This is a genomic window from Candidatus Kryptonium thompsonii, from assembly GCF_001535985.1.
Lineage (GTDB): Bacteria > Bacteroidota > Ignavibacteria > Kryptoniales > Kryptoniaceae > Kryptonium > Kryptonium thompsonii.
The window spans coordinates 1-50,228 of sequence record NZ_CZVS01000086.1; the positions used below are offsets into that span (position 1 = coordinate 1).

The following is a 50,228-nucleotide window of genomic DNA, read 5'->3' on the forward strand; positions in this document are numbered from 1 at the left end:
ACAACCTCGTTGTCAATTGAAACACAAATTGACGCCGGAAAAAGATTCTTCTTATCAAAACCATAACCTTTAAAAGCAGGTTTCGCTCCTTGCGACAATATAAAATCCTCGGCTATTTTATCAAGCTCATAAGCTGATACACCTGGCTTAATATATTTACCAAGCAATTTTAACAAATCCGAAACAATCCTGCCAGCCTCTCTCATTAAATCTATTTCCATCTCGCTCTTTATGCTCACTCCCTTAATAGCCAACCCTGCTTTTTATTCTACCTGTTTTCATAAAGCCATCATAATGCCTCATCAAAAGATATGTCTCAATCTGTTGCAATGTATCAAGAGCAACTCCAACCACAATCAGCAAGCTTGTTCCACCAAAGAACGAAGCCATGGTTGGTGAAACTCCCAACCTTATCATAAATCCAGGTAAAATTGCAATTATAGCCAAAAAGATCGACCCGGGTAAAGTTATCTTCGTCAAAATGTTGTCAATGAAATCAGCCGTGCTTTTACCAGGTCTTATCCCAGGTATAAAACCGCCCTGCTTTCTCATCGTATCAGCGATATCTTGTGGATTGAAAACAATTGCTGTGTAAAGATATGTGAAAAATATAACTAATAAAGCATAAACAAAGCTATACCAAAAAAGAAGTATAATTAAAGTTTGCCGCAAACTCTTGCAATGATTCGCTTTGTGGGAAAAATGTTATAATTGTGCTGGGCAAAAACATAACTGACTGAGCAAATATTATCGGCATCACACCAGCAGCATTTACCCTTATCGGAATATATTGAGTTACTCCTCCGTAAACTCTTCTTCCGACAACTCTCTTTGCATACTGAACTGGGATTCTTCTCGTTCCAGTAGTGACAAGTATAACAAGCGCAACAACCAAAACCATCCCTGCGATGATCAATATTTCCTCAATTATGCTTCTCGCACCCGTTTTTATCATCTGAAATTCTTCAAGTAAAGCATTTGGGAAGCGCGCAATTATACCAACAAAAATTATCAAAGAAATTCCATTCCCTATGCCACGCTCCGTTATTTGCTCACCAAGCCACATTATGAAGATTGTTCCAGCTGTTAGAATAAAAACTGTAGTTATAACAAAACCCAACCCTTTCACAGCTTCCGGCACTATTGGCAAACCTCCTGGAGTTGTCATATTCATCAACCTTATACTCACACCCCAAGCCTGAAGCGCAGCAACTAAAACAGTACCTTGCCTTGCGTATTGCTCAAGCTTTCTACGCCCTTCTTCTCCTTCTTGTTGCAATTTTCTAAAATATGGAACAACAGCGCCAAGCAATTGCAAGATAATCGCGGCGCTTATGTAGGGCATTATTCCGAGTGCAAAAACCGCCGCGTTTTGAAAAGCTCCGCCAGCAAAAAGATCATAGAGAGCAAAAAGAGAGTTTTGCGATTGACTCCTTATAACTTCCGCAAGAAGTGATGCATCGACGCCAGGTAAAGTTATATGCGCGCCAATTCTAACAACAGCAAGCAATGCGATCGTAAAAAGAACTCTATCGCGGAGCTCTTCGATTTTAAAAATATTTCTGAGATTTTCGACTAATTTGCTCATAACTTAATCGCCTTGCCTCCAATTGCTTGTATCTTTTGTAACGCTGATTTGCTGAAAGCATGAGCAGAAATTTCAAGCGCAACCTTCAATTCTCCATCACCAAGAATTTTCACAGGCAATGCCTTCTTAGAAACAGCACCTACCTCATAAAGCAACTCAGGCGTAACCTTTGTATCAGCCGAAATTTTACCTCTATCAATTAGCTCTTGAAGCCTGCCCAAATTAACAATTTGATATTCAACCTTAAACGGATTCCTAAAACCACGCTTCGGAATTCGCCTGATCAAAGGCATTTGACCACCTTCAAACCATGGCTTTATGCTCTCTCCAGATCTTGACTTTTGACCTTTATGACCACGCGTTGAAGTACCACCGTGCCCTGAACCTTGACCTCGTCCAACTCTTTTTTCTTTTTTCCTCGAACCAGGAGCTGGTTTTAAATTACTTAATATATTAGGCATTTTCACCTCCATCTTCTATTTCTTCCACAACGACGAGATGTTTATCTTTAATTAACAATATGATAATTGGTGTTTCTCAGGGTTATTCAAAGAAGCTCGAGATTGTTGGAATCGGATATAGAGCCGAGAGCTTTTATCGTCCTTCTCTGTTTTTCAGGTGTCCCAATTATGCTTCTTACCTGTGTAATCTTAAGTTTTTTCGCCATTTTAAAAATTCAAATTAAATTTTTACAAGTGAATCAGATTCAAACAATTCTTTAAGCGTCATTCCACGCTTTGCTGCCATCGTTTTAGCATCGATCATGCTCGTCAGAGCTTTTAAAGTGGCTTTAACAACATTGTGCGGATTAGTTGAGCCAAAACATTTTGTAAGCACATTCTGTACACCCGCAAGTTCAAGCACAGCTCTGACAGCTCCGCCTGCGATTATACCAGTTCCAGGTGCAGCTGGTTTAATCAAAACTTTCGAAGCTCCAAACTTTGCAACAATTTCATGAGGAACAGTTCCATTAACAATTGGGACTTCAACTATATTTTTCTTTGCGTTCTCGCTTGCTTTCTGAATTGCATCGGTCACTTCGCGACCTTTGCCAAGCCCAATCCCAACATGACCATTTTTGTCTCCAACCACAACAATGGCACTAAAGCGAATTCTTTTACCGCCTTTTACGACCTTTGCGGTTCTGTTAATCATAACGAGTTTTTCTCTTAAACCTTCAAGCTCGCTTGGTTTTACCTTTTTTATCTTTGGCAATTTACCTCAACAAGTTTGTTTTAACTTAAAAAATTAATCCACCTTCACGAGCTGCTTCTGCAAGTGCTTTCACCCTACCGTGATACTTATAGCCATTCCTGTCAAATACAACTTTAGTTATACCTTTCTCAAGCGCCTTCTTCGCAAGTGCAAGTCCAACAACTCTACTGACATCAGTTTTAGTTTTGCAGTTTTTAACTTCATCTCTTATCTCTTTTGATAAACTTGACATCGCAACAAGCGTATGTCCTTTTGTATCATCGATAATCTGTGCATAAATATGTTTCAAACTTCTATAAACCGACAGACGTGGCCTTTCCGGGGTACCAAAAATCTTGGATCTTACACGCTTACGAATCTTTTCTCTTCTTATCTTCTTCTTTTCAAATTCTCGCCTTATCATATTAAATTTAACCAATTTTATTTTGAATTCCGAACGAGGTTACGCTCGAAATATGAGCCCGCCTCGTTCATTTTATTTACCCGCTGCCTTTCCAGCCTTCATTCTTATAACTTCACCCTCATAGCGTATACCTTTACCCTTATACGGCTCGGGTGGCCTAAACGAACGTATTTTCGCTGCAACTTGACCAACAAGTTGCTTGTCAATTCCACTAACAATGATATTAGTTGGCTGAGGAACTTCGATCTTAACTCCATCCGGTGGTATAAAAATTATCGGGTGAGAATATCCAAGATAAAGAACAAGTGCTTTGCCCTTTAATTCGGCTCTATATCCGATTCCAACAATCTCGAGCTTCTTTGAATAACCCTGAGAAACACCAATTATCATATTGTTAATTAAAGACCTCCATAACCCATGCAACGTTTTATCCATCCTTGAATCGCTTTTTCTCTTAACTAGAACATTGTCCGTTGTTATTTCAACTTCTATCCTCGGATGAACCTTGGTCGAGAGCTCTCCTTTCGGACCCGAAACTTTCAAAATACCGTTTGTTTTTTCAACTTTAACACCTTTTGGAATAGGTATCGGTTTTTTCCCAATTCTAGACATTTTTTATCGCGAATTTATTTTACCATATGTTTTAATGCGTCCAATTTACCACACATAACAAATTACTTCACCGCCAACCCTTTCTTTCCTTGCGCGACGGTCAGTCATAACTCCTTTTGAAGTGGTCAAAATTGCAATGCCAAGACCATTTAAAACTCTTGGTATCTCATCAACTCCAACATAAATTCGGCGCCCCGGCTTGCTTACACGAACAAGATTTGTAATAGCAGGTTCGCCGTCTTCTGTATACTTTAGATAAATCCTTAAAATTCCTTGTTTCCCATCATCGATAACCTCGTAACCTTTTATGAATTTCTGCTCAAGCAAAATTTGTGCTATCGCCTTCTTAAGCTTTGAAGAAGGAGCTTCGACAACCTTATGTCTGGCTCTGACCGCATTTCTTATCCTTGTTAAAAAATCTGCAATTGGATCGGTCATCATAGTTCGCTTTTACCTTTAAATTTAATTTTTACCAGCTTGCCTTTCTTACTCCAGGAATTTTTCCTTCAAGTGCAAGTTTCCTAAAACAGATTCTACAAAGTCCAAACTTCCTATAATAGCCTCTTGGCCTACCACAAATTGAACAACGATTTCGCTTTCTGACCTTGTATTTCGGTTCTCTCAGTGCTTTTTGAATTGATGCTTTTCGTGCCAAGTTTTAATTCCAAAATTTTATTTTTATGCCACTGCTTTTTCTTCAACAACAACCTCACGTTTTCTAAACGGCATGCCAAACAATCTGAGCAATTCATATGCCTCTTCATCAGTCTTTGCAGTCGTGACAATCGTTATATCCATACCAAAAATCCGTTCAACCTCATCAACATTTATCTCCGGGAAAATTACATGCTCCCTAATTCCAAGCGTGTAATTACCTCTGCCATCAAAAGATTTATCAGATAAACCTCTAAAATCTCTAATCCTTGGGATTGCAGCATTTATCAATCTATCAAGAAATTCGTACATTCTCTCACGTCTTAATGTAACCTTGCATCCAATAGCCATTCCAGCTCTTAGCTTAAAATTAGAAATTGACTTTTTCGCTCTTCTAATAATGGGTTGCTGTCCAGTGATCTTTGCAAGTTCTTTCATCGCCATTTCAAGGAGCTTTGGATCCTGAGTTGCTTGTCCAACACCCATATTGATAACGATTTTCACAAGCCTGGGCACTTGCATCACATTTTTATAATTGAATTTCTTCATCATCTCTGGAACTATAACCTCTTGATAAAGCTTCTTTAATCTTGGAACAACCTTTTCCTGAACCTCTTCAACTTCCTGAACTTCTTGCTGTTTTTTCTGCTTTTTCTCCTTTGCCATTTTAGTTCACCTATTGTTTTAATTAAAACATTTCACCGCATTTTTTACAAACTCTCATCTTGCTTCTTTTACCATCAGCCGAAGTAAGAGTTGCATGACCAACGCGTGTTGCCTGTCCACATTTCGGGCAAACAAGCATAACATTAGAAACATGGATCGGGGCTTCCATTTCAATTATTCCACCTTGCGGATACTTGGGCGATTTTCGAACATGCTTTTTAACGATATTTACACCCTCAACGAGAACTCTTTCTTCCTCACGAAAAACCTTCAAAACTTTGCCAATTTTACCTTTATAATTTCCAGCAATTACTTTGACCGTATCATTCTTTTTGATGTTCATCCTCCACCAAAATTAAATTTTTTAAATAACCTCCGGTGCAAGTGAGATTATCTTCATAAATTGTTTCTCTCTTAACTCTCTCGCAACAGGTCCAAAAATTCTCGTTCCACGCGGCTCGCCATATTTGTCAAGCAAGACAACAGCGTTTTCATCAAATCTGACATAAGACCCATCTTTACGCCTTATCTCCTTTTTGGTGCGAACGACCACCGCTCGCGAGACTTCTCCCTTTTTAATTGGTGCACCTGGAATTGCACTTTTTACCGAAACAACGATAATATCTCCAACAGTTGCGGTCAATCTTTGGTGCTGACCTATAATACCTATACATCGAACTTTTTTAGCTCCTGAATTGTCAGCAACGACAAGATCAGTTTCTCTTCTTATCATGGCATTTACCGAAGTTTATTTTGCTCTTTCTATTATTTCAACAAGGCGCCATCTCTTATGCCTGCTTAAAGGTCTTGTCTCCATAATTTTCACAATATCACCGATATTACACTCATTTTTTTCATCATGAGCCATAACTTTTGTAGTCCTCACATAAACTTTTTTGTAAATCGGATGCATAACCTTTCTCTCAATCGCAACAACGATAGTCTTCTGCATCTTATTGCTTACAACTCTTCCAATTCTAACCTTTCTCTGCCCGCGCTTCGATTTTTCAGTCTGAGCCTTTTGCGCTTCATCTTGCTCTTGTTGAACTTGTCCAATATTTTCTTGCTCTTGGATTTTATTCTCGCTCATCAATCAACCTTTACTTTTTGTTTTCTCTTTGTAATTCTCTCTCCCTTAAAATTGTTTTCATCCTTGCGATATCTTTTCTAATCATTTTAAATCTATGGGGCTTTTCAAGCTGTCCGAGAGCTTTTTGAAACCTTAAATTAAATAGTTCCTCTTCAAGTTCTTTTATCCTCTGCTTTATCTCTTCATCCGAAAGTTGTCTTATCTCACTTGCTTTCATTTAGCTCGAAAATTTTATTTAAGTTTTTAGCTAGATGCTTCAATTCTTGTGACAAACTTCGTCTTTATAGGTAATTTATCTGCTGCAAGTTTAAGTGCTTCCTCAGCCACATCTCGGCTGACACCACCTATTTCAAACATTATTCTCCCAGGTTTAACAACAGCAACCCAACCTTCGACATTACCTTTACCCTTACCCATACGTGTCTCAGCTGGCTTCTTTGTATATGGCTTGTCGGGAAAAATTCTTATCCAAATCTTGCCACCTCTTTTTAAAGTTCTTGAAATCGCAACGCGTGCTGCCTCAATTTGCTTGTTTGTTATCCACGCGGGCTCAAGTGCTTTCAATCCATAATCTCCAAATGCAAGTGTCGATGCCCGATATGATTTACCTTTCAAACGACCGCGTTGCTGTTTTCGATATTTCGTCCTACTTGGCATTAACATAGTTAAAAACTCCAGAATTAATTTTAACGAAGTTGTGGTTTTCTACCAATAACTTCACCTTTAAAGATCCAAACCTTAACTCCAATTTTACCGTAAATTGTCAACGCTTCTGCAATCGCAAAATCAATATCTGCTCTTATCGTGTGAAGTGGAACCCTACCCTCAAGATACCACTCACTTCTTGCAATCTCAGCTCCAGCTAACCTACCCGAACACATCACCTTAATTCCCTGAGCTCCCATCCGCATTGCAGCTATAACAGCCGCCTTCATGGCCCTCCTGTAAGAAACCCTATTTTCAATTTGCGCAGCTATTGATTCAGCAACAAGATAAGCATCAAGCTCAGGACGTTTAATCTCAACAACTTCAATTTTAACCTCCTTATTCGTCAACCTTTTCAACTCCTCCTGCAATAACTCAATGTCCTTACCTCCTTTACCTATAACCATTCCAGGTCTGGAAGTATGAATCTTAATTTCAACCTGTCTTGTCTTCCTGTCAATTATAATTCTCGAAACTCCACTTCTCTTAAGACGGCTACGCAAATAGTTTCTAATCATTAAATCTTCTTGGAGCTTCTCCGCAAAGTTCTTATCATCATACCAACGCGCATCCCAATCTCTTATTATTCCGAGCCTAAAACCTATTGGATGAGTTTTCTGTCCCAAGACCCCTCCACCAACTACTTTGTTTTTGATTTATTTGTTTGTTCCTCTTTTTTAGATTTTTCCGCAACCACTATCGTCAAATGGTTACTTCTTTTTCTTATAATATAAGCTCTACCAAATGGCGCGGGCAAAACGCGCTTTAGCATCGGTCCTGGATCAACATAAGCTGATTTTACATAAAGCTCAGATATATCAACCCTTCTCTCAGTTTCTTTGTTCATGAAGTTCGCAACTGCAGATCTTAAAACTTTTTCAGCAATTTTTGCTGCGCGTTTTGGAGTGTAATGCAAAATGTTAAGTGCTTCATCAACCGATTTGCCTCGAATTAAATCAATCACCGCTCTCATCTTCCTTGGAGAAGACGGTATATACCTTGCTACAGCTTTTGCTTCCATATCGCTATCCAAACTTTTTTACTTTTTCATTTTACTTGCTTTTTCAGCCTTCGTTCCTGGATGACCTCTAAAAGTCCTCGTTGGAGCAAACTCCCCAAGTTTGTGTCCAACCATATTTTCAGTTATATAAACGGGGATGAACTGCTTGCCATTGTGAACAGCAAATGTAAAACCGACGAAATCAGGTATTATAGTACAATCGCGTGCCCATGTCTTTATAACTTTTTTCTGACCTGTCTTCAACATTTCCTGAACCTTCATTAGCAACTTACGATCGATATACACACCTTTTTTAAGCGAACGAGCCATATCAGTTCAATTTTTTATTTTTTCTTTCTCCTTGCAACAATGTATTTATCAGACGCCTTATTTTTCTTCCGTGTTTTCTTTCCTTTCGTATGCCATCCCCACGGAGAAACCGGATGCGGATTACCCTGCGGAGCCTTACCTTCACCACCACCATGTGGATGATCAACCGGATTCATAGCAACCCCACGAACATAAGGTCTTCTGCCAAGCCAACGCGCTCTTCCAGCTTTACCAAGCGTAATATTCTCATGATCAAGATTGCTTACAATTCCAACCGTCGCATAACAATTCAAATGAATCTTTCTCAACTCACCCGACGGCAAACGCAAAAGCGCATAGTCTCCCTCTTTTGCCATAACTTGAGCATAAGTCCCAGCGCTTCTTGCTATTTGCCCACCTTTACCTGGACGAAGCTCAATATTATGAACAAACTCACCAACAGGGATATTTCTTAACGGCAATGCATTACCAACCTTTATCTCTGCATCCGGACCAGACATAACCATATCCCCGACCTTTAAACCATCCGGAGCTATGATATACCTTTTTTCACCATCAACATAGTGCAAAAGTGCTATCCTTGCACTTCTATTGGGATCGTATTCTATTGCAGCAACCTTTGCAGGAATTCCAATTTTATCTCGCTTGAAATCAATAATTCTATACATTCTCTTATGACCGCCACCTCGATGCCTTACGGTAATTCGTCCCTGATTGTTTCTACCAGCGTGCTTTTTTAATGGAACAACAAGTGATTTCTCTGGCTCCGTCTTAGTTATATCCGAAAAATCAGACACCGTAAAAAATCTTCTCCCTGGCGTTGTAGGTTTAAATGTCTTTACAGGCATTGGCTCACTCCTTCAAATTTTTAAATGTTCTCAAAAATATCAATTTTGTATCCTGGCTCAAGAACAACAATAGCCTTCTTCCAGTCACGCTTCTTTCCTTCAAACCTTCCTCTCCTTGTCAACATAAACTTCCTCTTCCCTTTGACAATCATGGTTCTAACCTTTTTCACCTTAACATTAAATCTTGACTCTATTTCTTTCTTAATCTCAATCTTATTTGCATTCATAGCAACCTCAAAAACATACTGATTCTTATCACGCAAAATTGTTGACTTTTCCGTCACTATTGGTCTAATTAAAATACTTGGCATCTGATTCGCAAAACTTTAATTTTTCATTCCGTGAAAGTATTTTGCAAAACCTCAACTGCGCTCTTTTGAATCAAAATCATTTGATTGTTTAAAATATCATAAGTCGACGCCTTATACGCCTCCAAAATGTTAAGCCCAGGTATATTCCTTCCAGATTTATAAACATTTAAATCTGTGCTCGCAGTTAAAAGCAAAACTTTTTTATTCAGAAGATTAAATGCTTTCAAAATCTCAACCATCTTTTTTGTCTTCGGCTCTTCAAATGTAAAATCTTCAACAACAATTATTTGCTCATCCTTTGCCTTGTAAGATAAAGCAGATTTTCTTGCAAGCTGCTTAACCTTCTTCGGCAAATCAAGGCTGTAATCTCTCGGAACAGGACCAAAAACAGTTCCACCTCCAACCCAAAGTGGCGATCTAATCGAGCCAGCACGCGCTCTTCCAGTGTGCTTTTGTGGCCATGGCTTCCTACCGCCACCTCTGACCTCACCTCTCGTCTTCGTTTTATGCGTTCCTTGCCTTTGATTGGCAAGATATGCTTTAACAGCTAGATAAATCGCATGATCATTAGGTTTAATTTCAAAAATATCGGGCCTTAACTCAACATATTCACCCGATTTCGTCCCATCAATTTTATAAACCTCAAGCCTCATCTCAAATTCCGGTTAATTTTTTGAGTTCATAATTTACAAAACCTTCATAACACACTGAACAACTCAACTTAATTTTGTTATCTGAACATAGCTATTCTTTGCTCCAGGAACCGAGCCCTTCACAACAAGTAAATTAGCTTCGGGAATCACCTCAACAACTTCAAGATTTCTCACAGTAACCTGTTCATCTCCCATGTGCCCAGCCATTCTCTGTCCTTTAAATGTGTGCGACGGAAAAGAGCTTGAACCAACAGAACCAGGAGCTCTATGCCTATCACTCTGACCGTGAGTCTTTGGACCTCCACCAAAACCATGCCTTTTGACAACACCTTGGAATCCCTTACCCTTTGATCTTCCCGTCACTTTAACAAGATCACCAACAGAGAAAATATCTTCGACCCTTATTTGATCGCCAGGTTTATATTTGCTTATATCGAAACCTTTAAATTCTTTAAGTACTCTCAAAAATGGAGTGTTCGCCTTTTTAAAGTGACCTTGTAGTGGCTTTGGGGTTCTCTTTTCCTTCGCTGTTTCAAATCCAAGTTGAAGCGCCTCATATCCATCCTTTTCCTTCGTCTTTACTTGGACAACATAACAAGGTCCCACCTCAAGAACAGTGCAAGGTATAGCCACTCCATTTTCACCAAAAATTGTTGTCATACCAAGTTTTTTACCTATCAATCCGACCATTGCTCAAAGCTAATTTAAATTTTTATGTCTTAATTTCTACCTCTACCCCTGCCGGTAAATCAATTTTCGTCAAAACATCCATCGTCTTTGCATTCCAGTTTAAAATATCAATCAATCTTTTATGAGTTCTTATCTCAAACTGCTCACGAGATTTCTTATCAACATGCGGAGACCTTAAAACAGTAAAAACTGAGCGCTTTGTCGGCAGGGGTATCGGCCCTGAAACAACAGCACCAGTTTGCTTCACAGCTCTTACAATCTTATCAGCCGACTTATCGATTAAACGATAATCATAAGACTTTAATTTGATCCTAATTCTTTTTTGCTGTGCCATTTTTAAAAAGAACCTATTTTATTCAAGTATTTTGGTAACAACTCCCGCACCAACTGTTTTACCACCTTCACGAATAGCAAATCTCAATCCTTCTTCCATAGCAACAGGTGCAATCAACTCAATCGTTAACCTTACATTATCGCCAGGCATAACCATTTCCTGTCCTTCTGGCAACCCAATTATCGTTCCTGTAACGTCAGTTGTTCTGAAGTAGAACTGTGGTCTGTAACCTTTATAGAATGGCGTATGTCGACCACCTTCTTCCTTTGAAAGGATATAAACCTCAGCTTCAAACTTTGTATGTGGTGTGATTGTTCCAGGCGCTGCTATAACCATACCACGCTCAAGTTCATCCTTTTCAATACCACGCAAAAGCAATCCAACATTATCACCAGCTATAGCCTCATCAAGTTCCTTACGAAACATTTCAATACCTGTCACCACTGTTCTCTTGTGCTGACCAAGCCCGACAACCTCAACCTCATCACCGAGCTTTACCCTGCCTCTTTCAACACGCCCTGTACCAACAGTTCCGCGACCGGTGATAGAGAAAACATCTTCAACAGGCATAAGGAATGGTTTATCAATATCACGCTGTGGCAGTGGTATATAGTTATCAATCGCATCAAGCAATTGATAAATCGGTTGTAAATCCGGATGATCAGGAGTTGTTTCCGGTTTCATTCCTGCTTCAAGCGCTTTCAAAGCGCTACCTCTTATAACTGGAACTTCATCGCCAGGAAATTCATATTTCTTCAGCAAGTCTCTAACCTCAAGCTCAACAAGATCCAAAAGCTCTGGATCATCAACCATGTCAACTTTGTTCATAAACACAACAATATAAGGTACGTTAACCTGCCTCGCAAGAAGCACATGTTCTCTTGTTTGGGGCATAACACCGTCATTCGCAGCAACAACAAGAATCGCCCCATCCATTTGTGCAGCACCAGTGATCATATTCTTTATATAGTCAGCATGACCTGGGCAGTCAACATGCGCATAATGTCTCTTTTCTGTTGAATACTCAACATGTGAAACAGCAATCGTAATACCACGCGCTCTTTCCTCTGGGGCATTGTCAATTGATTCGAATGGTCTTGGCTGAGCAAGCCCTTTCTTTGCAAGCGCATAAGTTATCGCAGCTGTTAATGTTGTCTTACCATGGTCAATATGACCAATTGTTCCAACATTAACATGGGGTTTGTCTCTTACAAATTTTTCCTTTGCCATAACCTTTCTCTCCTTGATTTTTAGTTTTTAAACATTTAATGTTTCTTTCGTTTTACCTTTAACTTTTTCAATGATTATATCAGCAATTTGCTGTGGAACTTCTTCATAATGATGGAATTGCATCGTATAAATTGCCCTACCTTGCGTAAGGGATCTCAACCTCGTCGCATAACCAAACATTTCAGCAAGTGGAACAAGAGCTTTCACAACTTGACCATCTTTTCTCATATTAATTCCCTCAATCCTTCCACGCCTTGAATTCAGATCACCAATTACATCACCAAGATACTCTTCCGGTGTTACAACTTCAATCTCCATAATTGGCTCAAGAAGAACAGGCTCCGCTTGCTTTGCTGCCTCTTTGAAAGCAATCGAAGCTGCGATCTTAAAAGCAAGATCAGATGAATCAACTTCGTGATAAGAACCATCAAAAAGCGTAACTTTAACATCAACAACAGGATAACCTGCAATTATCCCATTTTGCATCGCTTCCCTTATTCCTTGATCAACGGCTGGAATAAACTCCTTCGGCACAACCCCACCAACTATTGCATCTATAAATTCATAACCCTTACCGCGATTTGGTTCAATCTCAATCCAAACATGCCCATATTGACCACGCCCACCGGTCTGGCGAATAAATTTACCCTCTGCCCTTGCCTTCTTCCTTATAGTCTCTTTGTAAGCAACCTGCGGCTTTCCAATGTTTGCCTCAACTCTAAACTCGCGTTTTAACCTATCAACAATTATCTCAAGATGTAGCTCACCCATTCCACTTATCAAAGTTTGACCCGTTTCGTCATCAACCGTTACTCTAAATGTTGGATCTTCATCCATTAGCTTTGAAAGCGCCTCGCCAAGTTTATCTTGATCCGCCTTCGTCTTTGGCTCAATAGCAACCGATATAACTGGCTCTGGAAAATCCATCTTCTCTAACAATATCGGGTCATCTTCAGAGCAAAGCGTATCACCGGTTTTTGTAACTTTTAATCCGACAAGAGCAACAATATCACCAGCGTAAGCTTCCTCAACATCCTCACGATGATTTGCGTGCATCCTTAAAATCCTCCCAACCCTTTCCTTCTTACCTTGTGTTGAATTATATACATACGAACCAGCTTTTAATGTTCCAGAATAAATTCTTATAAAGGTCAACTTTCCAACATACGGATCCGTCATTATCTTAAACGCAAGAGCAGTAAACTTTTCATCATCAGAAACCAATCTTACCACCCTATCATCCTTGAATGGATGATGCCCTAAAATCTGACCATTGTTTATATCAAGTGGAGACGGAAGATAATCGACAACAGCATCAAGAAGACGCTGGATTCCCTTGTTTTTGAAAGCAGAACCACAAAGAACAGGTACTATTTTAAATTCAAGCGTTGCTTTCCTTATCGCTAATTTAATCTCTTCCTCACTTATCTCTTCACCATCCAGATATTTAACAAGCAAAGTATCATCAAACTCAGAAACAGCCTCAAGCATCTTTGTTCTATATTCAACAGCCATATCCCTCAATTCCCTGGGGATATCAAATTCTTCCCATGTTGCACCAAGCGTTTCTTCTTTGTAAACGACAGCCTTCATTTTTATAAGATCAATTATACCAGTAAATAACTCACCCTGCCCCATCGGCAATTGTATTGGCACGGGATTAGCCCCAAGGCGCTCGCGAATCATATTAACAACATTAAAGAAATCCGCTCCAACCCTATCCATCTTATTAACAAACGCAATCCTTGGAACACGATATTTGTTTGCTTGCCTCCATACTGTTTCAGATTGCGGCTCAACTCCGCCAACAGCGCAGAACAATGCGATCGCACCATCAAGAACACGTAAAGACCTTTCCACCTCAACTGTAAAATCAACATGTCCTGGAGTATCAATGATGTTAATTCTATGTCCCCTCCAAAAACATGTTGTCGCAGCACTTGTAATCGTTATACCGCGCTCCCTTTCTTGGGGCAAAAAGTCCATAGTCGCAGAACCTTCATGCACCTCACCCATTCTATGGATTCTACCAGTATAATAAAGAATTCTCTCGGTCGTTGTCGTCTTTCCGGCATCTATATGCGCCATTATTCCGATATTTCGCGTCTTTTCTAATGGGTACTCCCTCGGCATATTCTTAATTTTATCACCTCAAAAGTTTTGTTTTTAAAAAATTTACCACACCTTTACCACCTGAAATGAGCAAACGCTTTATTTGCCTCAGCCATTTTATGTGTATCCTCACGCTTCTTCACAGCCAAACCCTCATTCCTTGCAGCCGCCATCAATTCCTCGGCAAGTTTAACCATCATTGGTTTCCCTTTCCTTTCGCGTGCATATTGAACAATCCATCGCAAAGCAAGCGAAATACTTCTTTCAGGTCTAACTTCAATTGGAACTTGGTATGTTGCTCCACCAACTCTCCTTGGTCTTACTTCAAGGATCGGTTTAACATTTTCAACTGCCTTCTTAAAAACCTCAAGCGGATCCTGCCCTGTTTTCTTTCTTATTATTTCGAACGCATTATACACAATTTTTCTTGCTATACTCTTCTTGCCATCCTTCATAACTTTGTTAATCAACTTGGCAACAAGGACATCGTTATATTTCGGATCCGGAGCTATTTGTCTCGGCTCAGCTCTTTTTCTTCTCATAAACTTAACTTAATTTTATTGTCCCTTTGGTTTCTTTGCGCCATACTTTGAACGACCTTGTTTCCTGCCTTCAACCCCGGCTGTATCTAAAGCACCACGAATTATATGATATCTAACGCCAGGCAAATCTTTAACTCTGCCACCGCGCACCAAAACTATCGAGTGTTCCTGAAGGTTATGACCTTCACCAGGGATATAAGCTATAACCTCAATACCGTTAGTAAGCCTGACCTTTGCAACTTTCCTTAATGCTGAATTCGGCTTTTTAGGCGTCGTCGTATAAACTCTGACGCAAACTCCTCTCTTTTGAGGGCATCCCTGCAGAGCCGGGGATTTGCTTTTCCATTTAACTTTTTCTCTGCCGTACCGAATTAATTGGTTAATCGTCGGCAAACCAAATTCCTCAATTTATTTTTTACAAAGTTTTAATTTACTGAAAAAAATCAACTTTGACAAATTCAAACAAAAAAATATACCTCGTGCACCACCGGGGACTCGAACCCCGAACCAACGGATTAAGAGTCCGCTGCTCTACCATGTTGAGCTAGTGGTGCACTACCTCTAATGAGGCGGTTTTAAATATAAAAAATTTTCCAAATAAAATCAAATTTCATTAAGCTTAAAAACCACTTCAACAATCTAATACCAAACTTGATTTTTTGGGTGCAAATTCTTAATTTATAAGTGAAATTCCTGTGGCGGGTTAGCTCAGGTGGTAGAGCAGCGGAATCATAATCCGCGTGTCGGGGGTTCGAGTCCCTCACCCGCTACAACTTTAAAGCAAAAACCTTTCAGTCCAACCGGCTGAAAGGTTTTTTATATAAAGAGAAAACTTCAGCATTCAAATATGGTAAAAGATTTTATAAATCGTTTCCGCGAGTTTATACAAAAGAACAAACTTATAGCACCTAAGGATAAGATCATCGTCGCAGTAAGTGGTGGCGTAGATTCAATAGTTCTCCTTGATGTTTTAAATGAGTTAAAAACTCAACTCAAGCTTGAACTCGTAGCTGCGCATTTTAACCATAAGCTAAGAGGCGATGAATCCGACGAGGACGAAAAATTTGTCCGAGAGTTTACATCTAAACTTGGCATAGAATGTTATGTAAGAAGCGAAGATACAAAAGAATATTGTAAAAGCAGAAAAATTTCAATTCAAGAAGGGGCACGTGAATTAAGATATAATTTTTTTGAAACTTTGCGACTGCTTAAAGGATTTGACAAAATCGCAACCGCTCACAATGCAAATGACAATGCTGAAACGGTTTTACTTAACCTCTTCCGTGGCTCAGGGATAAATGGACTCGCCGGAATTCAAATTAAACGAGGGAACATCATAAGACCGCTTCTGTTTGCAACGAGAGAAGAAATAGAAGAATACGCATCCGAAAAAGGACTCCCCTACAGAATTGACTCATCCAATCTTAAAACAACATATCGCCGAAACTACATACGACTCAAACTTTTGCCACTTATAAGCGAGAATATAAACCCGGGTATAATCGAAACACTCAATCGAACTTCCCAGATTTTTTCCGAGCTCGCCGAGTTTATCCGACACGAGGTATCCAAAATCATAAAATTTGTCTCCATTGAAGAGGGACCCGGAAAAATTCTAATAGATATACAGCGATTAAGAAGCTATCTTTTTTTCATTCAAGAAAGTGTTATAATTTCAACAATAGAAACATTCTTTAATGAAAGGGTTGATTTTTCCAGAGTTCTCTCCGTGCTTAATTTAATTGATTCAACACCGGGTAGTTCTGTGATGCTCTCAAAAGATTTATTCGTTTATAGAGATAGACAACATCTAGTCTTTCTACGAAAGCCCGAATTCGAGGAAACCGAAGTATTTGCCTATATCCATCCGGGTGAAAAATACGAAACTGATTCTTTTGTATTATCGTCTGAATTTGTTGAAAGAGAAAATGTCCAATTTAATAACGATTCACGAGTTGAATATATCGATGCGGAATTAATAGCAGATGAGCTCATTTTAAGAAATTGGCATCCCGGCGATTGGTTCATCCCACTTGGAATGAAAGGAAGGAAAAAAATAAGTGACTTTCTTATCGACCTTAAGGTACCGGTCTACGATAAAAAGAAAGTTTTGGTGCTTGAATCGGAGGGAAAAATTGTATGGGTCTGTGGACTTCGACTTGACGATAGGTTTAAAGTAACAGATTCAACGAATAAAATTCTTAAAATCGAATTTCACCAAAAACTAACCCAGCAAAGCAATGAGTGATGAAATAGTCTACATCAATGGTGAAAAATTTAAAATTTTAATTCCAGAGCAAGATATAAAAAGAAGAGTAAAAGAACTTGGAGAACAAATAAGCGAAGATTTTAAGGGAAGCGTGCCGATTTTCATAGGCGTTTTAAATGGCTCGGTGATATTTTTTGCTGATCTGATTAGGGAAGTTAAAATCGATTGCGAGATTGACTTCCTTAAACTTTCAAGCTACGGAGACGAAAAAATTTCATCAGGGCATGTGAAACTTCTCAAAGACCTTGATTGTCAAGTGACGGGAAGAGATATAATCGTGGTCGAAGATATAATCGATTCGGGACTATCGATAAAGTTCATCAAAAACCTAATCATGCTTAAAAACCCGAAATCTTTAAGCATAGTTACTTTGTTATATAAAAAGAATAGAGTTCAGATTGACTTCAAAATTGATTATATTGGTTTTGAGATAGGTGACGAGTTCGTTATCGGCTATGGTCTTGATTATGCTCAGAAAGGGCGAAATTTAAAGGCAATTTATGTGATAGATTCACAAAAATAAATCTACTTGGAGGTTTTGAAAAATGTTTAAAGAATTCTTAAATTCAGGTGATAATAGATTCAGTAAAAGCGACAAAAAAATGAGAAAACCTCAATTCAACAACGGCAATAACGATGATTTCAACTGGGGAAAGGTGACAAGAGTCATTCTAAGCTGGTTGATAATTATCTCGGCTGTTTTCGCACTTATGATTTGGTTCAGAGGAAACCAAAAACTTGAATATGAGATTACATTTGATCAGTATCAGCAATTTTTGAAAGCTGGAAAAATTAAAGAAGCAATTGTAAAGAAAACCGATGTAAATAATTTCGATTTTCATGGCGTTCTTAAAGAACCTGAAGAAATGGTAACGGTCGATGGTAAAAAAGTTAGAAGTGATAGGTTCGTTGTGTTCCTGCCCAATGCTTCTGATTCAAGAGTCATAGATGAATGGACACGAAGAGGGATCAAGTTTAATTTCGTCAAGGAAAGTGATCAATGGCTAAATGCTCTTTTAAGTATAATTCCGTGGGTTTTGCTGATTTTCATTTGGTTCTTGATAATGAGGCGAATGCAAGGAACAACCACGAAAAACATTTTTACATTTGGAAAGAGCAGAGCCCGAATTGTAACAAAGTAACTATGCTTAAAGATTTCGGGTTTTTAAGCATGATTAGGTTTTTGATGAAGCAAAGGAAGAATTAAAAGAAATAATAGAATTTCTGAAAGACCCTGCAAGGTTTCAACGGCTTGGAGGTAAAATTCCAAAGGGTGTTCTATTGCTTGGACCTCCAGGCACTGGTAAAACACTCCTCGCAAAAGCAGTTGCCGGGGAAGCTGGAGTGCCATTTCTCTCAATAAGTGGTGCTGAATTTGTTGAAATGTTCGTTGGTGTTGGAGCAAGCAGAGTAAGGGATCTTTTCGATCAAGCTAAAAAACTTGCACCATGCATTGTTTTTATAGATGAAATTGATGCAGTTGGAAGACATAGAGGTGCGGGACTTGGTGGAGGACATGATGAAAGAGAGCAAACCTTAAATCAACTTCTTGTTGAAATGGATGGATTTGAGGAAAACAGTGGAATAATTGTAATCGCTGCAACAAATAGACCTGATATACTTGATCCGGCACTTCTAAGACCAGGGAGATTTGATAGACAAATTGTTGTTGATAGACCAGATGTAAGAGGACGCCTCGAAATTTTAAAAGTCCACACCAGAAGACTACCTCTTGCGCCGGATGTAAACCTTGAGGTTATAGCAAAATCAACCCCTGGGTTTTCAGGTGCTGACCTTGCAAACCTTGTAAACGAAGCTGCGTTACTTGCAGCAAGGAAAAATCATGATCTCGTCACAATGCAAGACTTTGAAGAAGCCAAAGATAAAGTGATGATGGGAATTCAAAGAAAGAACATCGCAATATCCGAACGCGAGAAAAGAATAACAGCATATCACGAATCTGGACATGTACTTGTCGCGAAAATGTTACCTGAAGCTGACCCAGTTCACAAAGTTACAATAATTCCACGTGGCAGAGCCCTTGGCGTCACAACCTATCTTCCTATAGATGAAAGACATACTTACTCAAAAGAATACCTTGAAGCAATGATAACCTACGCCCTTGGAGGAAGAGCAGCTGAAAAAATAGTCTTCAATTCTCTCACAACAGGCGCTGCTGATGATCTTGAAAAAGCTACGACAATCGCCAGGAAAATGGTATGCGAATGGGGAATGAGTGAACGACTTGGACCATTAACATATGGGACAAAAGAGGAAGAGATTTTTCTTGGCAAGGAAATAACAAGACACCAAAATTACAGTGAACAAACCGCTGTTCTAATCGATGAGGAAGTTAAGAGAATTGTCACAAGCTGTATGGAAAGGGCGGAGAAAATCTTGATGGATAACATAGATGCACTTCATCGCCTTGCAAATGCACTTCTTGAAAGAGAAACTCTAACGGGAGAAGAAATAGATAAAGTCATAAAAGGAGAAGAACTGCCACCCATACAAAAGAAAGCTAATGGCCAAGATGAAACAGCTTCAAGAGTATCTGCAGATTCTAAACCAAAAGATTAATGAGAAATTCGAAGCGCCAAACTACTCTGAATCACTAATAGACATTAATCAAAACATAGACAGAAATTACAAAGCTGAATATATCCGCAAGGCGATACACCAGTTCTCAATGTTAATCCCTGTGATTTACTATTTTACCCCGCGTGATCTTGCCATAAAAATTTTAATTCTTTTAACCCTTGCCTTCATCTCAGCTGATATAGCAAGATATTATAATCCAACGATTCAAAAGCTCTTTTATAAATTTTTTGGCTTTATACTTCGTCAGCATGAAAGAGACCATAAGATGAAAAATTTAAACGGCGCGACATGGGTTTTCATCTCAGCGCTTGTCTGCGTCATAATATTCCCAAAATTTATCGTTATAAATGCCTTTGCCATTCTAATACTTTCTGATGCAAGCGCAGCTGTCTTTGGCAGAAAATTTGGAAAGCATAAATTTTTCAAAAAATCACTTGAAGGAACAATTGCCTTTATCTTGGCATCAATCCCGGTCGTTTTGTTAGCTCCAAAAGTTCAAAATTTGCCCGGCGAATATGTCATAACAATGATTTCAGCAATAGTTGGTGGAATCATAGAAGCTGCATCAATCAACCTCAAAGTTGACGATAATCTTTTAATTCCCGCAAGCATAGGTGCAACTATGTGGATTCTTTATTCAATCTTTTACCCGAATCTCGATCTATACTTCTTAAAATAAATCCTTACAACCATGAGAAAAATCTTTCTTATTTTCTTTATCTCCCTTCTAATCATCTCATGCTCAACATTAAAACCCAAAGCAACAGGCGATGAAACAGAAATCATAACCTATGTTGACTCACTTCTTTATTCACAAATCGAACGAGATTTAAAATTTGTGTTCCACCGTCTGATTTATACACCGCAACCGGAAAGTTTATTTGCCATAAAACCTGAATTTCAAATCTATTCCATAGATAAGCTCAAATATCGAAAGAACTTGATGTTCGTTTCAACGCTCGACGATAAAAGCGATATAGGATTATATATACTTAACATGCTTGATCCCGCCTCAAAAGAACTTGTTCAAAAAGATTCAGCCTACATCTTCATAAAAAATGACTTATGGAGCAAAGGGCAAATTGTTTTAATCCTTATAGCAAAGGATAAAGAAACACTTTTAAAGCATCTAAGAAAAGATAGAAACGAAATTTACATTTACTTCAGAGACGAATTTTTTAGACGGGAAATGAACGCAATAATCTCGGAAGGGCACAATAAAAAAGACATAGAGAAATATCTCCTCGAAAAATACAACTGGAAAATTTTTGTACAGCACGATTATTACATCGCTAAAGATTCAGCCCAAGAAAAATTTGTCTGGTTAAGAAGAAGAACACCAGAAGACATGGAAAGATTTATCTTTGTTCACTGGATCGACTCTGTTTATGATCCGTATAAATTCTTCAATCAAGTATGGATAGCAAATAAAAGAAATGAAATAACAAAAAAATTTTACAGAACAACACGAGATGATGCATGGGTTGTGATTGCAGATGATCCCGAGAGCATAAAATACCTTTACTTCTTCCCAGTGAATTTCAATGGTAGATATGCTATAAGAGTTCAAGGTCTGTGGAGATTCAACGACTTCACAGGTGGAGGTCCGTTCATTTCTTATGTTTTTTACGATTCAACTCAAAAGAGAATTTACTTCCTCGATGGCTCAATTTTCGCACCCCGATACGAGAAGAAAAAACTCATTATTCAAATAGATGCCATCCTACACACTTTTAAAACCGCCAGCGAAATAAAAGGATAATCTGTAACATTTAATTCAAATCCCCCGTATTACATCTACAGAAAAACAAAAAAGCTAAAATCATTGATGAAAACGAAATTTTTAATTTTTATCTTCACTGGTTTAGCATTTGCTGGCGGTTTGCTTCTCTGCTCCAACATGAAAACGAAAGAAATAACAACTGAATATGATTTAGATACGGTTGATGAGCTAAAAATTTCAAAATCGTTCAAGGCAAGCCCGGATTTAAATCTTTATATCGAATCTGAGGTTGCGGATGTACTAATTCAATCGCATGAAGAGGACAGAATTGATGTCGATTTTTATGTCAAGGGCTTAGAGGAAAAGTTGAAAGAATTTAATATTTCATTTGAAGAAAACGAAAAGAGCCTAACGATTAAAGTCAAAAGAAAGAAAAAAATCAGATGGTTCGATTTCACCGATCTCTTTGACTTCTTTAACCGAGAGTGGTATGAGTCTGCGAGGCTTGTTGTAAATGTACCTAAAAAATTATCCACTGTGAATATTAAAGCTTCGGGAGGAGATGTCAAGGCTTCAAATATTGATGCCGACTTTGATATTTACTCATCAGGTGGGGATATTTATGGAGAAGGCATTAATGGACCGATCTACGCCTCTTCAGCAGGGGGTGATATAAGACTTAAAAATTGCGCTAACTCGGCTGAGATAAAAACATCCGGTGGCGATATCTTTATCAACGATTATCAGGGGTCGCTTGAGTTGAAATCATCAGGCGGTGATATCACTGTAAATAAATTATCTGGTCATGTCACCGCATCTTCAGCTGGAGGCGATATAAAAGTTGATTTTTTAAAACCGTCAGGAACAACGAGATTATCCTCAGCGGGCGGGGATATAAAAATTTATGCTCCTTCAAACCTGAATGCTTATGTCGATTTCAAAACCTCAGGCGGAGATATAAAGATTGATTTTCCAATAAATATCGAAACAAAAACGCATTCTGAACTAAAAGGTTGGATTGGGAAGCCAAATTCAGGTGTAATTATTGAAGCATTGACATCTGGAGGAGATGTAGAACTAATTTCAAGAGAGCTTGAGATTTAGAATACAAGAAAAATTAGCGCGCCTGGAGGGACTCGAACCCCCAACCCGCGGATCCGAAGTCCGCTGCTCTGTCCAATTGAGCTACAGGCGCGTAGTTTTATTTCTTTCAAAAATCAATCTTGCAAACTCAATATCCTCAGGCGTGGTTATCTTTATGTTTTCGTATAAACCTTCAACAACCTTCACTTTGATACCGAGCCGTTCAACAAGGGCTGAATCATCCGTTGCATAAAAAGAATCCGTATAAGCTTTTTTGTATGCCTGCTGTAAAATTGTATAATAAAACGCCTGTGGCGTTTGAACAAGCCACAAAGAATTTCTATCAAGCGTTTTTTCAACAAAACCGTTTTCTCCACCAAGCTTAACTGTCTCCTTGGGGCGAACTGCAAGAACCGCTGCTCCTGTTTCTTTACACGCTGAAATTACTTCGCAAATTTTTTCACAGGTTATGAAAGGTCTTACTGCATCATGAACGACGACGATTTCAGTATGATGATAAACCATCATTTGTAAGGCGTTATAAACCGAATCCTGTCTTTCATTACCACCAATCGTAACCTCAACAACTTTAGTTATGTTAAATTTTTTAACCATATTTTCAACCTCAAGCAAAATCTCAGGTGCCGTTGCTATGATTATCGCATCTATACAACTACAGTTTTGAAATTTCTCAAGCGTATGAATTAAAATCGGCTTGCCAGATATCTCTATCAACTGTTTATGTATCCCAGCATTTATCCTTTTACCATACCCTCCAGCTGGGATTATCGCAGTTACCTTCAATCTTTATTCTCTTTTTGTTTCTCGTTTTCGGCGATGTAGTCAATATGAAAGATAAAATCTGGAAACTTTTTTGGCAAATTTATGATGTTATAAACCATTACCCCAGTTGATAACCTATCAATCCATGACGAAAGTGGCCAACCGAAATGAATATGAATTTTCTTCTCAGGCGGAACCTCATACTTTATTGTGTTAAGCAAACCAACCATCATATCAAACAAACTCATCCTCGGCTGGATTGAAATCCAAAAATGCCTTGAAGAGATTCTTTCGGGCTTATCAAGACGTGGCGAGTAAAAACTGACATAAATTGCGTCTTTATTCACATTTTCAATATCCTCTTTAGGCCTCTTGAAATGTATATGGACTTCATCAGATTCAGTCTCCGCAATTGCAAACACTACATCCATGGGGCTATCGGTAATCCGTCTTATTGGAATTTCTGGGGCTCTAAATCTCGAAATTCTAAACCCAGCAAACAAAAAGAATAGAGTCATAAAAAGCCAGAGCAGCGCACCATAAATGCGATTCAAAACTATGTAAACGAAGATGCTAAATGTCACAATGAAAAGAAGCAAAGTACCTGTTCTTGATGTGTGATATGTTATTTCTTTCGTTCCCATGCGATAACGATAAATAACAAGTGAGCCAATGTTAATTGAAAAGCTTGCGACAAGTCCAACCGCATACATCTCAGCAAGCATAGCTTGGCTTCCACTTGTTATAAAAAGTATAACTGAATAAAAGATCGCATTAAAAATATGTATTCTGTAAAGTGAGCCCCGACGATTTAATTTCATCATCCATGGGAAATTATATCTCTCGCATATTTTCTCTATTAACTCCGAAGAAGCAACCATCGCAGTATTAACAGCCATTATCAATGTTATGCTCGCAAGGGCACTAACAATTATTCCAAACCAATAACCATTAACCCTCTCTGCAAAAGTTGGGATTAAATCGGTCTCATGTTTTTCAAGATCAATATTTGATGAAAGAGCAAAGAGAGCAATAAGTGGAGTCACTATCCCAACGGTGAGAGCAAGAAAAATGTAGGCTTTTCTTATATCGTGCCAGCTCTTAACAAGTGATGCGGTTTGAAGAACTGATTCAATTCCAGAATATGCAAGGATACAGCTCCCTATCCCAGTGACGAGATTCGCATAAGATTTAAAAATTGAAGCTTCATTGATATCAGAAAGAAAAAGAGAAAATGATTCTTCAACTTTCACCAACGAAGATTGCTCAAAGTCCAAAATGGCTCCAGCAACTAAATTTAAAAGCACGAATGAAGCGAAAATAAAAATTGCAAATGTAAATTTTGCGTTTTCCCTTATACCAAGTATGTTAAGACCAGCTATAAACCAAACGACAAGAATTTTCAATAAAAATTTTAAATGAGATGGAATCAATATAAATGCAAGGCCGTTTTCAACAGCGCTTACAGTTGAGATCGAAGCTGTTAAGATATACACAACAAGTATTGAAGCAACCGCTATGAAAGAAATTGTCGGACCAAGGACAAGATACGAGAATGAATAAACCCCGCCACCTTTTATACCATGAACTTCAAGAATTTCCGCTATTTCGACCATTCGAGTTGAAAGAAAACGAATGAAAAGAGAAGTAAGGGCAATATAAACAATCGCCTTTATACCAATAAATCTGTACGCCTCAAAAGGAGCATAATAAATAGATGTAAGCTCATCCATCAAAGTTATAATAGCAACGGCAAACCATGTTATCCACCAACGCCCCGAGTCGAAATAACTTAATAAATTCTTCTTTTTAACAAGGTTAACGAAAACAAAAAAGATCAAAAGATTTATAACAATAAAAACAAAGGTTCTCATTGGAGGGTGAAAGGTTAGTTTTAGACTATAAGCATTGCATCCCCATAGCTCAAAAATCTATATCCACTTTTGATGGCATGTTTATACGCCTGCATTAAAAGATCAAGCCCTGCAAATGCAGCAGTAAGAATAAGCGGCGTTGATTCAGGCATATGAAAGTTGGTTATAAGTTTATTAACGATCTTAAAATCATAGGGTGGATAAATAAACTTGTCGGTCCATCCTTTATAAGGTTTAACATGACCATCAGCGGTTACACTTGACTCAAGGGCTCTAACAACGCTTGTTCCAACAGCAACTACGCTTTTTCTTTTATCAATTGTTTCATTTATCATGCGAGCACTTTCAGGCGAAATTTCAAAGTATTCTGAATCCATCCTATGTTTGCTTAAATCTTCAACCTCAATTTTTCTAAATGTTCCAATCCCAATATGAAGGACAATTGGGACAATTTTAACTCCTTTTTTCTCAATTCTCTTAAGCAATCTCGTTGTAAAATGTAATCCCGCCGTCGGAGCTGCAACCGAGCCGATAACCTCAGCATATACAGTTTGATACCATTCTTTGTCGCCTTCCTCTGGCTGTCTTTTTATATAAGGTGGGAGCGGAACTAAACCGTACTTCTCCACAAACTTAAAGAAATCACCTTCATAATGAAACTTTAATGTCCTCCCGCGCGAAGTTGTATTATCAATGACCTCACAATACACTTCGTTATTATCACCAAAATAAATTTTGTTTCCGATTCTAACTTTTCGAGCTGGCTCAACAAGAACATCCCATAAATGCTCCTCAGGATTTAACTCCCGAAGCAAAAGTATCTCAATTTTTGCACCTGTCTTTTCCTTTCGCCCAATTAATTTTGCTGGAAAAACCTTAGTTTTGTTCACAACGAGAGAGTCTCCTTCCTCAAGGTAATCAATTATATCAGTGAAAACCTTATCCTCAAATGTTTTCGTCTTCCTGTCGACAACAAGCAACCTTGCACTATCTCTTGGCTCAACTGGATATTTCGCAATCAAATGCTTCGGAAGCTGATAGTTAAATTCTGAAAGTTTCATGATACTCTAAAGCTTAAATTTTTAAATTTAAAAGCGGGGGTAAACTCCCCCGCCAATTTTTTACTTTGCTTTAACTTTAGCCTTTCCTTTGGATCTTTGTTTAACCTTGCTCACAGCTTTCTTATTTGTCTTCTTCACCGATACTTTCTTAATCCCATCATAAAGTAACGCAGCTCTTGCAGCAGCAAGTCGCGCTATAGGAACACGATATGGTGAACAACTTACATAATCAAGTCCAATCCTATGGCAAAACTCAATCGTCGCGGGATCACCACCGTGCTCTCCACAAATTCCAATCTTCAAGTTTGGTCTTACCGAGCGACCTTTTTCAACTCCAATTCGCATCAATTCTCCAATTCCTTTTACATCAATCGTCTGGAATGGGTCCTTATCGTAAATTCCGAAGTCAAGATATTTATAAATGAATTTTTCATAGTCATCCCTTGAAAGTCCCATACCCATCTGCGTTAAATCGTTTGTCCCAAATGAGAAGAACTCAGCAACGGTTGCTATTTCATCCGCAGTTATAGCTGCCCTTGGAACCTCGATCATCGTACCAACCGAATATTCAACTTTAACACCCTTTTCTTCCATAACCTTTTCAGCGACTTCACGAACGATCTTCTCTTGATTTTTAAGCTCATTCACATGACCAACAAGTGGTATCATTATCTCTGGTTTGACTTTTATTCCCTCTTTGGCTGCATCACAGGCTGCCTCTATAATAGCTCTCGTTTGCATCGCCGTAATCTCTGGATAGACAATTCCAAGTCGGCAACCTCTAAAACCAAGCATCGGGTTGAATTCCTTAAGCTCAGCAATTTTCCTTCGAATTTTTTCTTCTGGTATTCCCGTCTTCTCAGAAAATTCTTTTATTTCTTCATCTGTATGTGGTAAAAATTCATGCAGTGGTGGATCAAGCGTCCTTATCGTCACTGGCCTATCACCCATAACCTTAAAAATCCCGTAAAAGTCAGCCCTCTGCAAAGGCAAAAGTTCATTTAAAGCTGCCTCTCTTTCTTCCTTTGTATCTGCAAGTATCATTTTTCTCATTGAGATGATTCTATCCCCCTCAAAGAACATATGTTCAGTTCTTGTCAATCCAATTCCTTCAGCCCCAAATGCAACCGCAACCTCTGCTTGTTTTGGAAGATCAGCATTAGTTCTGATCCTCAACCTTCTTACTTCATCAGCCCATTTCATTAGCTTTTCAAATTGTTTATAAACAGGGGCTTTCTCAGGGTCAAGTGTCTTCTCAACAAGAACCTGTAAAACTTCACTTGGCTTTGTGGTTATTTTCCCAAGTATAACTTCACCCGTTGAACCATCGATTGAAATGTAATCCCCTTCTTTTATAACCTGACCATTAACTCTTATCTCTTTCTTAACATAATCAATATCAAGAGCTCCGCACCCAACAACGCAAACCTTCCCCATTTGCCTTGCAACAAGTGCTGCGTGTGATGTCATGCCACCACGCGATGTTAATATACCTTCAGCAGCGTACATGCCTCTTATATCGTCCGGCGAAGTTTCTATTCTTGTTAAGATAACCTTTTCACCACGCCTTGCCCATTCTTCGGCGTCTTCGGAATGAAAAACAACTCTACCAGTCGCAGCACCCGGACCTGCTGGCAATCCCTTTGCAAGCAAACGCCCATTCTTAATTGCTGATTCCTTTTCAACGGCATCAAAAATTGGCCTTAAAAGATGATTCAAGGCATCTGGCTCTATTCTCAACAAAGCCTCCTCTTTCGTTATCAACCCTTCCTCAACCATATCAACTGCTATTCTTATCGCAGCAAACCCCGTTCTCTTTCCAGCACGCGTTTGCAACATGTAAAGTTTTCCACGCTCTATTGTAAACTCAATATCTTGCATATCTTTTAACCTACTCTCGAGAATTTTCCTTACCTCGAGAAGTTGTTCATAAACATGCGGCATAACTTCTTTCAATTTTGAAATCGGAAGTGGTGTTCTTATCCCCGCGACTACATCCTCACCCTGGGCATTCATCAAAAATTCACCATAAAACTCATTCTCACCTGTAGCGGGATTTCTCGTAAACGCAACTCCTGTCCCAGAATCATCACCCATATTTCCAAAAACCATCGTTTGAACATTTACAGCTGTACCCATATCATCCGAGATGTTATAAATTTTTCTATAAGCAATAGCCCTTGGATTCATCCATGATCTGAAAACAGCACCGATTGCTCCCCATAATTGTTCCCACGGGTCTTCTGGAAATTCAACTCCTCTTTTTTTCTTTATCAAATCTTTAAACTCATAAACAAGCTCTTTCAAATCATCTGCGGTAAGATCAATATCATGCTCCACACCTTTGGCTTTCTTTTTCTCCTCAATCAAAACCTCAAATGGGTCTCTTTCTTCTTTGGTTTCAGGCTTCAAACCAAGAACAACATCACCATACATTTGAACAAATCTTCTATACGCATCCCATGCAAATCTTTCATTGCGCGTTTGCTCAATCAAACCCTTAACAGTTTCGTCATTTAATCCAAGATTTAAAATCGTATCCATCATCCCAGGCATTGAAACTGGAGCTCCTGATCTGACAGAAACAAGAAGTGGATTTTTAGGATCACCAAATTTTCTCCCAACAAGTTTTTCAACCTTTGCAAGTGCTTTTTTAACTTGTTCCTCAAGGCCCTTTGGATATGTTTGATTATGCTTGTAATAATAACTGCAAACTTCCGTCGTAATTGTAAACCCAGGTGGCACAGGCAAACCAATGTTTGTCATCTCAGCAAGATTTGCACCTTTACCCCCAAGAAGTTTCTTCATCTCAGCCGTTCCCTCAGCCTTACCGCCACCAAAAAAATAAACATATTTTTTTGCCATTGTGCTAACTCCAAGTTTATTTTTGAATTATCGAATTTATAAATGCATCAAGCAAATTTTTTGAAAAATGCTTCGGGAATCTTTCATCCTCTCAGGATGCCATTGTACAAGCAAAACAAATCTATCATCCCCAGCCCACTCAAGCCCTTCAATCACACCATCGCTACACTTTGCATTTATACGCAAGTTTTCACCGACCCTATCTGCCGACTGATGATGACTGCTGTTTACAATTCCCCCTTTCTCTCCTACAATTTTAAATAACTTCGAGTCTTCAAAAACAAAAACATCATGCAATCTGTCTTCCCCAGTGTTTTCATCTTTACGATGGTTCGTTCCAACGACCGTCTGAATATCAAAAATCAAACTCCCACGCAAATAAACATTTGTCAACTGTAATCCCCTACAAATCCCAAGAATTGGCAAATTCTTAGAAAAAGCAATGTCAAGTAGTTTAAACTCAAACCAATCCCTCTCACGATTATACTTATCACCCTCTCTTTCTGGCTCACCGTAAAACTCTGGATGAACATCATCGCCACCTGTAAGCAAAAGAGCATCACACTTCTTCAATTCCCCAGCGTTAAGTTCTTTATATGACAAAACTACTGGCTCAACTTCAACAGGCGCCATTTTCAACCAGTTGATATAATTTTCAAGCTTGCTATCGCAATAAGAAACCCCTACCTTTATCATTTAAATCAACCCTAAAAGCTTTTGTTTTAAACTTTCCTCCCCATTTAAAAATTTCACTTGAATCCTCGCATAAAAAAAAGGAAATTTTTCCAACTCCTTCACATTGAATAACCTCGCATAATCCTTTTCAGTTGTGATGATAAACTCCGCTTTTGTCGTTTCCAAGATGTTGATCAACTTCTCAATATCCCGCCAATTATACCTGTAGTGATCGGGAAACTCAAAATCTTTTTCGATTATAAAATTATTGTCTTTCAATAGTTTTATAAATTTTATATGTTTTCCGATACCTGAAAAAGCTATTATTTTCTTACCTTCAAACTCTTCTTTGCTTAAAATATAATCAAAAAATTTCCGTATTTCAAGAAGCTCATAGTCAAAATTCGCTATTACTTTATTTCCGTCGAGATAGCGCTTACACTTATCTGCTTTTCCGATATCACCCCAAACACATACTACATCCGCCCTTTTCAGCGAAGAAAATGGCTCTCGTTTTAATCCAGCTGGAATTAAAAACTCCCCAAGTTCATCACCTGAAATAATCACGATATCAACATCCCTATATAAATCTCTCCTTTGGAAACCATCATCAAGTAAAAAAACATCAACTTCAAACTTTTCAAGAATTTTTAACCCAGCAGAATATCTATCTTCGCAAACCGCAACAATCCAACCCAGCTTCTCTTCAATTGATTTCAAAGCCATCTGAAATGGCTCATCACCACACTCATCTGGATTTGCAAAAATCTTTACTCCATCCGTTACAAGAACAAAGCCCTTGGTTCTCCTTTTGTATCCACGACTTAAAATCGCAACTCTTTTCCCAAGGGAAGAAAAATATCGTCCAATCCACTCAACCATTGGAGTTTTACCTGTTCCCCCAGCCATTATATTTCCAACTGAAACAACAGGTCGTGGAAGTTTTTTAACCTTAAAAATTCCCCATTCATAAAATAAATTTCTAATTACAACCGCCAATCCATAAAAAAGCGAAAGGGGAAATAAAAAATACCTTAAATTTCGCCACGCTTTAAAAAAAGTTCTGTTCATAAACACTAAACTCAACACAATTTTGAGATAATCCTTTCGGCAACGATCTCAGAAGCCGTCCTGCCGTCGGTTTCAAGAGCAAGCAGTTGCTTGATTTTTAAAAGTTCATTTCTCACACTCTGATACAAATTCTCATCCAAGAGATATCTTTCAACCTCACTTAAAATTTTTTCCTTCGTGAAATCATTCTGAATTAATTCAGGGACAACCTTTCTGTTAAGCACTATGTTTGGAAGGGCGATACTTTCAATTACATCTGTCTTAATAAGGGTTTTACCAATGATATAGTTTAAAAACGAAGTTTTATAGCACACAATCATAGGTATGCCAAGTATTCCAGCCTCAAGCGATGTTGTTCCACTTTTAACAATAGCAATGTGAGAAAACTTTAAAAGCAAATGAGAGTCTTCAACAAATTTAAACTTATCAAATCTTTCCCCAACAATCTTTCTTATTTCGGATTCATTAACTGATCTCGCTTTGCTAAAGATAACCTCAACATCAAAATTTTTTATTACCTCAGCGGCATCCATCATTGTTTCGAGCATCATCCTTACCTCATGGGTTCTGCTCCCCGGAAAAAATGAAACAATTTTTTTCTTTTCAATTTCATACTTATCAAAAAAATCTTCGGCTTTTAAAAATTCCACCTCTTTCAAATCCTCAAGAAGTGGATGCCCAACAAACTCAGCCTTAACTTTATATCTTCTGAAAAATTCCTCCTCAAACCTAAATATAACAAAGAGTTCATCGACATAATTTCTCAAAATGTTAACCCTTCCCCTTCCCCACGCCCAAACTTGTGGAGCAATATAATAAAAAACCTTAAATCCATTTTCCTTGGCAAACTTAGCAAATCTTAAATTAAAACCTGGGTAATCAACAAGCAAAACAGCATCAGGTTTACGACTTAACAATGCGTCTTTGCATAAATTTTCAAAATGTATAATTTTTTTTAAATTTTTGAGCACATCGACAAAACCAATGAAGGATATCGCCGAGATATCATAAATTATCTCAACCCCACATTTTCGCATCTTTTCCCCACCGACTCCGAAAATTTCAAACTCAGGGTTAATTTTTTTAATCGCACAGGCAACCTTACCAGCGTGCAAATCACCCGAAGCTTCGCCGGTCACTACCATCAATCTCTTCATGACTTTACGAAGTTGAAAGGTTATTTTTTAAGAGAAAAATAAAAACATTTAAAAATGTGACGCCGAAGAATGCTTGTAAGGTTCTTCGCTCCGATCTCAATGCTTCCTTTAAATCAAACTTTAAATTTCCAGCAAACTCATATTTTTTTAATCTCGGTATAAACCTTGGAACATTATTGAAATATCGCTCGTATTCATCGGCAAATGTTTTGCTCAAATACTCTTCCTCAAGCGTTACGATTAAATAGTATTGAATAAAAAAATAAACTAAACCAGCAATTTGAAAATATGGAAAAAGAGCCATCGACATAACACCAAAGCCGAGATAAATTAGCATATTCCCAATGTAAAGCGGATTACGAACATAAGCATAAGGTCCATTCGTAACAAGTTTACTCCCACCAACTGGACCTGTCGTCCTCGTTTCAGATCCAGCATATCCAACTCCCCAAATTCTTATCAATTCACCCACCAAAGCAATGATAAAACCAACCACTAAACTTAACAAAGTTGGATTTGCAAAAATGACCATGACGATCAGGAATGGAATTGGGGTATAACTTCTGTAGGAAAAAATCTTCTGTCTGAAGTCAGAGCTCACTGTAGATTAACCCTTTTATTTAAAAATTATTCCCTTGTAAAAACCTCTCTCCGTTTTAACTCCGCCTGCCACCTCTTGCGCAGTTTCTTTCGACCGCTCAAAAACCTCTCAAACTGCTCCATCACATCCTTAAATGTTTCAAACTCATAAACAGGAATGTTTTTGGCTCTGCAATATTTCAACAACTCTTTCTTTCCAAAGACAACATCAGCATACTCCACAGGACATCTATCCGAATATCCATCGCCAATATAAACAATTATATCTTCATCCCCTGAAAGCGTCAACATATGGTTTCGTTTACAATTGCCACAAATACGGCAAACTGAATCAGGATAAGGAAAAGCAAGATTTACTCTCCCGTCCTCAACCCATAACCTGTTAGAGAAGAACTTAACATCGGATAAATTATATTTTTCAAGAATTCTCCTTATGTAAAAATCAAATCCATCGCTTAAAATAAAAATCTCAATCCCCTTTCCCTTCGCCCATTTCACAAACTCAACAAAATAAGGATCAATCTCCTGCGAGAGCATTAACTTTTCAGCCTCTTCCTTATTAACTCTGACTCTCTCTACAGCCCTTTCCCACATTTCAATAGAAGAAATCTCATAATCACGCCATTTCTTAACAAGCTCCAAATAATACTCTTTATCTCCAAATGTCTCGAAAAATAAATCCCCAACATCGTTTTTTGTTATAGTCCCGTCAAAATCGCAAAAGACTTTGATGTTCATACTCAACCCTGCTCAACTCCTTGTTTAAATCTGACCGATACTATTTTGGAAACCCCTTCTTCTTCCATTGTCACACCGTAATATGTATCAGCTGCCTCCATTGTCTTTTTATTATGCGTAACTATGATAAACTGTGTGTCTTTAGAAAAGACTTTTAAAAGATTTATAAACCTATCAATGTTTGCGTCATCAAGTGGCGCATCAACCTCATCAAGAACACAGAATGGACTTGGTTTAACAAGGTAAATAGCAAACAAAAGTGCTATAGCAGTTAATGTCTTTTCACCAGCTGATAAAAGGTCAATTGATTGCAACCTCTTACCCTTCGGCTTTGCCATTATCTCTATTTTTGATTCAAGCGGATCGATTCTCCCATCTTCATCAGGAAGGAGCCTTAAATCCGCTTCACTCTCAGGTCCAAAAAGCGTCTCAAATGTCTTTTTGAAATTTTCTCTTATCTTCTCAAATGTCTCAAGAAACTTTCTCTCCGCAGTCGTGTTTATCTCCTCAATTGTTTCTTTCAGCGTCTTCTCGGATTCAAGTAAATCTTCCCTCTGCGATAGTAAAAATTCAAGTCTTTTCTTTTCCTCTTGATAATCATTAAAAGCAAGTAAATTCACTGGTCCAAGAAGTTTCAACTTCGCCTTTAAATTTTCAACTTCCTCCTTTAAAACCGCAATGTTATAATTTTCAAATTCCTTATATTCAAGCTCAATCTGATATTCTTCCCTTGCCCTCTCTTTTAGATTTTGCATTCTCAATTTTATTTCGTTTATCTTCATCTCAATATCATGTGTTGCGCTAATATATTCTTCATACTTTGCTCTCTCCTCCCTAATTTTTCTTTCCAAGCTTTGAATTTCAGCTACTTTTTCACTGTGTTGAGATTGAACCTCTTTTAACCTTTCCCGAAGCATTGAAATTTCTTCCTCAAGCATTTTATGTTTATCATTCAACTCAACAAGATTAGATTCGATATTCTCGATCTGAAGCTTCACCTCTTCGATCTCAATATCATATTCACTTATTTTTGAAGAAACCCTTGCAATTTCATCCTCCAACCGTTTTATCTCCGACTCAAGATTTTTCTCTTCATTTTCAATTGAAACAAGATTGATATTGAGCTCGGTCAAGTACTTCGCTTTTAAACTCCACTCCCTTTCAAGAGCCTCAAACTCAGAAGTTGCGATGGAAAGATCATACTCAATTTTCTCTTTTTCCTTTTCAAGGAGCACAACTTCGCCCTCAAGAGATGTCAAAACCTCCGAAAGCGTGCTCATTTCCTTTTCAATTTCGATTTTCTCCCTATCAATATTAGCAATGCTTTCCAGCGCCTTTGTTTTTCTATATTCCAATTGATTTATTATCTTTTCAACTTCAGTGACGGAGACTTGTATATTTTTCACAACATCGGACAATTCTTTCAAATTTATAGCATCAATTTCTCGAATTTTTTTATCAACCTCGTTTTGAATGCGATTTAGCTCATTCTTAAGTCTTTCTGCCTCCCTTTCAAGGGTTTCAATTTGTTTTCTCTTCCCAATGATACTTTGGGATGAACCATTTGTGCTCCCACCTTTAATTAAACCTTCATCAGTGAAGATCTCGCCCTCAAGCGTTACACACTTAACACTACCATAATTTTTCAAAGCTTCAAACGCCGAACTTCTATCCTTCACAACTATAAATTCATCGAGCAGAAGATCTATCACCTTTTTAAATTTCCTTTCACACGAAACTATCTCATTCGCCCAACCAATTATTCCGTCACCTCGAACCGGCAAATTCGAAGCATAATTTTCGCGAATTTTATCAAGACAAATAAATGTAACTTTGCTTTTATTTTGAGATTTTAAAACATCAATGGCTTTTTCAGCCTCCTCAACAGTATCAACGATCAAATAACCAGCTGATTCCCCAAGCGCTGATTCAATGGCAAGTGAAAATTCAGGTTCAACTTCAATCACATCGGAAACACTTTTAAAATTTGAATTATAATTCTGTACAAGGAATTGAGCGCCCTCCGGCAAATCGACATGTTTTTCAACCAACTCTCTCAAAAAATCAATCTTCGAGATTTTCTTCTCATATTCATTTTGAATCTCAAACGATTTCCTTTGCAACTCTTCAATCTCAGTTTCCAAGCTTTTTCTTAAAATTTCCATCTCGTTGAATATCCTTTCAGCGTTTGCTAGTTCATTCAAAAGCGTTGCTCTTTTTTCAAAGCAAGTGTTCAACTCGATTTCGGCTTCACTTATTTCTTTCTCATATGCCATTCGCTCATCATTTAACAAATCAACTTTCCCTCTGAGATTCTCCGCCCTCGCTTTGATTTTCTCGATTTCGCTTCTCTTGCGCGAAATTTCGTTCATCTTATTAATCAAAGCCTCGTTCAAATTCTTCACAAAGATTCTCTTTTCATCAAGATTCTTCGATATCCCATCAAGTTCTTTCTTCTTCTCACTAAATTCACTTCCTACCTTTTCTTTTTCAATTAAATTGGCATCGTACAATAATCTCTTTTCGTTGACTTTTTGATTTAGCTCGTAAAGCAGATGTTGGGAATTAACTTTATCCTGCGACATTTTTTCAATTCTTTCCATAAGCATTTTCTTCCTTTCCTTCAAAAGAACAATTTCCTGCTCCGTTAAACTTAATTCTCTATTGCTCGTTTCAATTTTCAAATGTATCTCCTCGACCTGCTCCTCAATCGTTTTAAGCTCATTCTTTAACACCTCAAGAATCTGCTCCCCCTTTGAAAGTTCATCACCAACGCTTATTTTTTTACTTCGCTCTCTATTCAATGTTTCCTCAAGATAAATCAAGGTTCTGTGAAATTCAGAAAATTCTTTTTCCAAAAGTTCAATTTCTTTACTTTTCAATTCCTCAAAAATTTGATTGTACTTCTCCGCCTTTTTAGCTTGCCTTTCAAGAGAAGCAACATTTTTCTGAACTTCTCGAATTATGTCATTTATCCTCGAAAGATCTCCTTTGACATCTTCTATCTTTCTAAGAGTTACCTTCTTTCTTTGCTTATATTTAGTTATGCCAGCCGCCTCTTCAAAAAGCTTTCTTCTCTCCTCCGCTTTCTCGCTTAAAAGCGATTCTATCATCTTTAGTTCAATCACCGAATAAGCATTTGCTCCCATCCCGGTATCCGCAAATAGGTCAATTATATCCTTCAATCTGCACGGAACTTTATTAAGAAAATACTCGCTCTCACCGGATCTGAAAATTCGTCTTGTTATTGTAACTTCAGCGTACTCCATTGGAAGTATCCCCTTCGTATTCTCTATCGTGATAGAGACCTCCGCCATTCCGAGTGGTTTTCTGTTCCTTGTCCCATTAAAAATAACATCCTCCATCTTGTCACTCCTTAAAATGCTCGCCCTTTGCTCCCCGAGAACCCATCTTATTGCATCAACTATATTTGTTTTACCGCATCCATTTGGACCAACTATAACTGTTATCCCGCCGTTGAATTTTAACTCAACTTTATGAGCAAATGATTTAAATCCAAATATTTCAAGTCGTGAAAGATACATTTACCCAGGTCACCCTTTTATTTTACACTATTCAAAATATTTGATAAAAACCTCAAATATGCAAAAGTTGAAAATTTATAGTCGTAAAAAATTGAAAGTGCGGTTAGCAAAATTAAAATTAAAACAAGCGAAAAAATTGAAACGCGCCATTGACTTACTTCGTAAATTATCGAAATTCCCTTCATCAACCTACTTAATGAAATTAAAACAATAAACAAACCAAACCCAACTATCATAAATCCCGTGCCCAAACTTCCTATCACCCGATATAAAATCATATCAATCGGAATCAAAAATATAACCGGAAGAAATGACCAAACAACAACAGAATAAGAGTGATTTAAAAACACCCTAACGGTGACAAACATAGAGAAAAATTGCACAATAAAGGTCAAGATTAGAATCAAAACAAATGAAAACAAAGAACAGTAAATCACCGATGTAAAAGGAAACCATATCATTGAAATTAGCTTCACCTTTAACCAGTCAACAAAAATTAAATGTGTCAAAATATAATCAAAAAATTCATTTTGTTTTAACCTATTGAGAACGCCGGAGATGAAAGCACCAAGCGTCGTTGAAATTATCAAAGCAAGTATGCTTGTTTGACCAAATGAAATCTGACTTTGATCCCTTACATCAGCAAAGAAATTATACGGTCTAAATATCGCCCTATTGAAATTTTCTCTGAACCAGCGATATGAATAATAAATGTAAGAAAGAAAAAGCAAAAGTATTATCCCAACTACGGGATAAACAATAGGCATATCCTCTGAATAATCACCGATTGCAAGGGTTGGAATCTTCCCATCAGTATAAAGTGCTTTCAAAACCTCATAAGATGGCCTCCTCTCCCTATTATACGAGACAACTCCCATGGTGTAGAGATAAAGATCTGGATTAGGAATTGTCATAACTGGTCTTTCCCCTCGCCAGTCCGAAAAAATCCAAACAAATGAACCATCAAAATCCATTTCTTGAATTATTCTGTATCTATCAAGTATATATTTCGCTTGGCTCTCATATGAAAGCGGATCAGCATAACCATTCCGATTACCTATCTGAACTGCCTTGCCATACTCAGTTATGATGACCGGCTTGTTCTCATATCTTTTCTTCCAATATTCCACATTTTCGGAAAACTTTTCAAGATTATCTATGTAAACATTTACACAAGCCATGTCAACTAAATCCACACAAACATCATTCCTTATCATCCTGGACGCATAATAAACAGGTCTATCATCGATTGATTTTGCAAACTTTGTCATTTCCGCAACATATTTCCTCGCTTCTTTGTCCGCGGAATCAAATTCGTTTCCAATTCCCCAGGCTAAAATACTTGGATGATTTTTATCTCTATTGATCATTTCCGAAATATAATCCTTAGCCAGCGAGATAAATCTTTCCGTTGTTAAAATATCCACTGGAACATTCCACACAGGTATCTCCTCAAGAACCAAAAGCCCATATCTATCGCACAAGTTCAAAACATATGGATGCGCCGGATAATGCCCAAGCCGAATTGAATTAGCACCCATGTTCTTTATCAAAATTATGTCCCTCTCCATTTCCTCATAAGTTAGGGCATTCCCAAACTTTGGATGATCTTCGTGTCTTGAAATCCCTCGCAGAATAATTCTTTGGCCGTTTAAGTAAATATCACCACCGCTGATTTTTAACTCCCTAAATCCAGTGACAACGATAAATTCATCAACGACCTTACCAAGATTTGTAACAACCAACTTTAAAATGTAAAGCGACGGTGATTCCGGGGACCACAACTTCGGATTAAGAATTGTAAACGGAATCTTCACCCTCAAGCTTCTGAAATCATCGATGAAAAACCTAACAGGAGCGGTCTCGGTGACAAAAGTTCCATCCAACTTTTCGAATATCTGAAGTTTGACATCAAAATTCTTGTTTTCAAAAAATTTTGAAATCTCACCAGAAGAAAAATAAACTTCAGCTTCCCCATTCAAAATTGAAAAATTTGAAGTAAATGAATATTTAACATTGACATCATCAACCCAAACTTTAGGGGTCACAAGAATATAGATATCTCTGAAAATTCCGCCGTAATTTCTCCACGCCCAAACTTGATGTCGCAATGGAATCGTTGTCTTTGAATTAAGCTCATTGCTAACGCGAATCTCAATAGTATTTTCTCCGACATTTAGCGCTCTCTCTGGAATCCGAACGACGAAAGATGTATAGCCACTTGAATGTCTTGCGATGAACTGCCCATTGATAAAAATTTGACATTCGTAGTTTATTCCATATGCAACGAGAAATATAGTCTTATTGTTAACTAATGTATCGGCAAGATTAAAACTTTTTCTAAATGTCACCTTCCCCGTGAAATCATAAGCGGACGGAACCAATACTTCAAACCATTTTTTATCTCCCTGAATTTTTGCGAGCCATTTTCCAGACAGGTCAATTTTAAATCTCGTATTTGTGTCTTGAAACATTCCAGCATCGATTCCTATAAGCGTTGGGTTACCATTCATCAAAAATTTTTGAGCGCCGTATTGAAATGCTTTTAAATTATAACTTAAAAAGCATAAAACGAACAAAATAAACCAACCCTTTCTCACATCAACTCTCAAAATTTTGTTGTGCCAATTGATAAAGTTTCTATATTAACACTCTTGCTTCCATAACTGTCTGTATCTTTCACTCAACTTCAAATCTCATCAATTCACGAAAAGCCATAAATCTTTCCTGGATTTTATCCCAGGATAAATTTTTAATTTTGTTAATCCCAAAATCCTCAACACAAAACGAAGCGATTGTACTTCCATAAATTACAGCTCTTCTCAAATTTTCTTCCGAGATATCATCGGTTTTTGCAATCCATCCAGCAAAACCTCCAGCAAATGAATCTCCCGCACCTGTGGGATCCTGAATGGATTCAATCGGATAAGCTGGAGCTGTAAAGATTGTGCCATCAATAATTAAAACAGCGCCATGTTCACCCTTTTTAATTATCACCACATCAGGACCAAGTTTAAGGATTTTCTTGCCCGCCTTTATCAAATTCGGTTCCATTGCAATTTGCCTGGCTTCGGCATCATTTACAATCAAAACATTCACATGCTTTAATGTCTCAAGAAGTTCACCATATTTTCGCTCTATCCAAAAATTCATTGTATCTGCAATGACAAGCTTTGGGCTTTCCACTTGTTTAAGAACTTCCATTTGAAGAACAGGGTCAATGTTACCAAGGCAAACATACTTGCTTGATTTAAACTCACTGGGTATTGTGGGGTTAAAATTGGAGAAAACATTTAAATGAGTAAATAAAGTTTCTCGCGTATTCATATCATAATGATACCTTCCGCCCCATCTAAATGTTTTCCCTCCATCTACAATTTGAAGCCCTTTTAAATCAATGCCCCTACTGCGCAAATCTTCAATAACATCTTTCGGAAAATCATCCCCTACAACTCCAACAAGCCCAATTGATCTAGTGAAATAACTCGCTGAAATTGAAATATAAAGCGCAGAACCTCCGGGTGTTTCAGATGCTTTCGCAAAGGGTGTCTCAATTGTGTCAAGTGCTACTGACCCAACAACAAGTAAATTCAAATCAAGCTCTCCCTATTTTTTTCTGTCCCCAGTTTCAATGAATGGCCTTATAAGTTCAATCGGTATCGGGAAAATAGTGGTGGAATTTTTCTCGGATGCAACCTCAGATAATGTTTGTAAAAACCTTAACTGAATCGCAGTTGGATATTGCCCTATTATCTGAGCTGCTTCAGCAAGACGTTGCGCTGCTTGATATTCCCCTTCAGCGTTGATAACCTTAGCCCTTCTTTCTCTTTCGGCCTCGGCTTGCCTTGCCATAGCCCTTTGCATTTCAACTGGAAGATCAACATGCTTGATTTCAACCATTGAAACTTTAATTCCCCATGGATCAGTATGTGCATCAATTATCTGCTGAAGATTCTGATTGATTTTCTCTCTTTCAGCAAGAATTTCATCAAGCTCACTCTGTCCCAAGACACTTCTAAGGGTGGTTTGCGATAACTGTGATGTTGCATATAAGTAATCCTCAACTTCAACGACGGCTTTCTCAGGATCAACAACTCTAAAATAAACAACAGCGTTAACTTTAATTGAAACATTATCCTTCGTTATAACATCTTGTGGCGGAACATCGAGAACAACAGTTCTTAAACTCACTTTAACCATTTTATCAACTATTGGAATTAACAATATAAGACCAGGTCCTTTTGCACCTATCAATCTGCCAAGTCGGAAAACAACACCTCTTTCATATTCACGCAACACCCTTATAGCGCTTGAAAGTATAATTATCAAAAAGACTATAACTACGGTTAAAAGTGATATCGTCATGACTTACCTCCAATTTTTAGTTTTATTCTTTCCTGTCCACCTTCTCAACTTTTAATGTTAAACCTTCAACGCCCCTTACAACTATTTCTTCATTTGGCTCAATTTTATCTCGACTTATCGCTCTCCATATTTCCCCATGCACTCTTACCTGACCCGTTGCCCAACCATCTTTTGATGGGCTAAATTGAGTAAGAGCTATACCAACTTCACCTATCAGAGCTTCTTTGCCTGTCGTTGGTCTTCTTTGCTGAGCCTTTAAAGCCATCCCTATTGCAAAAAGAAAGAACAGAACGGTCAATGCGACCGCAGTTATTATAACAGTTAAAGAGATTTGCATGAGTTCAAATGGTGAATTTATTAACATTATCGAGCCAAGTAACAATGAAATTGCGCCACCGACTGTTAAAAGTCCATGACTTACAATTTTAATTTCGAGTATCAACAAAATTATGCCAAGTATTATCAAAGCAAGACCTGCATAATTTATAGGCAATGCCTGCAACGAATAAAACGCAAGGATTAAGCAAATCGCACCAATTACACCAGGGAAAATTGAACCTGGGTTATAAAGTTCAAACAAAATCCCATAAATTCCAAGCAAAAGCAAAATATAAGCAATGTTGGGATCACTTATCAATGCAAGAAGACGTTCGCGCCAATTCATCTCTACAAACTTTACATTTGCATCTTTTGTCTTCAAAACCTTTTCTCTCGAATCAATTTTAACAATCTTCCCATCAATCTTATCAAGTAAATCCTTTAAATCCCTTGCGATCAGATCAATTACGCTATCCTTCAGAGCCTCCGTCTCTGTTGAAGAAATACTCTCACGCACAGCTCTTTCAGCCCATTTCACATTCCTGTTTCTTTTTTCAGCGATCGTTCTAACAAAAGCAGCAGCGTCATTTGTTATTTTTTGCTCCATCACCTTTGATGTATCCCCCATACCACCTATCCCAACGGGATGAGCAGCACCGATATTTGTTCCCGGAGCCATAGCTGCAATATGAGCTGAAAGAGTTATGAAAACACCAGCGGAACCAGCACGCGCACCTGACGGATAAACGAAAACCACAACTGGGATCTCAGCTCCAAGAATTGCTTTTACAATAGTTCGAGTTGATTCAAGGAGACCTCCAGGGGTATCAAGCTCTATAATAAGACACTCAGCACCTTCCTCCGCTGCCTTTCTTATTGAACTTGAAATATACTCAGCAGTTGCTGGATTTATCGTTCCCTCGATCTTTATCACATAAACAAAATTATCCGCAAATGCCTGACTCAATCCTAAAATCAAAAGTAAAATTAATTTTCTCATCTCAAGAAATGGTTTTATTTTCTCCAACCTCAATTTTACAAAAAAACTTGCTTTGTTGCAAGAAAACAAAAGTTTAAATAAATTGAATTGCTACTGACAATAAAACTTTTTCAGTTTTTCCTGTGCCCAATTATAACGTTCATCTCTTGCTTTAATAAAAAGAAAAAATGTAAAATGCAAACCTGGATCGAAATATCGATTTTAGAATCGCCCGAGGATGCAAAAGATGAAATAATTTACTTTGCTGGTGAACTTGGGAGCATCGGGTGTTGGGAAGATGGAAACTCGATCAAATGTTATTTCAAAAAAGAAGATTGGAATGAAACAATAAAAAATCAACTTTTGAACTTTATCCAAAATCTACAAGAAGAAAACACAAAAGTAAAAATTTCAATCAAGGAAATTGTCGAGAAAAACTGGAACGAAATATGGCAACAAACCATTGAACCAATTGAAGTCGGAGAAAAGCTTGTCATAAAACCAACATGGAAACAATACCATAAACCAGGAAAAATAATCATTCAAATTGACCCTAAGATGGCGTTTGGAACTGGACATCACGAAACAACTCGGTTGATGCTCAAAGCAATTGAAAAATATCTCTATCCCAAATGTAAGGTTCTCGATGTCGGAACTGGCTCAGGAATACTTTCAATAGCTGCAATTAAACTTGGCGCTGACACATGCGTAGGGGTTGATAACGACCATTGGGCTTACGAAAACGCCCTAGAAAACGCCGAGATTAACAATGTGAAGGACAAATTTAAAGTTATACTTGGAACAATTGACGATGTAAACGAAACAAACTTTGACTTCGTCCTTGCAAATATAAATAAAAATGCGATAATTAAGATGATCCCCAAGTTTTATGAGAAATTAAAAGACAAGGGCTTTTTAATCACATCGGGATATCTTGACATAGATCAAGGAACAATTGAAGAACATTTATTGATCCATAATTTTGAGATAATTGATGTTTTAAAAGAAAATGAATGGCTCGCAATTGTCTCAAAGAAATGAACCAGTAAAAATTGCATCGATCGATCTTGGAACAAACACAGCTCTTCTCTTAATCGCAAGGGTTGAAAAAGATAAAGTGATACCATTACATAACGCTCAAATAATACTACGACTTGGGCGAAACATTGATGCAAGTGGTTTAATTCAAAAAGAAGTTTTTGATAAAGTTCTGAACGCTATCATTGAATTTAAAGCGACAGCGGAAAATTTTAATGTTGACAAGATTATAGCAATTGGAACAAGTGCATTAAGAGATGCAAAAAACGGGGATCAACTTATTGAATTTATATATCAAAAAACTGGAATTAAAATCAGAGTTATATCAGGCGAAGAAGAGGCAAGGTTAACTTATTTCGGAGCGGTAAGTGGCCTTGACCATAAAATTTTAAACTCAAAAATAACCGTAATCGACATCGGCGGAGGTAGCACCGAGATAATAAATGGGCTTGGCTTTGAAATAAAAAATCTTGCATCACTTAACATTGGAACGGTGAGAATAACAGAAAAATTTTTTAAGCATTTCCCGCCACTTGAAGAGGAAATAAAATATGCCCGTGACTTTATCAATAATGAATTTGAAAAGATAAATGATAAGTTTGACTTCGCTGATTCAACACTTGTAGGAGTTGCAGCAACCGTTACAACGATCGCAGCTTACGACTTAAGGCTCGAAACATACGATGGAGAAAAAGTTAACATGCATGAGATGCGCTTTGAAACAATTGATGAGATATATAATAAATTCAAAAAACTCAGTATCGACGAGATTAAAAAGATTCCACAAATCTCCAAGGGAAGGGAAGATGTCATATTTGCTGGTATTTTAATCCTACGCGATTTTATGAAGAAATTTAAATTTGATAGAATAATTGCAAGCGATAGAGGGGTTAGATACGGCGCTATACTTGAGCTACAGCGGATTAAATTTTAAAAATTCACTACTTTAGTTTCTCGCCAACGGGAAAGAATATATCAAATGTTGAACCTTTTCCGGGTACGCTTGACACAGCTATATAACCCCCGTGATTCTTTACAATCCCGTGAACCATTGATAAGCCAAGTCCACTTTTACCCAATACTCTTTTCGTTGTGAAGAAAGGCTCAAAAATTCGGCTTAAAATTTCTTCAGACATGCCAATACCTGTATCTGAGATGGAAACATAAACATATTCACCAGCAACAAACTCTGGATCATTTACACTCTTTTGATCAAACCATTTATGACCAGTCTTTATATATAAAGTCCCGCCGTTTTCCATTGCTTCAATTCCATTTTGAATTATATTGTAAAAAACTTGAATTATCTGCTCACGATCGCCAGGAATTTCAGGTATTTGAGGCTCAAATTCTGTTTTAAAAGTAATTTCGCCAACATGGCCAAATTTTTGGAGCGTTTCAATAATTACCTCGTTGATATTGAGGTTTGAAATTTTTAATTTACCACCCCTTGCATAGGCAATTAACTTTTTAACAAGTTCAGCTCCTCGCATTGTTGCCCTTTCAATTATGTCAGCCCACTGATAAACTTTGTCCTCTTTTGAAAACTTCATTTTTATAAGTTGAGCGGAACCAAGAATCCCAGCAAATATATTATTGAACTCATGCGCCATACCGCCAGCTATTTGCGCAAGCCCACGGAGTTTATCAGCCTCATAGATTTTATCTCTCATTTTCAAGTAATCAGTTAAATCAACTATAGCCCCATCATAATAAGTTTCAAGCGCCGTCTTCAATGAAATTTTCAAGGAGATTTTGACATTTAAAGTTTCCCCATCTTTATTTTTCAATTGAGCGTCAAATCCAGAAATCTGGCCATAATTTTCAAGCTCTTCCTTAAATTTTTTAACCTCTTGGCTTGAAATAAATAAGTCGTAAAGGCTAACTTTATCTTCGGGAGCAAAGCCAAAAATTTTCACAAAGGCTGGGTTTATCTCGATGAATTGTCCATTTTGATCAATCCTAAAAATTGCCTCACTTGAATTTTCAAATATAGCTCTATACTTATTCTCAGACTCAGAAATTTTTTGATACATCCGCGCGTTATGAACTGCTATTGAAAGTGTATCAGCGATCGTTTGAAGGACAAGTATATCAACACTGTCAAAAGCATTTACAGCACCAGCCTCACAATTTATTGCCCCGATAACTTCATTCTCCACAATCAAAGGAACGACAATTTCTGAAGATACGGTTTTATAATACCTTACTGCTTTAGGTTCAAGTATAATATCCGGGACATGAATCAAGGTTTTCTCCCTGACCGCTCTCCCAATTATACCCTCATTAACTGATTGGATATACTCATATGGCAATGGCTCTTTCAGAGAGCCATAAATGCTTTTCATGACAAGCAAGTTCTCAACCCTTTCATAAATTTCTACAACAAGTTCTTTCTTGCCAAGGACAGAATGAATTATTTTAGCTGCATTCTCAAAAATTTTATCAATATCCCTTATCAAAACGAGATCGCGCGTTAACTTGTAAACCGATTCAAGTTTGAAAAGAAGTTTCACATTTTCAACTGTAGAATCGAACTTTTCAAGTATAAGAGATATTGTCTCCGCAATCGTCTTGAAAACTTTCACATCCTCTGAAGTGAAAGCATTCATTTTATCTGAGCTTATATCCAGAACACCAACAATCTTACCTTTCTTTCTAATAGGTATCGCCACCTCCGATTGGATGGGCGCGTCATAAAGGGGAACAAACTGCGGACTTTTTGAAACATCATTTATAACAATTACATCCCCAATTAAAACGGACGACCCAATGATCCCATAACCGACATCAATCACATAGTTCTCATCAATGTAATCCTCAAGATAACCCGAGATAGCGGCTAACCTTAGCTTTTTCGATGAATCAACGGTAAAGTAGGTAACATTCAAAAAGTTAAATTCACTTCTTATAATCACGACAACACTTTTAAAAAACTCTTCAACTGATTTTATATCAAGACCAAGCCGTGAAATTTCAGATATAATTTTAAACTGGGATTTCTGCCTTTCAAGTCGTCCCTCTTTCTCATCGAGAAGTTTAACCATTTGATTAAAGTTCTCAGCAAATTCATAAATCTCAGATGACCGGGGAACCTCAAGTTGAACATTGTAAACACCTCGCGCTACATCTTGCATAAGTCCTGAAACTCTTGATATCGGTTTTATCACCCTATTAGTAAAAGTTGTAACCACCATGATAAACCCAAAAATCACAATGAGCGCAATGATGGTAAAAATCAACAAGTTTGTTCTAGCTATACCCTCCCTGTAAGGCGTGACATCAACTTTAAGCATAACCCCAACACTTTTACCATTCTCACCCCTAACGCGAGAAAATACTTCATAAACTTTCCGTTCGGGGCTATACCGCAAAATATCAGCTTGGAATAATGATAATTTTGATGGGATCTCGCCTCGATCACCCATATGAAAAATTATATTGCCCGAACTGTCAAACACTGCCACTAACTTTACACCCGGCAAATCCTTATAGCTTTGGACAAATTCAAAAAATTTTTCACTTTCCCCGTTCAAAAGATGGGACTTAATCGCGTGTTTTAAATTTGAAAACAAAACATTGATTTTGCCGCTTTCGCGGCTTTCAAAATTTCTTATGATTGCATGTTCGTTAAGGTAAATTAAGATCCCGGTGATCAAAATTATGAGAAATGCAATCAAACCTGCAAAAGCTTTTCCGCTCATTAAAGCAAAGCCAACCTATTTTTATAAAAAACTACTTGTAACCCTTTCCCGCCCCCTTCAACAAAAGAAAAATCTGATTATCGGTATAAATATAAAACATAAAGTTAAATTTATCAAGCCACCACCTTGTTGCAAGATATTTGCCCCAAAGACCGAACCTTGACTTTTATTACTCCAGTTGTGTATATTTGGATGTCTTCAAATTTACCGATTGTTAAACAAAAGCTTAGGGCGATAAATGCCTGAATTTGTTCACCTCCATAATCACTCTCACTATAGCATTCTTGATGCAATAAGCACAATAGATGGTATCATTGAATCAGCAGTCCAGAATAAAATGTCCGCAGTTGCATTAACAGACCATGGAGTTTTGTTCGGGGCACTTGAATTTTATATAAAAGCAAAGGAAGCGGGGATAAAACCGATAATTGGAAGTGAAGTTTACATTGTAACAGATGGTTCAAGATTTGACAAAACAAGGGGAAGCAAAGACGAGGAGTCAGACCTTGCAGTAAGACACAAGAAAACCCACTACAAACATCTTGTTTTACTCGCAAAGGATAGCACTGGCTTGAAAAATTTAAGCAAACTTATATCAATTGGGCATACGGAAGGATTTTATTACAAGCCAAGAATAGATTTTGAAGTTCTCGAAAAGTATCATGAAGGCCTCATAGCCCTTTCAGCATGCATCGGCGGGGTTGTCTCCGCTTATCTTGTCGATGGCGATTACGAAGGTGCAAAAAAAATGGCGATGAAGTTTAAAAATCTATTCGGAGATGACTTTTATCTTGAAATTCAAAATCACTTTATAGACAAAGAGCAACCTGTCTTGCAAGGAATGCCACGACTTGCAAAAGAACTCGGAATAAAACTTGTTGCTACGAACGATTGCCATTATCTCAAGCAGGAACATGCAATTCCCCACAATATTTTCATATCAATTCAGGACAAAAACTCCGTCAAAGACATTTACCAGCTAAAATACGGAACAGATCAGGTTTACTTCAAAAATTCGGAGGAAATGTATCAAGCATTTAAAGATTTTCCCGAGGCGATTGAGGCAACGCTTGAAATCGCTGAAAAATGCAATCTTGAAATTGAGCTTGGGAAAAATTACCTTCCGCATTTCCCAATTCCAAAAGATGCAGGAGTGGAAACTCCAGATGAATACCTTGAAAAGCTTGCCTTCGAAGGATTGCAAAAGAGATACAAAACCATAACGAAGGAGATTGAAGATAGATTAAGATATGAGCTTGATGTTATCAAAAAGATGGGATTTTCAACCTATTTTTTAATTGTGCACGATTTCATACATCAGGCAAAGAAAATGGGCGTTGCTGTTGGACCTGGGAGAGGCTCAGCAGCGGGTTCTATAGTTTCATACGCACTTGGAATTACAAATATTGATCCACTGAAATATGGTTTACTTTTTGAAAGATTTTTAAATCCTGAACGAGTTTCAATGCCCGATATTGATGTTGACTTTGCTGACGATAAAAGAGAGCTTGTAATTGATTATGTTAAGAAAAAATACGGAGAAAAATCCGTTGCCCAAATAATCACCTTCGGGACGCTTTCATCCCGCGCCGTGATAAGGGATGTCGCAAGGGTTCTTGGAATTTCACTTCAAACCGTTGATTCAATCACAAAAAATATTCCTGTTCATCAGGGGAAACCACTACCTTTGAGCGAAGCACTTGAGACGCCGGAGCTGGAATGGCTTAAAAATACGACTGACCCGAAATTAAAGGAACTTGTAAGATATGCACTTATTCTTGAAGGTCTAAACCGACATCCTTCAACCCATGCTGCTGGAATTGTCATCGCCCCTGGAGATATAAGCGATTATGTGCCACTTTATCAAACCCCACAAACTGAATTAATGACACAATATGATAAAGACTACCTTGAAAAAGCGGGGCTTTTAAAAGTTGATATACTTGGTCTGAGAACCCTTACAGTCATAGTTAACACATTGAAACTGATAAAACAAAACTACAGAATTGAGATAAACATTGATGAAATTCCGCTTGATGATAAAGAAACTTATAATCTCCTCGGTGAAGGTAAAACGGTTGGCGTCTTCCAGTTTGAAAGTTCCGGAATGCAGGAATATCTTAGAAGGTTAAAGCCGACAAACATTCATGATCTTGCTGTGATGAACGCTCTCTATAGACCTGGCCCAATGGAGATGATTGATGAGTATATCGAAAGGAAACATGGCCGAAAACCTGTTGAATACCTTCATCCAAAGCTCGAACCAATTTTAAAAGAAACATTCGGCATCATTGTTTATCAGGAACAAGTAATGCAAATCGCCAATCAAATTGCTGGGTTTTCGCTTGCAAAAGCTGATTTGATGAGGAGGGCAATGGGTAAAAAGGATAAAGAGTTAATGGCAAAGCAAAGAGATGAATTCATTCAAGGAGCACTTAAAAATGGAATTGACAGGAAAATCGCTGAGGAAATTTTTGACATGCTTGAAAAATTCGCATCCTATGGATTTAATAAAAGCCATGCCGTCGCTTATGCCTACCTTGCCTATCAAACTGCTTACCTTAAAGCTCACTACCCCGCTGAATTTATGGCAGCTACGACGTCGAGCGAATTGTACAAAACCGAAAAAATTGTTAAATTCATTGAAGAATGCCGAAGAATGGGGATAAAAGTTTTACCTCAAGACATCAATGAAAGTAACCTCGCATTTACCCTCATAGATAATAAAACGAGAAGTTTTGGATTTGTTTTTTTTTCAAGCAGAAGACGGCATACGAGATTCAAGTGTGACTGGAG

The 50,228-nt window shown here is 37.8% G+C and carries 47 protein-coding genes, 3 tRNA genes and 4 pseudogenes; 10 read left to right on the forward strand and 44 right to left on the reverse strand.

What is annotated here, in order from left to right:
- From AWW78_RS09980 to rplO, 3 genes and pseudogenes are all read right to left on the reverse strand, one after another.
- The coding region (locus tag AWW78_RS09980; RefSeq protein WP_141653920.1) for a M24 family metallopeptidase at positions 1 to 221 on the reverse strand (221 nt) is incomplete at its 3' end.
- A gap of 22 nt (positions 222 to 243) precedes the next feature.
- A pseudogene (gene secY, locus AWW78_RS09985) lies at positions 244 to 1,588 on the reverse strand (preprotein translocase subunit SecY).
- Positions 1,585 to 2,049, reverse strand: a complete 465-nt coding sequence (gene rplO / locus AWW78_RS09990) for a 50S ribosomal protein L15 (protein ID WP_047133639.1) — start codon at positions 2,047 to 2,049, stop codon at positions 1,585 to 1,587. The pseudogene secY and the gene rplO overlap by 4 nt, the downstream one beginning before the upstream one ends.
- A gap of 44 nt (positions 2,050 to 2,093) precedes the next feature.
- Between rplO and AWW78_RS10800 the strand changes: the two are divergent.
- A pseudogene (locus AWW78_RS10800) lies at positions 2,094 to 2,180 on the forward strand (50S ribosomal protein L6); the annotation flags it as partial.
- Between the two features lie 24 nt (positions 2,181 to 2,204).
- Here AWW78_RS10800 and AWW78_RS11015 read toward each other — a convergent pair.
- The 25 genes and pseudogenes from AWW78_RS11015 to AWW78_RS10115 form a co-directional block, all read right to left on the reverse strand.
- Positions 2,205 to 2,255, reverse strand: a pseudogene (locus tag AWW78_RS11015) (hypothetical protein); the annotation flags it as partial.
- A gap of 14 nt (positions 2,256 to 2,269) precedes the next feature.
- On the reverse strand, positions 2,270 to 2,743 hold the full coding sequence (gene rpsE / locus AWW78_RS10000; protein ID WP_082349281.1) for a 30S ribosomal protein S5: 474 nt from the start codon (positions 2,741 to 2,743) through the stop codon (positions 2,270 to 2,272).
- Between the two features lie 85 nt (positions 2,744 to 2,828).
- On the reverse strand, positions 2,829 to 3,206 hold the full coding sequence (gene rplR, locus AWW78_RS10005; RefSeq protein WP_047133602.1) for a 50S ribosomal protein L18: 378 nt from the start codon (positions 3,204 to 3,206) through the stop codon (positions 2,829 to 2,831).
- A gap of 72 nt (positions 3,207 to 3,278) precedes the next feature.
- The gene (rplF, locus tag AWW78_RS10010) at positions 3,279 to 3,818 is read right to left on the reverse strand and encodes a 50S ribosomal protein L6 (protein WP_047133603.1); all 540 of its coding nucleotides are present in this window, start codon (positions 3,816 to 3,818) and stop codon (positions 3,279 to 3,281) included.
- Positions 3,819 to 3,863: 45 nt separating this feature from the next.
- Complete coding sequence (gene rpsH, locus AWW78_RS10015) at positions 3,864 to 4,259, reverse strand: 30S ribosomal protein S8 (RefSeq protein WP_047133604.1); 396 nt, start codon at positions 4,257 to 4,259, stop codon at positions 3,864 to 3,866.
- 28 nt (positions 4,260 to 4,287) lie between these two features.
- On the reverse strand, positions 4,288 to 4,473 hold the full coding sequence (locus AWW78_RS10020) for a type Z 30S ribosomal protein S14 (RefSeq protein WP_047133605.1): 186 nt from the start codon (positions 4,471 to 4,473) through the stop codon (positions 4,288 to 4,290).
- 23 nt (positions 4,474 to 4,496) lie between these two features.
- Positions 4,497 to 5,138: a 50S ribosomal protein L5 gene (gene rplE / locus AWW78_RS10025; protein WP_075426277.1), complete on the reverse strand. Its 642-nt coding sequence runs from the start codon at positions 5,136 to 5,138 to the stop codon at positions 4,497 to 4,499.
- Positions 5,139 to 5,160: 22 nt separating this feature from the next.
- Positions 5,161 to 5,481 carry a 50S ribosomal protein L24 gene (gene rplX, locus AWW78_RS10030; RefSeq protein ID WP_047133606.1) on the reverse strand — a complete coding sequence of 107 codons (321 nt, stop codon included), beginning with the start codon at positions 5,479 to 5,481 and terminating at the stop codon, positions 5,161 to 5,163.
- Between the two features lie 21 nt (positions 5,482 to 5,502).
- Positions 5,503 to 5,871: a 50S ribosomal protein L14 gene (rplN, locus tag AWW78_RS10035; protein WP_047133607.1), complete on the reverse strand. Its 369-nt coding sequence runs from the start codon at positions 5,869 to 5,871 to the stop codon at positions 5,503 to 5,505.
- 15 nt (positions 5,872 to 5,886) lie between these two features.
- Positions 5,887 to 6,195, reverse strand: coding sequence for a 30S ribosomal protein S17 (rpsQ, locus tag AWW78_RS10890; RefSeq protein WP_075426284.1), 309 nt, complete (start codon positions 6,193 to 6,195; stop codon positions 5,887 to 5,889).
- Between the two features lie 43 nt (positions 6,196 to 6,238).
- Entirely contained in the window at positions 6,239 to 6,445 is a 207-nt protein-coding gene (gene rpmC / locus AWW78_RS10045) for a 50S ribosomal protein L29 (protein ID WP_047133608.1), read from the reverse strand.
- Between the two features lie 26 nt (positions 6,446 to 6,471).
- Positions 6,472 to 6,891, reverse strand: coding sequence for a 50S ribosomal protein L16 (rplP, locus tag AWW78_RS10050; protein ID WP_047133609.1), 420 nt, complete (start codon positions 6,889 to 6,891; stop codon positions 6,472 to 6,474).
- A gap of 23 nt (positions 6,892 to 6,914) precedes the next feature.
- Positions 6,915 to 7,559 (reverse strand): 30S ribosomal protein S3, encoded by a 645-nt coding sequence (gene rpsC / locus AWW78_RS10055; protein ID WP_047133610.1) that lies wholly within the window; start codon positions 7,557 to 7,559, stop codon positions 6,915 to 6,917.
- A 14-nt stretch (positions 7,560 to 7,573) separates the two neighbouring features.
- The gene (gene rplV / locus AWW78_RS10060) at positions 7,574 to 7,954 is read right to left on the reverse strand and encodes a 50S ribosomal protein L22 (RefSeq protein WP_047133611.1); all 381 of its coding nucleotides are present in this window, start codon (positions 7,952 to 7,954) and stop codon (positions 7,574 to 7,576) included.
- Between the two features lie 18 nt (positions 7,955 to 7,972).
- Positions 7,973 to 8,263, reverse strand: coding sequence for a 30S ribosomal protein S19 (gene rpsS / locus AWW78_RS10065; protein WP_047133612.1), 291 nt, complete (start codon positions 8,261 to 8,263; stop codon positions 7,973 to 7,975).
- Between the two features lie 14 nt (positions 8,264 to 8,277).
- Positions 8,278 to 9,111, reverse strand: coding sequence for a 50S ribosomal protein L2 (gene rplB, locus AWW78_RS10070; protein ID WP_047133613.1), 834 nt, complete (start codon positions 9,109 to 9,111; stop codon positions 8,278 to 8,280).
- 20 nt (positions 9,112 to 9,131) lie between these two features.
- Positions 9,132 to 9,422, reverse strand: a complete 291-nt coding sequence (gene rplW, locus AWW78_RS10075; protein ID WP_047133614.1) for a 50S ribosomal protein L23 — start codon at positions 9,420 to 9,422, stop codon at positions 9,132 to 9,134.
- A gap of 23 nt (positions 9,423 to 9,445) precedes the next feature.
- On the reverse strand, positions 9,446 to 10,075 hold the full coding sequence (gene rplD, locus AWW78_RS10080) for a 50S ribosomal protein L4 (protein ID WP_047133615.1): 630 nt from the start codon (positions 10,073 to 10,075) through the stop codon (positions 9,446 to 9,448).
- Between the two features lie 63 nt (positions 10,076 to 10,138).
- A complete protein-coding gene (gene rplC / locus AWW78_RS10085; protein WP_047133616.1) occupies positions 10,139 to 10,765 on the reverse strand; it encodes a 50S ribosomal protein L3 in 627 nt (208 codons plus the stop codon).
- Positions 10,766 to 10,787: 22 nt separating this feature from the next.
- Positions 10,788 to 11,099 (reverse strand): 30S ribosomal protein S10, encoded by a 312-nt coding sequence (rpsJ, locus tag AWW78_RS10090; protein ID WP_047133617.1) that lies wholly within the window; start codon positions 11,097 to 11,099, stop codon positions 10,788 to 10,790.
- 18 nt (positions 11,100 to 11,117) lie between these two features.
- Positions 11,118 to 12,329, reverse strand: coding sequence for an elongation factor Tu (gene tuf, locus AWW78_RS10095; RefSeq protein WP_047133618.1), 1,212 nt, complete (start codon positions 12,327 to 12,329; stop codon positions 11,118 to 11,120).
- A 27-nt stretch (positions 12,330 to 12,356) separates the two neighbouring features.
- Positions 12,357 to 14,462 (reverse strand): elongation factor G, encoded by a 2,106-nt coding sequence (gene fusA, locus AWW78_RS10100; protein ID WP_047133619.1) that lies wholly within the window; start codon positions 14,460 to 14,462, stop codon positions 12,357 to 12,359.
- Between the two features lie 53 nt (positions 14,463 to 14,515).
- On the reverse strand, positions 14,516 to 14,983 hold the full coding sequence (gene rpsG, locus AWW78_RS10105) for a 30S ribosomal protein S7 (protein WP_047133620.1): 468 nt from the start codon (positions 14,981 to 14,983) through the stop codon (positions 14,516 to 14,518).
- A gap of 15 nt (positions 14,984 to 14,998) precedes the next feature.
- Positions 14,999 to 15,376, reverse strand: a complete 378-nt coding sequence (gene rpsL / locus AWW78_RS10110; RefSeq protein ID WP_047133621.1) for a 30S ribosomal protein S12 — start codon at positions 15,374 to 15,376, stop codon at positions 14,999 to 15,001.
- A gap of 87 nt (positions 15,377 to 15,463) precedes the next feature.
- Positions 15,464 to 15,537: transfer RNA gene (locus AWW78_RS10115), tRNA-Lys, on the reverse strand.
- A gap of 143 nt (positions 15,538 to 15,680) precedes the next feature.
- Here AWW78_RS10115 and AWW78_RS10120 point away from each other — a divergent pair.
- The 7 genes and pseudogenes from AWW78_RS10120 (at position 15,681) to AWW78_RS10155 (ending at position 22,680) form a co-directional block, all read left to right on the forward strand.
- A tRNA-Met gene (locus AWW78_RS10120) sits at positions 15,681 to 15,753 on the forward strand.
- Positions 15,754 to 15,830: 77 nt separating this feature from the next.
- Entirely contained in the window at positions 15,831 to 17,231 is a 1,401-nt protein-coding gene (gene tilS / locus AWW78_RS10125; protein WP_047133622.1) for a tRNA lysidine(34) synthetase TilS, read from the forward strand.
- Positions 17,224 to 17,775, forward strand: coding sequence for a hypoxanthine phosphoribosyltransferase (gene hpt / locus AWW78_RS10130; RefSeq protein ID WP_047133623.1), 552 nt, complete (start codon positions 17,224 to 17,226; stop codon positions 17,773 to 17,775). Before tilS ends, hpt begins: the two co-directional genes overlap by 8 nt.
- A 79-nt stretch (positions 17,776 to 17,854) precedes the next feature.
- A pseudogene (gene ftsH, locus AWW78_RS10140) lies at positions 17,855 to 19,832 on the forward strand (ATP-dependent zinc metalloprotease FtsH).
- A complete protein-coding gene (locus AWW78_RS10145; RefSeq protein ID WP_234697315.1) occupies positions 19,786 to 20,532 on the forward strand; it encodes a diacylglycerol/polyprenol kinase family protein in 747 nt (248 codons plus the stop codon). The pseudogene ftsH and the gene AWW78_RS10145 overlap by 47 nt, the downstream one beginning before the upstream one ends.
- Positions 20,533 to 20,544: 12 nt before the next feature.
- A complete protein-coding gene (locus AWW78_RS10150; protein ID WP_047133624.1) occupies positions 20,545 to 21,615 on the forward strand; it encodes a DUF4837 family protein in 1,071 nt (356 codons plus the stop codon).
- A gap of 66 nt (positions 21,616 to 21,681) precedes the next feature.
- Positions 21,682 to 22,680, forward strand: a complete 999-nt coding sequence (locus AWW78_RS10155; protein ID WP_047133625.1) for a DUF4097 family beta strand repeat-containing protein — start codon at positions 21,682 to 21,684, stop codon at positions 22,678 to 22,680.
- 17 nt (positions 22,681 to 22,697) lie between these two features.
- Here the strand turns inward: AWW78_RS10155 and AWW78_RS10160 are convergent.
- The 15 genes from AWW78_RS10160 to AWW78_RS10230 all read right to left on the reverse strand — a co-directional run bounded on the left by AWW78_RS10160 (position 22,698) and on the right by AWW78_RS10230 (position 42,738).
- A tRNA-Arg gene (locus tag AWW78_RS10160) sits at positions 22,698 to 22,771 on the reverse strand.
- Entirely contained in the window at positions 22,762 to 23,463 is a 702-nt protein-coding gene (ispD, locus tag AWW78_RS10165) for a 2-C-methyl-D-erythritol 4-phosphate cytidylyltransferase (protein ID WP_047133644.1), read from the reverse strand. The genes AWW78_RS10160 and ispD overlap by 10 nt, the downstream gene beginning before the upstream one ends.
- On the reverse strand, positions 23,460 to 25,316 hold the full coding sequence (locus tag AWW78_RS10170; RefSeq protein ID WP_047133626.1) for an APC family permease: 1,857 nt from the start codon (positions 25,314 to 25,316) through the stop codon (positions 23,460 to 23,462). The genes ispD and AWW78_RS10170 overlap by 4 nt, the downstream gene beginning before the upstream one ends.
- Positions 25,317 to 25,336: 20 nt before the next feature.
- Positions 25,337 to 26,377, reverse strand: a complete 1,041-nt coding sequence (queA, locus tag AWW78_RS10175; RefSeq protein ID WP_047133627.1) for a tRNA preQ1(34) S-adenosylmethionine ribosyltransferase-isomerase QueA — start codon at positions 26,375 to 26,377, stop codon at positions 25,337 to 25,339.
- A 60-nt stretch (positions 26,378 to 26,437) separates the two neighbouring features.
- Complete coding sequence (gene ppdK / locus AWW78_RS10180; RefSeq protein ID WP_047133628.1) at positions 26,438 to 29,242, reverse strand: pyruvate, phosphate dikinase; 2,805 nt, start codon at positions 29,240 to 29,242, stop codon at positions 26,438 to 26,440.
- A 36-nt stretch (positions 29,243 to 29,278) separates the two neighbouring features.
- A complete protein-coding gene (locus AWW78_RS10185) occupies positions 29,279 to 29,938 on the reverse strand; it encodes a gamma-glutamyl-gamma-aminobutyrate hydrolase family protein (protein ID WP_047133629.1) in 660 nt (219 codons plus the stop codon).
- Entirely contained in the window at positions 29,939 to 30,988 is a 1,050-nt protein-coding gene (lpxK, locus tag AWW78_RS10190) for a tetraacyldisaccharide 4'-kinase (protein ID WP_075426280.1), read from the reverse strand.
- Positions 30,989 to 30,999: 11 nt separating this feature from the next.
- On the reverse strand, positions 31,000 to 32,145 hold the full coding sequence (lpxB, locus tag AWW78_RS10195) for a lipid-A-disaccharide synthase (RefSeq protein ID WP_047133630.1): 1,146 nt from the start codon (positions 32,143 to 32,145) through the stop codon (positions 31,000 to 31,002).
- 4 nt (positions 32,146 to 32,149) lie between these two features.
- Complete coding sequence (locus tag AWW78_RS10200; protein ID WP_075426281.1) at positions 32,150 to 32,746, reverse strand: methyltransferase family protein; 597 nt, start codon at positions 32,744 to 32,746, stop codon at positions 32,150 to 32,152.
- A gap of 26 nt (positions 32,747 to 32,772) precedes the next feature.
- A complete protein-coding gene (locus AWW78_RS10205) occupies positions 32,773 to 33,483 on the reverse strand; it encodes an MtnX-like HAD-IB family phosphatase (protein ID WP_047133631.1) in 711 nt (236 codons plus the stop codon).
- Between the two features lie 2 nt (positions 33,484 to 33,485).
- Positions 33,486 to 37,028, reverse strand: a complete 3,543-nt coding sequence (gene smc / locus AWW78_RS10210) for a chromosome segregation protein SMC (RefSeq protein WP_047133632.1) — start codon at positions 37,026 to 37,028, stop codon at positions 33,486 to 33,488.
- A gap of 17 nt (positions 37,029 to 37,045) precedes the next feature.
- A complete protein-coding gene (locus tag AWW78_RS10215) occupies positions 37,046 to 39,541 on the reverse strand; it encodes a glycoside hydrolase family 2 TIM barrel-domain containing protein (protein WP_141653919.1) in 2,496 nt (831 codons plus the stop codon).
- Positions 39,542 to 39,707: 166 nt separating this feature from the next.
- Complete coding sequence (locus AWW78_RS10220; RefSeq protein WP_047133634.1) at positions 39,708 to 40,622, reverse strand: PfkB family carbohydrate kinase; 915 nt, start codon at positions 40,620 to 40,622, stop codon at positions 39,708 to 39,710.
- A 12-nt stretch (positions 40,623 to 40,634) separates the two neighbouring features.
- Positions 40,635 to 41,393, reverse strand: a complete 759-nt coding sequence (locus AWW78_RS10225) for a slipin family protein (RefSeq protein ID WP_047133635.1) — start codon at positions 41,391 to 41,393, stop codon at positions 40,635 to 40,637.
- Positions 41,394 to 41,415: 22 nt separating this feature from the next.
- Positions 41,416 to 42,738 (reverse strand): NfeD family protein, encoded by a 1,323-nt coding sequence (locus AWW78_RS10230; protein ID WP_234697314.1) that lies wholly within the window; start codon positions 42,736 to 42,738, stop codon positions 41,416 to 41,418.
- A gap of 147 nt (positions 42,739 to 42,885) precedes the next feature.
- Between AWW78_RS10230 and prmA the strand changes: the two genes are divergently transcribed.
- Positions 42,886 to 43,731, forward strand: a complete 846-nt coding sequence (prmA, locus tag AWW78_RS10235; protein WP_082349278.1) for a 50S ribosomal protein L11 methyltransferase — start codon at positions 42,886 to 42,888, stop codon at positions 43,729 to 43,731.
- On the forward strand, positions 43,715 to 44,662 hold the full coding sequence (locus AWW78_RS10240; RefSeq protein WP_159421041.1) for a Ppx/GppA phosphatase family protein: 948 nt from the start codon (positions 43,715 to 43,717) through the stop codon (positions 44,660 to 44,662). The genes prmA and AWW78_RS10240 overlap by 17 nt, the downstream gene beginning before the upstream one ends.
- Positions 44,663 to 44,669: 7 nt before the next feature.
- Here AWW78_RS10240 and AWW78_RS10245 read toward each other — a convergent pair whose 3' ends face one another.
- Positions 44,670 to 47,432, reverse strand: coding sequence for a GAF domain-containing protein (locus tag AWW78_RS10245; protein WP_047133637.1), 2,763 nt, complete (start codon positions 47,430 to 47,432; stop codon positions 44,670 to 44,672).
- Positions 47,433 to 50,228: the final 2,796 nt, after the last annotated feature.

Coding starts and splice junctions, on each gene's coding strand:
- rplR (WP_047133602.1), bottom strand. CDS start 3,206: ATGATAAGGCGAGAATTTGAAAAGAAGAAGATAAGAAGAGAAAAGATT.
- rpmC (WP_047133608.1), bottom strand. CDS start 6,445: ATGAAAGCAAGTGAGATAAGACAACTTTCGGATGAAGAGATAAAGCAG.
- AWW78_RS10215 (WP_141653919.1), bottom strand. CDS start 39,541: ATGAATGGTAACCCAACGCTTATAGGAATCGATGCTGGAATGTTTCAA.
- hpt (WP_047133623.1), top strand. CDS start 17,224: ATGAGTGATGAAATAGTCTACATCAATGGTGAAAAATTTAAAATTTTA.
- rplD (WP_047133615.1), bottom strand. CDS start 10,075: ATGAGGCTTGAGGTTTATAAAATTGATGGGACGAAATCGGGTGAATAT.
- lpxB (WP_047133630.1), bottom strand. CDS start 32,145: ATGAAGAGATTGATGGTAGTGACCGGCGAAGCTTCGGGTGATTTGCAC.
- ppdK (WP_047133628.1), bottom strand. CDS start 29,242: ATGGCAAAAAAATATGTTTATTTTTTTGGTGGCGGTAAGGCTGAGGGA.
- rplC (WP_047133616.1), bottom strand. CDS start 10,765: ATGGTCGGATTGATAGGTAAAAAACTTGGTATGACAACAATTTTTGGT.
- tilS (WP_047133622.1), top strand. CDS start 15,831: ATGGTAAAAGATTTTATAAATCGTTTCCGCGAGTTTATACAAAAGAAC.
- queA (WP_047133627.1), bottom strand. CDS start 26,377: ATGAAACTTTCAGAATTTAACTATCAGCTTCCGAAGCATTTGATTGCG.
- rpsE (WP_082349281.1), bottom strand. CDS start 2,743: ATGATTAACAGAACCGCAAAGGTCGTAAAAGGCGGTAAAAGAATTCGC.
- rplX (WP_047133606.1), bottom strand. CDS start 5,481: ATGAACATCAAAAAGAATGATACGGTCAAAGTAATTGCTGGAAATTAT.
- AWW78_RS10205 (WP_047133631.1), bottom strand. CDS start 33,483: ATGAACATCAAAGTCTTTTGCGATTTTGACGGGACTATAACAAAAAAC.
- AWW78_RS10245 (WP_047133637.1), bottom strand. CDS start 47,432: ATGAGCGGAAAAGCTTTTGCAGGTTTGATTGCATTTCTCATAATTTTG.
- rpsH (WP_047133604.1), bottom strand. CDS start 4,259: ATGATGACCGATCCAATTGCAGATTTTTTAACAAGGATAAGAAATGCG.
- AWW78_RS10145 (WP_234697315.1), top strand. CDS start 19,786: ATGAAACAGCTTCAAGAGTATCTGCAGATTCTAAACCAAAAGATTAAT.
- AWW78_RS10150 (WP_047133624.1), top strand. CDS start 20,545: ATGAGAAAAATCTTTCTTATTTTCTTTATCTCCCTTCTAATCATCTCA.
- rplP (WP_047133609.1), bottom strand. CDS start 6,891: ATGTTAATGCCAAGTAGGACGAAATATCGAAAACAGCAACGCGGTCGT.
- AWW78_RS10225 (WP_047133635.1), bottom strand. CDS start 41,393: ATGACGATATCACTTTTAACCGTAGTTATAGTCTTTTTGATAATTATA.
- prmA (WP_082349278.1), top strand. CDS start 42,886: ATGCAAACCTGGATCGAAATATCGATTTTAGAATCGCCCGAGGATGCA.
- tuf (WP_047133618.1), bottom strand. CDS start 12,329: ATGGCAAAGGAAAAATTTGTAAGAGACAAACCCCATGTTAATGTTGGA.
- AWW78_RS10155 (WP_047133625.1), top strand. CDS start 21,682: ATGAAAACGAAATTTTTAATTTTTATCTTCACTGGTTTAGCATTTGCT.
- rplW (WP_047133614.1), bottom strand. CDS start 9,422: ATGCCAAGTATTTTAATTAGACCAATAGTGACGGAAAAGTCAACAATT.
- fusA (WP_047133619.1), bottom strand. CDS start 14,462: ATGCCGAGGGAGTACCCATTAGAAAAGACGCGAAATATCGGAATAATG.
- rplO (WP_047133639.1), bottom strand. CDS start 2,049: ATGCCTAATATATTAAGTAATTTAAAACCAGCTCCTGGTTCGAGGAAA.
- rplE (WP_075426277.1), bottom strand. CDS start 5,138: ATGGCAAAGGAGAAAAAGCAGAAAAAACAGCAAGAAGTTCAGGAAGTT.
- smc (WP_047133632.1), bottom strand. CDS start 37,028: ATGTATCTTTCACGACTTGAAATATTTGGATTTAAATCATTTGCTCAT.
- lpxK (WP_075426280.1), bottom strand. CDS start 30,988: ATGAACAGAACTTTTTTTAAAGCGTGGCGAAATTTAAGGTATTTTTTA.
- rpsJ (WP_047133617.1), bottom strand. CDS start 11,099: ATGGCACAGCAAAAAAGAATTAGGATCAAATTAAAGTCTTATGATTAT.
- rplF (WP_047133603.1), bottom strand. CDS start 3,818: ATGTCTAGAATTGGGAAAAAACCGATACCTATTCCAAAAGGTGTTAAA.
- rpsS (WP_047133612.1), bottom strand. CDS start 8,263: ATGGCTCGTTCGCTTAAAAAAGGTGTGTATATCGATCGTAAGTTGCTA.
- rpsG (WP_047133620.1), bottom strand. CDS start 14,983: ATGAGAAGAAAAAGAGCTGAGCCGAGACAAATAGCTCCGGATCCGAAA.
- AWW78_RS10170 (WP_047133626.1), bottom strand. CDS start 25,316: ATGAGAACCTTTGTTTTTATTGTTATAAATCTTTTGATCTTTTTTGTT.
- rplB (WP_047133613.1), bottom strand. CDS start 9,111: ATGCCTGTAAAGACATTTAAACCTACAACGCCAGGGAGAAGATTTTTT.
- rplV (WP_047133611.1), bottom strand. CDS start 7,954: ATGGAAGCAAAAGCTGTAGCAAGGTATATACCGTCTTCTCCAAGGAAG.
- rplN (WP_047133607.1), bottom strand. CDS start 5,871: ATGATAAGAAGAGAAACTGATCTTGTCGTTGCTGACAATTCAGGAGCT.
- AWW78_RS10185 (WP_047133629.1), bottom strand. CDS start 29,938: ATGATAAAGGTAGGGGTTTCTTATTGCGATAGCAAGCTTGAAAATTAT.